This window comes from Pseudomonas bharatica CSV86 (assembly GCF_000319305.2).
Classification (GTDB): Bacteria; Pseudomonadota; Gammaproteobacteria; order Pseudomonadales; family Pseudomonadaceae; genus Aquipseudomonas; species Aquipseudomonas bharatica.
Genome location: NZ_AMWJ02000001.1, coordinates 1,205,283 through 1,261,180, shown reverse-complemented (window position 1 = coordinate 1,261,180; position 55,898 = coordinate 1,205,283). Strand labels below are relative to the sequence as shown.

Sequence of the window (55,898 nt, the reverse complement as noted above, 5' to 3'; positions counted from 1 at the left end):
GCCTCGCGCAATGCCCAGCGTCCCAGGTCGGCGACCAGTCCGCATTCCTCTGCCAGCGGAATGAAACGCGCCGGGGAGATCTCGCCCAGTTGCGGATGGGTCCAGCGCGCCAAGGCTTCCACGCCGTACAGACGGCCAGTGGCCATTTCCACTTGCGGCTGGTAATGCAGGCGCAACTGGTCTTTCTGCAAGGCCTCGCGCAGGGCGTTTTCCAGGGCCAGGCGCTCCTGGGCGAGCTTGTTCAGCTCGCTGCTGAAGAAGCTGAAGCAGCCGCGACCACTGCTCTTGGCCTGGTACATGGCCATGTCGGCGCGGTGCAGCAGGGTTTCGACATCGCAGCCATCGGCGGGATACATGGCCACGCCGACGCTGGCGGAAATTGCCAGGTGGGTCTGGGCGATGGTCAGCGGTTCGCTGAGCAGCAGCTGGATGCGCTCCACCGCATCGGCGGCATGGTCGCCGTCGCATTGCGGCAGGATCACCACGAATTCATCGCCCGATAGCCGCCCGGCGATATCGGAGGCACGCAGCTCGCTGCGCATCCGCTTCGCCACCTGGCGCAGCAGTTCGTCGCCGGCCGGATGGCCAAGGGAGTCGTTGACCTGCTTGAAGCGATCGAGGTCGATGAACAGCACCGCGACCTGCTCGTTATTGCGGTCCGCGCTGGCGATCGCCTGGTCGGCCTTGGCCTGCAGCAGGCTGCGGTTGGGCAATCCGGTGAGGGCGTCGTAATAGGCCAGCTGGCGGATCCGCTGGCGCGAGTTCTCACGCTCCAGGGCCAGGGAACACAGGTGCGCACAGGCGTCCACGAGGCGCTGGTGGAACAACGCCGAAGCGACGTTGCGCGGTTCACGGAAATAGAAGGCGAAGGTGCCGATGGCCGCGCCCTGGCTGTTGCGGATCGGCGTCGACCAGCAACTGCGAAAGCCCAGCTGGCTGGCCAGGTCCTGGTAGTCGGCCCACAGCGGATCGCTGTGGATGTCATCGACCAGTACCGCTTCGTTGCGCCACGCCGACGTCCCGCAGGACCCGACCGTCGGGCCGATGCGCACGCCATTGAGCTGGCGGCTGTATTCCCCCGGAAGGCTCGGCGCAGCCAGCGAATGCAACTGCCCCTCGTCGTCGACCCGCAGGATCGAGGCCGCCAGCTCCGGGGCGATGCGCTCCACTTCCAGGCAGATCAGCTCCAGCACTTCGGTCAACGGCTGTTCCCGGGCCATGGCTTCGAGCACCCGGTGTTGCAGGGCCTCGTGCATCTTGGCCTGGGTGATATCGGTGAACAGGGTCACGGTGTGCTGCAGATGGCCGCCTGCATCGAACACCGGGTTGCTCACGACCTTGGCCCAGTAGCGTTGCCCGTGCTTGCCGACGACGATCTCTTCGCGCTGCATGGACCCGGCGGCGTACAGCTCGGCGTAGTACTCGGCGATGCTTTGCTCGTCCTTTTCCGGCACCAGCAGGGCCATGGGGCTGCGCCCTTTGATCTCCTCGGCCTGCCAGCCGAACATGCGCCCGAAGCCGGCGTTGGTGTAGGCGATGCGGCGCTGGCTGTCGCTGATCATCACCGCCGTATCGCTGGCGTCGGCCACCAGCGACAACATGCGCAGGCGCTCTTGCTGCATGCGCTCCAGGGCCAGGCGCGGGGTGATATCGGTGGCGATCTTGAGGATCTGGGTCAGTTCGCCCTGGCCGTCGAACACCGGGGTGTAGGTCGCTTCGAGCCAGCAACTGCGGCCGTCGCTGCGGATCCGCTCGACAATCCCGGAACTGCCGCCGCCATCGCGCAGGCGTGGCCAGAAATCTGCATAGTCGGCGCTCTGCACCTGCTTGGCCGAGCAGAACGTGCGGTGGTGGCGACCGGTGACCTGTTCCAGCGTGTAGCCCATTAGCATCAGGAAGTTATCGTTGGCCCGCAGCAAGGTGCCGTCCGGGGTGAACTCGGCGATTGCCATCACCCGGTCCAGGGCGGCCAGTTGAGCCAGCGACAATTCGATGGAACGGTTGTCCTGAGGCGTCATCTTCTACTCAATGGATTCCGGCGCCGGGCGACCGGGGTGGTAGGGGAAGCCGGTGCCAGGTGATAGCCGGGGATCAACGGGTCTCGCCTCCATGGCACACGTATTGATAGCTCCATGATATTACTGCCGCCAGTCGCGGGTCCATCACCGTGACCGACAGCCCATCGCCTTACCCGCGTTGTGGCTATCGAGGGAAAGTCGCTTTACCCTTGGCGCACCCATTCCAGGTGATCAGAAGCAAGGGGGCTTCGGTGCCGTTCAAGACGTTCTTCCGCTGGGACCTGCGCAGCCTCATTCTGCTGCTGACGCTGCTCACGGCGCTGGTCACCCTGCTCAACAGCTTTCATGCCAGCTATCGCGTGCAATATCAGTTGCTGATCGATAACGCCCTGGAGGCCAACCTGGCCTACGCGTCGAAGCTGGCCTCCAGTACCGAAACCTACCTGCAAGCCTCGCAGCAGCAACTGGCCTACGCGGCCAATCTGCTGGCCCGGGATTTCGACGATATCGCCTTTCTCGATGCCGAAGCGGCGCGCCTGCGGCTGCAGACCAACACGTTCAACTCGGTGATCGTCACCAATGCCCAGGGCGTGGTGCTGTCCACCTCCCCCGACACCCTGCAGATCGTCGGGCGCAAGCTGCAGTCCGAAGGCGCGGCCGCCGCGCTGCGCGAGCGCAAGCCGCTGATCTCCAGCCCCTACATTTCCTCGACCAATAACCTGATCATCTTCGTTTCCCACCCGGTGTTCGATCGCGGCGGCAACTACCTGGGCCTGGTGGGCGGAAGCATCTACCTCAAGCACAAGAGCATCCTCAACGAACTGCTTGGCGAGCATTACTACAAGAACGGTTCCTACCTCTATGTGGTCGATGCCAACCGGCGCCTGCTGTACCACCCGGACGCCGACCGGGTCGGCACCATCGTCGGCGCCAACAGCCTGATCGACAGCTTCGCCTATCGCCAGAGCGGGACCCAGCGAGTGATCAACAGCAAAGGCCAGGACATGCTGGCCGGCTTCGCCACGGTGCCCTCGGCGCACTGGGGCATCGTCGCGCAGCGCTCCACCGAGGCGACGCTGGAGGGCCTCAACGACCTGCTGTTGAGTATGTTCGCCAAGACCGTGCCGCTGGCCATCGTCAGTTTCATCCTGATCTGGTGGTTCTCGCGGATCATCGCCCAGCCGCTCAAGCAACTGGCCGCCGGCGCGCATCGCCTCAGCGAGCCGGAAACCAGTGCGCATATCCAGGGGGTGCGCTCCTGGTATTTCGAATCCTCGGAGCTCAAGCGTGCCTTGCTGATCGGGCTGAACCTGCTGCATGAGCGCCTGGGCAAACTCAACCACGATATCCAGACCGACCCGCTGACCGGCCTGCGCAACCGCCGCGGCCTGGACCTGGCGGTAACCTTGTGGCAGGCGGAAAAACGCCCGTTCGCCGTGGTGGCGATCGATATCGATCACTTCAAGCAGGTCAACGACCGCTTCGGGCATGCCGTGGGCGATGAAGTGCTGCAGGCACTGGCCGAGCTGATGCGCGGCTGCTCGCGGGACAACGACGTGGTGTGCCGCTCGGGAGGCGAGGAATTCTTCATGCTGCTGCCGGGGGCCACGCCGGAAGCCGCGGCGCGGGTGGCCGAGCGGTTGCGCAGCGTGGTGGAGGAAACGACGTTCGAAACCATCAGGCACATGACCGTATCCATGGGCGTGGCGGCCTGGCCGTTGCACTCGGAGAACGCGGCCAGGGTGTTCGAGGTGGCGGATGAGCAGTTGTATCGGGCCAAGCAGGGGGGCCGGAACCGGATTTGCGTGGCGTTGGCAGATGGGGTCAAATCTTCGGCTTGATGGTGGTCTCAAGGGCCTCATCGCTGGCAAGCCAGCTCCCACAGGGTCACTGTGGGAGCTGGCTTGCCAGCGATGAGGCCATCAGCAGCACCAGAAAACCTCAGGCAGCCACATCCTTCCCAACCACCACCGCCTCCACCTTGGGTTTCCCGGGCTTCAACCGCGAAACCCCGAACAACACCAGGCCCATCCCCACAATCTGGTACAGCGAAATCTCCTCGCTCAACACCGCCCACGAGGCGAACACCGTCAGCACCGGCCCGAGATTGCCTATGGCCGCGGTCTGCGTCGCGCCCATGCGCTGGATCGCCAAGGATACCCAGTAGATCGGCAATACCGTGGAGAACACCGCCATCATCAAGGCGTTGAACCACACCGCTGCGGGCAGTTGCCCGAGCAGGGAGAAGTCTGCGGTCAGCGCATAATGCCCCAGGACCATCAATGAGGATGCCGTCCCTGCCAGCCCGGCCAGGCGCATCGAACTCATGCTTTTGAGCATCATCCCGGTGCCGGAGTAGTACAGCGCGTAGGTCACGGCACTGGCGAACACCCACAACGAACCGATGATCACCTGGTTGCCGCCCCCCGACATACTGACGTCATGCACAAAGGCGATGCCCAGCCCGAAGTAGCACAGCCCCATCGCCACCAGCACCCGCAACGTCGGTTTCTCGCGAAGGGCCACGGCCTGGAAGATCAGCACCAGGGTCGGGTAGAGGAAGAGAATCAGCCGTTCCAGCCCGGCGCTGATGTATTGCAGGCCGTAGAAATCGAACAGGCTGGCCAGGTAATAACCGAACAACCCCAGCAACATCACCCGCCCCACGCTACCCCAGGTCAGCGGCGCATTGACGTGGTGGCGGCTGGACCACACCAGCCAGAGGAACAGCGGCAGGGAAAGGGCCATGCGCAAGGCCAGCAGCGTGATCGCGTCCACCGTGCCGGCGGCGTAGGCGAGCTTGACGAAGATCGCCTTGAGGCTGAAGCCCAGTGCAGCCATCACTGCGAACAGGCTGCCATTGTCGAGGTAATGCTGAATACGCAAAAAAGAAGCCATTGGGAAAGCTCTGCGCCAAAAAAAGGTGACGGGCTATTCTGACGAAACCTCGCTATAGGAGGTTGTTTTTTGGGGTATACGGATTTAATGGTTGATGGGGCACCTTTACCCCACCAACCTGATACCATTATCAGATGGTTGATAGATCGACTCCGTAGTTGAGTTCCTCTGCGAAGTCCGGCAGTCCGTAACCGATGGTTTTCTTGTAGAAAGGAGAGACCTTCGCAGTCGGTGCCTTCTTCTTGTGCTTCGTGGTGTAGAGCATTCGTGCCCGCATCACCTCGAAGGAGTAACCGCGCCCTTCACGGTTCTTGTCCTTGGCCAGTCGGTTGATGGACTCCGTGTAAGCGTTGGTGACGGGCATGTCCGTCTCGAAGTAGGTCATGGTCTCTTCGCGCCAGTTTCCCACTGCCCTGACCAGATCGCTCCAGACTTCCTTTTGGCCCTTCGGGATGGTGGCTATCCACTCGTCCAGGGCGGCTTCTGCCTGGAGCCGTGTGGTGGCGTCCCAGATGCCGTAGAAGCGCTCCTTGTGCTCGTAGGCGGCCAGCAGTTGCGGGAACGCGCCTGTCCAGGTCTCCATGATGAGGCGCTCCCGGTCTGAGACTTCGTGAGCGCGTTTCAGCAGGATTTTCCGGTCTCCCTTGAGAGTCCGGCTCTGGGACGGTTTCAGCTCCTTTCTGAGGCCCTTGCGCACTCTCTCTAGGGCATCGTTGGCCATGCGCACCACATGGAACTTATCGACCACGATACGGGCCTGGGGCAGCACAGCCTTGACCGCTGCCCGGTAGGGGTTCCACATGTCCATGCTGACGATCTCGACCTTCTGCCGGTCTTTCAGCTTCATCAGGTAGTTGGTCACCACGTCCTGGCGGCGGGTGGCCAGCAGGTCGAGCAGGGTTCGCTCCTCAATGTTGGTCAGAATGCAGCGGTAGCGCTTGTTCAGGTATAGCTCGTCAATGCCCAGGATGCGGGGCGTCTCGAAGCGGTGCCAGCGCCCCAGGAACTCGGCGCGGGCGTTGAAGATGTCGCGCACCGTCTTCTCGTCCAGGCCGGTCTGTGCCGCCACAAAGGTGTAGGGGTGGTTGAAGGATTCCTTCTCCACGTACTCATGCAGCCGCAGTGTCATACGGAATCCGTCCACCATCTCCGGTAGCTGGGGCCTGAATGTTGTCTTGCAGGCCCGGCAGGTGTATCGGCGGCGGACCACCCAGAGAGTGACCCGCTTGCCGTGGATGGGCAGATCACGATAGGGAACGTCACGCTTGCCGAACCGCACGAACTCACCCTGCACGCCGCACCCCTCGCAGGCTACTGGTGTAGGTGCTTCAAGCCGAAAATGTATGTCTTCATTCTGCTCATCAGAATCCACCAACTGGTACCCAGGAAGGCTTAACGAATTAATCATCTCCCGCCTTGATCAGAAAAACAGGTAGGTGGCGTAACCGGCAATCATCGCCATAGCAAAAATGACTGCTAAAAACGCCGCTAAAAGCTTCAGCGTGAACAAAGAGCGCAACAGAATGAGCTCAGTCAGGCTGGCTCCGGCACTGCCGATGATCAACGCTAGCACCGTCCCGGCACCCACGCCTTTGGCCATCAGAGCCGCTGCCAGAGGTATGACGGCTTCAGCGCGAATATACAACGGCACGCCGATGACAGCGGCAACTGGAATGGCAAAGGGATTATCTGGGCCTGCATACTGCTCCAATAAGTCAGTGGGCATGAAACCATAGATCACGCTGCCAATCGCAATACCGATGAGCAGGTAAGGCAACACATCGATAAAGTCCGACCAAGCTTCCCGCCACACACCACTGTACTTCCCTTCTTTCTTAACCGTGACAGTGGGTTGACTGTCACAGCATTCGCTAGACGTAGAGACTGTTGTCTTCCTATCAGCCCCGCAAGAAGCCGTCTTCGGAGTGGTGTCGCAGCTGTTGGTGCCGCAACTCGATGCGGTCGATGTAGCACTGCACGGGCTTGCTGATGAACTACATCCACTGCTCTCTTGTGTCGCCGTCCGGCGCACATAACGCTCGAAGCCAAGCGTGTGAAGCAGCCATCCGGCACCTACCGCGACCACCAAAGCGGCGAGCACATAGATAGCAGTAAGTGTCCATCCAAACGTGGCAACCAGCAGGCCGACGACGATAGGATTCAGCAACGGAGATGAGAAAAGAAACACCATCATCGGCCCAAAACCGGCCCGTGCCCGAATCAACCCTTTCAACATGGGGATAGTCGAGCAACTACAGAAGGGCGTTATAGCTCCTAAACCAGCAGCAAGAAAATAGCCTCGCTTCCCACTGGAAGTCAGTAACGCTTCCACCTTGGATGGTGGGATGTGACGTTGAAGAACTCCGACCAGCAAGCTAATGCCAATGAATAAAACCGATAGCTCGATAGCGAGAAAGGCGAACATGCCTAGAGCGTCTTGGAGTTGAGATGACATTCAATATTACTCCTATATTTCTAGTATTGTCGAAATGATGTACGCAGCCTACTTGCGTTTATCCGACCTGTCAACTATAATTCTAGAAACATCGAATTATTGGGGCGTGCTATGGATCACGAAAAGGTTGCAGCCAGCTTAGCTGAGCTAGGGAATAGTCACCGACTGTCCGTGTTCCGCTTTCTGGTCAAAGCTGGCCATGATGGGGCTTCGGTCGGAGATATCCAGAAGGGGCTGGGTATTCCTGCTTCGACGCTATCACATCACCTTGCGCGCATGGCCAAGGTAGGGCTGATCCGGCAGGAGAAACATAGCCGCACGATTGTCTGTATACCCGAGTATGGGCACCTAGAGAATTTGATCGGTTTCTTACAAGAGGAATGTTGTGCAGGTGTCCGGATTGCGCATGAACCAGAACCGCTTTGACGCTTGCCCAGCTCTCGCTGTCCTCCCTAGTCAGCATCGCTATGAAGACTCAGGCGAAGGTGGAAACAGAAAATTGGCAGTAGAGTAGGCTGAAGAGGATCAATCAGATAATCCGCTGAGAAAGATTTTCTTCTTTACATCTTTGGCATTTTATCAACCAGAAATTCCGGATACCCTTTTTTTGTACAGGGTGTCGTCCTGCACTACACGGTTGCGGCCATTCTGCTTCGCTGCGTACAACCTCCGGTCCGCCCGAGCCACCAGTTCTTCCAGCGAATGGCAATCGTCCAGCAGCCACTCGGCGACGCCAATCGAAATGGTCAAGCGCACTTCCGGCGAAGGCGCTGTACTGAGCATGGTCTGCGGATTGGGCAGGCACACCGACTGCGCCACCGCCGCGCGCAAGGTCTCGGCCATGACACTGGCCTGTTCGATGGCGACGCCGGGCATCAGCACGCAGAATTCCTCGCCACCGTAGCGGGCCATCAGGTCCTGCGGGCGTACCAGCGCCGAACAGAGGGTCGCCAGGTGCTTGAGCACTTCGTCGCCGGTGGAATGGCCCCAGTTGTCGTTGATCAACTTGAATCTGTCGATGTCGAGCATCAGCAGGGCCATCGGCTGCTGGCGTTTGAGGCGTCGGGCCAGGCCGTCGAAGTCGGTTTGCAGGCGCCGGCGGTTGGCCAGGCGGGTCAGCGGATCGACCAGGCCGAGGTCGCGCAGGCGTTCGTTGACGGCGATCTGGCCGAGAAGCAGGCGATCGACGATCAGCAGGGTAATCACCAGCAGCGCGCCAAGCGATACCCAGAGGCAGACGAAAAGCGTGCTGAACTGGGAAATCACCGCCCAGCGCAAATCGGCCGATGGGATATGCGCCAACAACAGTGCCCGGGTGCCCTCCAGTTCGCGGTACAACACCGGCCCCCGGCCATAATCGACCATCCCCGCGCCGCGCAGGTCGGTGTCAGCATTGGCAGCCTCGCCAAACAAAGCGGTGAGGTCCTGCCGGGCATCGAAATTGCGCTCGCTGGAGGCGATCAGCGCACCGGAATCATCCAGCAAGACATGGTGTTCGCCCTTGGGTGTGGTGCGAGACAGGTAGTCCTGCACCCGCTGCTGAGGCGCATCGAGTATCACCGCGCCGCGCGGCAGGCCGTTTACCAGCAAAGGCGTACCGAGCAGCAGCCGCGGCCCCTTGTCGATGAAATGCCCGGGAGCCGTGCTGAAACGAACGTCGAACTCACCGGAGGGCGTCTGCGGCGTCCTGTACAACGGCGAGTCGGCGAACTGGCGCAGCAGCGGCTCCACCAGGCGATCATCGAGCGGCGGATAGGCCACCAGTACGCCGGAGCTGGCCACGTAGACCAATGATCCAGCTGGTTTCCGCCCTGGTACAGCACCGCCAGCATGCGGCTCATCTGCCTCGCCAGACGCAAATCCTCGGCTAATTGCCCTGGGCTGCGGGTCAACCCTGCGATGGCCTGCAGTCGCGCGTCGCCAAGGATTCGCACGGGCGCATCCCCAGGCAGCATATCGATGCCGACCACGGCGTTGGTCGTCAGGTCCGGCAGCGGTTGCGACGGCAAGTCCCGGGAAGCAAGCAAGGTACGCTCGGCCGTCGAACGCAGGAACTGCATCTGCTTGCGGTCGGTGGCCAGTGCGGTCTCCATCATGATTGCCTGCAGATGCAGGTTGTATCGGCGATGATCAAGCTCCCGGGCCTCGACCAACCAGTATTGCCGACAGGCGAGGACGAAGGTGATCAGGAACAGCGCCGCGAAGCACAGCAGCACCGTGCGCCGCGGATTGCCCCGGGCACGGGCCTGGAGAAGATGCAAGATGGCGATGAAACCGGATTTTCTCCGCTCCATGAGGGCTCCGGGTTGGGACTGGGGAGCGGTGAGTATAGGTCGGTCTCAAGGCACGCCTACTTGTGCGGTTACTTGTGCGGTTACTTGTGCGGTCGCCTGGAAACGCTAAGTCACGCTGGAGGCAGGCTTGCAGGCGAACCTGACCGCATCTGGTAAACTGCACGCCTTTCCTCGATCACAGCACCTTCGCCCACCAGCCGAAGTTACCCTGACGAGCCCCCATACCACGTAGTCGAAAAATGCTCCCAGAATCCACCGCCACACCGCACACCGAGCCCGCCGTCCTGTCCCGCCGCTTCAGCGTTGCGCCGATGATGGACTGGACCGATCGCCGCTGCCGGTTCTTCCTGCGCCTGCTCTCGCGCCATGCGCTGCTCTACACCGAGATGGTCACCACCGGTGCGCTGCTTCATGGCGATAGCGCGCGCTTCCTCGGGCATGACGCCGCGGAGTACCCGCTGGCCCTGCAACTGGGCGGCAGCGTGCCGGCGGACCTGGCGGCCTGTGCGAAGCTGGCCGAGGTAGCCGGCTACAACGAGGTGAACCTGAACGTCGGCTGCCCCAGCGACCGGGTGCAGAACAACATGATCGGCGCCTGCCTGATGGGCCATCCGGCGCTGGTGGCCGACTGCGTGAAGGCGATGATCGATGCCGTGCAGATCCCGGTGACGGTCAAGCACCGCATCGGCATCAATGGCCGTGACAGCTATGCCGAGCTGTGCGATTTCGTTGGCCAGGTGCGCGATGCCGGTTGCCGCAGCTTTACCGTGCATGCGCGGATCGCCATCCTCGAAGGCCTGTCGCCCAAGGAAAACCGTGAGATCCCGCCCCTGCGCTACGACATCGCGGCGCAGTTGAAGAAGGACTTCCCGGACCTGGAAATCATCCTCAACGGCGGCATCAAGACGCTCGAGGAATGCCACGAGCACCTGAAGACCTTCGACGGCGTGATGCTGGGCCGCGAGGCGTATCACAACCCCTACCTGCTGGCCCAGGTGGACCAGCAACTGTTCGGCAGCAGCGCCCCGGTCATCACTCGCGCAGAGGCGCTGGAGCAGCTCAAGCCGTACATCGCCGCGCATCTGGCGGCCGGCGGAGCGATGCACCACGTCACCCGCCATGTGCTCGGCCTGGCCCAGGGTTTCAAGGGCGCCCGGCGCTTCCGCCAACTGCTTTCGGTGGATGTGCACAAGACCGACGATCCACTTGGATTGCTTGATCAAGCCGCAGAGCTGCTAAAGGGCCACTAGGAACCCACGGGCGCGTCCGCACTCGAAGACTTACCTTCCCGAAACCCCGCCGGCCCGGCCCTTGAGCCGCTGGCGGCGCTCGGGTAATGTCGTCGCACCGCACAGGACAGAGCACGCTCATGACTTCCAAGCTGGAACAACTCAAGCAGTTCACCACGGTCGTCGCCGATACCGGCGATATCGACGCGATCAGCCGTCTCAAGCCGGTCGATGCCACCACCAACCCTTCCCTGCTGCTCAAGGCCGCCGCCATGCCCGGCTACGCCGACCTGCTCGACCAGGCGATCCGCGGCAGCAAGGGCAATGTCGACCTGGCCTGCGACGCCTTCGCGGTGGCGGTGGGCAGCGGCATCCTGAAAGCGATTCCAGGCCGCATTTCCACTGAAGTGGATGCGCGCCTGTCCTTCGACCAGCCCGCCCTGCTGGGCAAGGCTCGCAAGCTGATCGAACTGTACGACCAGGCTGGCGTCGGTCGCGACCGCGTGCTGATCAAGCTGGCCTCGACCTGGGAAGGTATCCGCGCTGCCGAAGTACTGGAGAAGGAAGGCATCCAGACCAACCTGACCCTGCTGTTCTCCTTCGCCCAGGCTGCCGCCTGCGCCGATGCCGGGGTGTTCCTGATCTCGCCGTTCGTAGGACGGATCTACGACTGGTACAAGAAGTCCACCGGCAAGGAGTATGTCGGTGCGGAAGATCCCGGCGTGCAGTCGGTGACCCGCATCTACAACTACTACAAGGCCAATGGCTACGACACCGTGGTCATGGGCGCCAGCTTCCGCAACATCGGCCAGATCGAGCAACTGGCCGGCTGCGACCGCCTGACCATCAGCCCCGAGCTGCTGCAACAGCTGAGCGACGACCAGGGCAACCTGGAGCGCAGATTGGCGCCGGGTGCCGCCGGCGAACCCCGCCAGGCGCTGAACGAAAGCCAGTTCCGCTGGGCGTTCAACGAAGATGCCATGGCCACCGAGAAACTCGCCGAAGGCATTCGCCAGTTCGCCCGTGACCAGGAAAAACTCGAAGCCCTGCTCTCTGCAAAAGCTTGATACAAATATCGGTTTGCCAGTAGCGGCGACAGCGGGGAAAGTCCCGCCTCCTTCGCAACTACTGGCAGACGATTGCCCGTCCTGATGTCCAATTCCCCGTCATTGCCGCTGGTACTCGCCGGGCCGCTGCTGCGCCGCCTGGAAGACCGTCGCGTGGTGCTGTGGCTGGTCGCCTCGCGACCGTTGCAGGCAGAACTGCACCTCGACACCCCCGAACCGCTGCGCTTGCCCCTGGACGAAACCCGCTGCCAGATTCTGCCGGTAGGCCGTCATGCCTTCGTTCACCTGATCGATGTCCAGCTGGATATCCCACTGCCGTGCGACAAGCGGATCGGCTACGACCTGCTGGTCGAGGGCAAGGGCATTGCCGACTGGGCGCCACACCTGCTGTATGCCGGCGCAACGCGTCCGGACCTGGTGGTGCGCTCGCGCCTGGATCAATTGCTCCATGGTTCATGCCGCAAGCCCCACCACCCCGCAGCCGACGGCCTGCTCTGCGCCGATCGCCTGCTGGCCGCCGCCCATGAGGGCAATGAACGCCCGGCCTTGCTGATGATGAGCGGCGACCAGATCTATGCCGATGACGTCGCCGGGCCCATGCTGCGCGCCATCCATGCCCTGATCCAGCGCCTTGGCCTGTTCGAGGAATGCCTGGACGGCGCGGTGATCCGCGACAGTACCGAGCTGTACAGCCATCCCGCCAGCTATTACCACCGAGGCGACCTGCTGCCTGCGCTGAAAAGCAACCAGTCCCTGCGCGAGCGTTTTTTCGGCGGTACGCGCAAACCGATCTTCACCAGCAGCAATGCCGACAATCATCTGGTGACCTTCGCCGAGACGCTGGCCATGTACCTGCTGGTCTGGTCGCCGGTGCCATGGACGCTGATCGAGACACGGATGCCGCCCCTCGAACCGCGCCTTGCAAGCCGTTACCGCTCCGAACAGCAGTGCCTGGATGGCTTCGTCGACGGACTGGGCGCTGCCGCCCGGGTGCTGGCGCACCTGCCGAGCCTGATGATCTTCGACGATAGTCCGAACGTAGGGGTGCGGGCAGCGTAATCCGAACGTACAGCAGTTATGGACACCATCTCATCCCTGCCTGCCTGGGAAAGACCTTCAACGTCCTGATTTCCATCCATGCGAACATGAGTGACGTAAGCGGCCAGAGAACACACCTTCAGAAATCCGGAATTAAGGGCGATGGTGTCCGCCTATTTTAAGCGGACGCGATCACCCTTATCGCTAGGATTTCCATGCGCCAACGAAGCTCCTATCCCAAACCCTTTAAGGCCCAGGTCGTGCAGGAATGCCTGAAACCCGGTGCCTCAGTTTCCAGCGTCGCCATCAGCCACGGCATCAATGCCAACGTGATTCGCAAGTGGCTGCCGATTTACCGTGATAAACCCGTCGCGCCACTTCCCGCGTTTGTACCGCTGCAACCGATTCCTAAACGGCAAGCTGATGAAGCCGTGGTCATCGCACTGTCGCTGGGCGACAAATCCATCACGGTAAAATGGCCCATCTCCGACCCGGACGGCTGCGCACGTTTTATCCGCAGCCTCTCGCAATGATGCGCATCGACGCCATCTGGCTAGCCACCGAGCCCATGGACATGCGCGCCGGCACCGAAACTGCGTTGGCCCGCGTGGTCGCTGTGTTCGGTGCGGCGAAGCCGCACTGCGCTTATCTGTTCGCCAACCGCCGGGCCAACCGGATGAAGGTGCTGGTGCACGATGGCGTGGGCATCTGGCTTGCCGCGAGGCGTTTGAACCAAGGCAAGTTTCACTGGCCTGGCACTCATCGCGGCTTGGAAGTTGGGCTCGACGCTGAACAACTTCAAGCGCTGGTGCTCGGTTTGCCATGGCAGCGAGTTGGCGCTAACGGCGCAATCACAGTGATTTAGCCTTGCTTTTCAGCTGTGGCAGGTGGATCGCTTTGGTAAAATCCACGGCATGACTTCCTCGCCCAATCTCGCCCAAATGACACCCGAACAACTGCGCGCACTCGCTGCGCAGTTGCTGTCGAAGGTCGATACCATGGCGCGAAAAATCCATCGTGACGAGACGATCATCGAGCAGCTCTCTCACGAGATTGCCATCCTCAAGCGCCACAAGTTCGCCAAGCGCAGCGAGCAGATCAGCCCAGCGCAAGGCAGCTTGCTGGATGACTTGCTCAACACCGACCTTGAGGCTATCGAGGCAGAACTGAACGCGCTTCGTCCCGCCCCAACGTCGGACGAACCCCGCCAAAAGCCCAAGCGCGCGCCGCTACCGCCGCAGTTCCCACGTACCGTCATTCGTCACGAGCCAGAGAACACCCAGTGTGTCTGTGGGTGCCAGCTTCAGCGCATCGGCGAAGACGTTAGCGAGAAGCTGGATTACACACCTGGCGTGTTTACCGTTGAGCAGCATGTACGTGGAAAGTGGGCCTGCCGCCAGTGCGAAACACTGATCCAAGCACCGGTGCCGGCCCAGGTGATCGACAAGGGCATCCCGACCGCAGGCCTACTGGCGCATGTGATGGTAGCCAAATTCGCTGACCATCTGCCGCTGTACCGGCAAGAAAAGATCTTTGGCCGTGCAGGCCTGGCGATCCCGCGTTCAACGCTGGCTCAATGGGTGGGCCAAACTGGCGTACAGCTACAACCGCTGGTGGATGCACTGCGCGAAGCGGTGCTGGCTCAGCGAGTCGTGCATGCCGATGAAACTCCGGTGCAGATGCTGGCTCCCGGAGAGAAGAAAACGCATCGAGCTTATGTCTGGGCTTATTGCACGACGCCTTACTCGGCCCTCAAGGCGGTGGTCTACGACTTCAGCCCCAGCCGCGCCGGCGAACATGCGCGCAACTTCCTGGGCACCTGGAACGGCAAGCTGGTCTGTGATGACTTCGCGGGTTACAAGGCCAGCTTCGACCTGGATATCACCGAAATCGGCTGCATGGCGCATGCCCGCCGTAAGTTCTTCGACCTGCATGCAGCGAACAAAAGCCAGTTGGCCGAACAAGCGCTGCACTCAATCGGCGGGCTGTACGAAGTCGAACGGCAGGCCAAAGACATGTGCGATGAAGAACGATGGCGATTACGCCAAGAAATAGCGGCGCCCATTGCACAGAAGTTACATGAATGGATGCTGGCTCAGCGCGACCTCGTGCCCGAGGGGTCGGCCACGGCCAAGGCTCTGGATTACAGCTTGAAACGCTGGGTAGCGCTGATGCGCTACCTGGATGATGGTGCCGTACCCATCGACAACAACCCGGTGGAGAACACGATCAGACCATGGGCGCTTGGGCGCTCCAATTGGTTGTTCGCCGGGTCTCTGCGCAGTGGCAAACGAGCGGCAGCGATCATGAGTTTGATCCAGTCGGCACGCATGAACGGGCATGATCCGTACGCATATCTCAAGGATGTACTGACGCGATTGCCGACGCAGAAAGCTAGTGAGATCGAACATCTACTGCCGCATCAGTGGATGCTGCGTAATTGCATGGACTTGACCACCCGTTTGCACTCGACTTGACCAGTTGTTTGCATCGAATTTGAACCGCGCACGGGTACGCCCTGACCGGCAGAAATCGACCGACTCTGTTGAAAAAGTCGGTTCGCCCAAACAGCCCGGTCATTGACTGGTTAAAACGCCTTTTTTGCACACTGCTACGTGAAATCTGAGTCCGGAAGCCTCTGCCGAAAGTAAAGATTTCAATCTCGGACGCATACTTTTCTGCTGCGGAAACCATGGTCGACTTTTTCAACAGAATCGGCCAAAAGCGGACGTAGCTAATAGACCACTGCTTTCGGTCAGTACGCGGTCATGAAAGCAAGTAGCTGGCCGCAGGCACTCCGGATAAGGCCATCAGCGCCCTTCGATTAACTCTCCGAACAACTCCCTGACCTTGACTTTGGCATCCGCCAACGCGACTCGGCCTTCATCGGTAATCTCGTACATGCGTCGCTCACGGCGCCCGGTACGCTCATGGTGAGAGCGCAGATAACCTTTCTTTTCCAGACCGTGCAGCATCGGATACAGCGTGCCCGCGCTAAGCTCGTAGCCGTGGTGTCGCAACTCTTCGATGATGGCCAGCCCGAAGATGGGAGCCTCGGCGGCGTGGTGCAGGATGTGCAGGCGGATCAACCCGCCGTAGAGGTCTTTGTCGGTCATTCGCCGCCTCTCACAGGGCAATGCTCAACAGCCCGCCTAGGATACCGCTGCCCAGCACGACCAGCCACGGCGGCAGCTTCCAGAACATCAACGCCACCAGTGCCACAAGGGCCAGGCCGAAGTCTTGCGGGCCATGAATCGCACTCGTCCACACGGGCTGGTAGAGAGCAGCCAGCAGCAGGCCGACCACGGCCGCATTGATGCCGAGCAGTGCAGCCTGCGTGCGCAGGTTACGGCGCAGGTGTTCCCAGAACGGCAGGGCACCCACCACCAGCAGGAAAGACGGCGCAAAGATCGCCAGAAGGCAGATCAGGCCGCCAAGCCAGCCAGTTGGTGCTTGGTTCATCGAGGCGCCGAGAAAGGCTGCAAAGGTGAACAGAGGCCCCGGCACGGCCTGCGCCGCACCATAGCCCGCGAGGAATGCATCATTGTCGACCCAGCCTGTTGGTACGACCTCAGCTTGCAACAGCGGCAGCACGACATGCCCGCCACCGAATACCAGCGAGCCGGCGCGGTAGAAGGCATCCACCATCGCCAATGTCTGATTCGGGAACACAGCTGCTAGCAACGGCAGCCCCAGCAGAAGAGCAAAGAACAGCGCCAGCCAGAACAGGCCAACACGACGCCGCACGCTGATCGGCAGTGGATCATGGGCCTCTCCCTGTTGCGGTTTGAACAGCAGCAGGCCGACGATGGCTGCAAGGATGATGACACTCACTTGCCCCCAGGCAGAGGGTATGAGCAGCACGAAGCAGGTCGCCGCCGCCATGATGGAAATACGCGGTGCATCGGGACACAGATTGCGCGCCATGCCCCAGACCGCCTGGGCGACCACTGCCACGGCCACCACCTTCAAACCGTGCAGCACGCCAGCAGGCATGGCATCACCATAACTGGCGATGCCGAGTGCGAAGAGGATCAGGGCAATTGCGGAGGGCAAGGTGAAGCCCAGCCACGCGGCCAGCGCGCCGCGATAGCCAGAGCGCGACAGACCGAGCGCGATACCGACCTGGCTGCTGGCCGGCCCTGGCAGAAACTGGCAAAGGGCGACAAGATCCGCATAGCTGCGCTCGCTCAACCATTGTCGACGCACCACGAACTCATCGCGGAAATAGCCCAGGTGTGCGATTGGGCCGCCGAAGGAGGTGAGCCCCAAGCAGAGGAAGATCAAAAAAACAGCCCAAGGGCTACGGTCAGTCTTGGTGATCTCAGTCATGGTCATTACTTGATCTGTGACAGGGTTGGATGAAATTATCGATGTACGATAGCGTAAATCGATAATTGAGGTCGACCATCATGGAACTCATTCTGATCGGCTTTGCGGCACTGCTGGCTTCAGGGCTGACGTTGCTCTCTGGCTTCGGTCAAGGGACAGCGCTGATGCCAGTATTTGCCCTTTTCTTCCCCTTGCAGCTCGCTATTGCGGCCACCGCCGTGGTGCACTTCGCCAACAATCTTTTTAAGCTCGGGCTGATGGCCCAGCAGACTGATTGGTCGGTTGTGGTGAAGTTCAGCTTGCCGGCTGCCTTCACGGCAACCCTGGGCGCAGGCTCACTGGCGTTCTTCGACCAACTGCCGCGCGTCGGCCCATCTGGACACCATGGTCTTTCAGCATCCGGAACGACGCGGAAAGAACTCCTTGGAAGCTACGCACCAGACCGATGTGCGAACTTCTGGCCGGCGATGTGGGGGTAGATGTTATGCACGCGATGCGGCCGCAGTTCGCACTGCAGATCGACATAGGGCAGATCGCCGCCGATTTGGTGAAAGAGTTCAACAAGACGCCAGCACTCAAAACCTGGGGCTGGATGTGCATCATTGATGGCACGCCGCAGATGATGCCGCCCACATCGTTTTTGTAGCTATTCAGTTACGCCGTGCTTTGAGTGGTCAGATCCAATGCAATTGGCTGGTCAAATCCGATGCCAACAGGTGGTCAAGTGCAATGCAAACGCTTGGTCAAGAGAGGTGCAATTTCCCAGGATGCCTGGCTGATCTACGCAAGGCGTATTCCCCGTACGCTTACTGAGTGACTACAACTACGTTAAGTCGGTGAACGTCTTGAAATGCTTCGGCTAGCCTACGCTCCGTCCTGGAGGCTGTATGCTGAAAGCGAAAGTCAGGGGCATTTGTAGGAGTCAGCGATGAAAATAACCGGAAGAGCTGAGGTCGAGACCGTTACAGACGTCGTGTGCGATGTATGCCGTTGCTCCACCCGCTTGGATACTGGCGGGCATCAGTTCGGCACCCTACAAGCACATTGGGGCTATGGCACTGCCCATGATGGGGAGCGCTATGAGCTGCACCTGTGTGAGGATTGCTTCTTCCAAACATTGGCTTACCTCAAGCAGGAACGGCGAACTCAACATCTGTTCAGCGAAGATGGCCAGGATCTCACCGATAATCTCGGCCTGGTCGCAAAGAATGATTATTTCGGCGATGCCGGGAGCCGGTAGATACTCTCTGCAATTCGCAAGCGGTGGGATATGAAATAGTGCTTGCCCAACACACCTCGCGTGGTTAAGGGTAATAGCGTCCACTTGAAAATACGCGGGCACCATCGCCTTTAATACTGGAATACGGAAGGTAACTTGGCAGGACGTTTACCATAATTCAGCTTCACATCATCATTATCGTACGCATCGATCTGGACCTTTTAACGCCTCGATTTAGTGACGAACGCGTGCTCACAAAAATACCTCCATATCAAACGAACAATGCACCCATCGTTATGGTTTCATCGAAGCTGCCAAAGCTGTTGTGGCGGCTCAGAGTTCTGACCTTCCATAAGTAGATTGACCGCACTCCCGGAGTTTCAAAAATAGCGCCTTCGCGATACGAAGTTCCTCGGGAAATCAGAGCTGAACCACAGTGACCACCAAACTGCGTAGGTCGTGCCACTCCCCATCCAGCGTTCCAATAACAGAGACTCGCAACCACTTGCTCACGATCCTTGATCACCAACCTGCCATGATGGGGTGAAAGTTCTGCCCCGTCTTTGCCTGGCAGTGTCGGCATCATCAAGCGCTCGGGGTACAAATCGTGTTGAAGGTATCCGATACGATCGAAGTCGAGCGGCGCTGAAAGCGGCCATGCTTTGCTTTCGCCGTCAAGGATACTGTTGAAGCCACCGGGAAGCGACAACAAGGTCGACACACCCAAGGGCTCAAGAGCGGAGCTACGAATTCCTGGTCGGTAATGCCAATAATCATCTAGATGTAAAGCCAAGTCCTCATCCGCAATACTGCTGCCAACAGCCTGTGACCATCGAACACAAGAGACCTCTACGCACCGCTCCCTCGATATCACTATAGGAGAGGCGAAAGCGATCAGCTCGCCACCTTCTTCTGCTTTGACCTGCATAAGCATTTCTTGTAAAGACGCTTGAATCAATGCACTGTCGCCCTCAAAGTCTGTCGCCTGAGGAAACCACTGTGGCCGTTGCGGGGTGAGAAAGGCTAATGTCGGATGGATTGGTAATGCCAGCAAAGCTCTATCCACTGCGGATGGCATGGGTATTCCCCAACACTCAGTCGCGACCGCAATAGTTCGGAGATAGGCGGAGATGGAGCGAAGTGCTGTACGCGAAGAAAGGTGCCCTACAAACCCCTCTCCTAGTGGGCGGATGAAGTGCCCGAGGTTTCCTTGGAATGGTGCCTCTGGGTACACAGAGTGGTTTAACGTCCACTCAAACGCCATTTGTTGAAGAAACGGCAGGCCAGTTTGGTATTCAAGATTAATCATTGTAGTTCTGAATATCCGCGGCAAATCAGAACCTTGTACATCCTCAAAATCTTGGGGGATATCGAAGTCGACCGGCACCTCAATTAGGTTCGAATCTCCAAGGGGTTTGCAAACACCTAGACTGTCCAGAAGTAAGTCCGCAAGAATGGATGATCGCTGGATACTTTCGCCAAGTTGCGCAGGCGCCTTGTAACCATTGCTTCTTGCTGCAATCCAGAATATGCAGAGGATCTCGATTACTTCTGCCTCCAGCCGACAGGATTTCAATAGCTGGATCAATGCTGCCTCAGCTTCCGCTGTTGATCTCCCCAAGCACGCGGCCAGCTCTTGCATAGCCCACCATCTGGCAGTTGTAGACGGCCAGCCTAGCCTGGCAATCAGAATTCGAAGCTCGTCCATTAATGCTCCACCGATGTAGAAGTTGTTAATGCCGACGCCCATCGCGGGGGTTCTAGCGGTAGGGTACGGGTGTCGTCAATAACGCAATTGACCATCATCTCGGCGAAAGCGACTGCCTCCGCAATCCGGTTCTGTCGCGCGTAGAAGTAAACCATCAATTCTTATGGTATATGTTCGGAAACGTTGCAGATCTGGAGCTACCGATGCCAGACGTCCCTTTCTGCGAAATCCGAATGATCCGCACTGCCTCCAGCGGCCTCAGGCCATACCTGCTGGTGCAGGGGGTTCCAGTGATCCTAGCAAACCTCTGGGCAGAGGATTTGCTCCACAGATCGCGTCTCAATACCGTCGAAAATTACCTACGTGACATCGCTATCGCGTACGAGTGGGCTCTTAGCCGAGGTTCTCCACTGGAAGCGAAGCTTGAGCGGCTAGCGGTGTTCAGCTCAGCCGAACTGACATCGCTGGCCGAACGCCTCTGCTCCACCAAACGCGGTACGGGTGCGAGCCAATCGACATGCACCCGACGACTCGAAGCTGTCAAATCATTCATAGATTTCTCCTTCGAGCACTACGTTGAGCTCAATCGACTAGGTCTACTTGAGCAAAGCCAAGCGGAAAAAAACGGGTATACGGATTTAATGGTTGATGGGGCACCTTTACCCCACCAACCTGATACCATTATCAGATGGTTGATAGATCGACTCCGTAGTTGAGTTCCTCTGCGAAGTCCGGCAGTCCGTAACCGATGGTTTTCTTGTAGAAAGGAGAGACCTTCGCAGTCGGTGCCTTCTTCTTGTGCTTCGTGGTGTAGAGCATTCGTGCCCGCATCACCTCGAAGGAGTAACCGCGCCCTTCACGGTTCTTGTCCTTGGCCAGTCGGTTGATGGACTCCGTGTAAGCGTTGGTGACGGGCATGTCCGTCTCGAAGTAGGTCATGGTCTCTTCGCGCCAGTTTCCCACTGCCCTGACCAGATCGCTCCAGACTTCCTTTTGGCCCTTCGGGATGGTGGCTATCCACTCGTCCAGGGCGGCTTCTGCCTGGAGCCGTGTGGTGGCGTCCCAGATGCCGTAGAAGCGCTCCTTGTGCTCGTAGGCGGCCAGCAGTTGCGGGAACGCGCCTGTCCAGGTCTCCATGATGAGGCGCTCCCGGTCTGAGACTTCGTGAGCGCGTTTCAGCAGGATTTTCCGGTCTCCCTTGAGAGTCCGGCTCTGGGACGGTTTCAGCTCCTTTCTGAGGCCCTTGCGCACTCTCTCTAGGGCATCGTTGGCCATGCGCACCACATGGAACTTATCGACCACGATACGGGCCTGGGGCAGCACAGCCTTGACCGCTGCCCGGTAGGGGTTCCACATGTCCATGCTGACGATCTCGACCTTCTGCCGGTCTTTCAGCTTCATCAGGTAGTTGGTCACCACGTCCTGGCGGCGGGTGGCCAGCAGGTCGAGCAGGGTTCGCTCCTCAATGTTGGTCAGAATGCAGCGGTAGCGCTTGTTCAGGTATAGCTCGTCAATGCCCAGGATGCGGGGCGTCTCGAAGCGGTGCCAGCGCCCCAGGAACTCGGCGCGGGCGTTGAAGATGTCGCGCACCGTCTTCTCGTCCAGGCCGGTCTGTGCCGCCACAAAGGTGTAGGGGTGGTTGAAGGATTCCTTCTCCACGTACTCATGCAGCCGCAGTGTCATACGGAATCCGTCCACCATCTCCGGTAGCTGGGGCCTGAATGTTGTCTTGCAGGCCCGGCAGGTGTATCGGCGGCGGACCACCCAGAGAGTGACCCGCTTGCCGTGGATGGGCAGATCACGATAGGGAACGTCACGCTTGCCGAACCGCACGAACTCACCCTGCACGCCGCACCCCTCGCAGGCTACTGGTGTAGGTGCTTCAAGCCGAAAATGTATGTCTTCATTCTGCTCATCAGAATCCACCAACTGGTACCCAGGAAGGCTTAACGAATTAATCATCTCCCGCCTTGATCAGAAAAACAGGTAGGTGGCGTAACCGGCAATCATCGCCATAGCAAAAATGACTGCTAAAAACGCCGCTAAAAGCTTCAGCGTGAACAAAGAGCGCAACAGAATGAGCTCAGTCAGGCTGGCTCCGGCACTGCCGATGATCAACGCTAGCACCGTCCCGGCACCCACGCCTTTGGCCATCAGAGCCGCTGCCAGAGGTATGACGGCTTCAGCGCGAATATACAACGGCACGCCGATGACAGCGGCAACTGGAATGGCAAAGGGATTATCTGGGCCTGCATACTGCTCCAATAAGTCAGTGGGCATGAAACCATAGATCACGCTGCCAATCGCAATACCGATGAGCAGGTAAGGCAACACATCGATAAAGTCCGACCAAGCTTCCCGCCACACACCACTGTACTTCCCTTCTTTCTTAACCGTGACAGTGGGTTGACTGTCACAGCATTCGCTAGACGTAGAGACTGTTGTCTTCCTATCAGCCCCGCAAGAAGCCGTCTTCGGAGTGGTGTCGCAGCTGTTGGTGCCGCAACTCGATGCGGTCGATGTAGCACTGCACGGGCTTGCTGATGAACTACATCCACTGCTCTCTTGTGTCGCCGTCCGGCGCACATAACGCTCGAAGCCAAGCGTGTGAAGCAGCCATCCGGCACCTACCGCGACCACCAAAGCGGCGAGCACATAGATAGCAGTAAGTGTCCATCCAAACGTGGCAACCAGCAGGCCGACGACGATAGGATTCAGCAACGGAGATGAGAAAAGAAACACCATCATCGGCCCAAAACCGGCCCGTGCCCGAATCAACCCTTTCAACATGGGGATAGTCGAGCAACTACAGAAGGGCGTTATAGCTCCTAAACCAGCAGCAAGAAAATAGCCTCGCTTCCCACTGGAAGTCAGTAACGCTTCCACCTTGGATGGTGGGATGTGACGTTGAAGAACTCCGACCAGCAAGCTAATGCCAATGAATAAAACCGATAGCTCGATAGCGAGAAAGGCGAACATGCCTAGAGCGTCTTGGAGTTGAGATGACATTCAATATTACTCCTATATTTCTAGTATTGTCGAAATGATGTACGCAGCCTACTTGCGTTTATCCGACCTGTCAACTATAATTCTAGAAACATCGAATTATTGGGGCGTGCTATGGATCACGAAAAGGTTGCAGCCAGCTTAGCTGAGCTAGGGAATAGTCACCGACTGTCCGTGTTCCGCTTTCTGGTCAAAGCTGGCCATGATGGGGCTTCGGTCGGAGATATCCAGAAGGGGCTGGGTATTCCTGCTTCGACGCTATCACATCACCTTGCGCGCATGGCCAAGGTAGGGCTGATCCGGCAGGAGAAACATAGCCGCACGATTGTCTGTATACCCGAGTATGGGCACCTAGAGAATTTGATCGGTTTCTTACAAGAGGAATGTTGTGCAGGTGTCCGGATTGCGCATGAACCAGAACCGCTTTGACGCTTGCCCAGCTCTCGCTGTCCTCCCTAGTCAGCATCGCTATGAAGACTCAGGCGAAGGTGGAAACAGAAAATTGGCAGTAGAGTAGGCTGAAGAGGATCAATCAGATAATCCGCTGAGAAAGATTTTCTTCTTTACATCTTTGGCATTTTATCAACCAGAAATTCCGGATACCAAAAAAACAAAGCCAAGAATCTGCGAAATCTTCAAAAGAAAATCACCAAGATTGCATATCAATCAGAACCGCCGCTACCTGCAACGCCACTTGACTCCGGGGGACAAGCCTTATTCAAAGGGGTGCTCTGTCCTGATGACTTTAGGAACCCATTCCACAGTAAGCAGATACAGGCACGCAATTACTGTCTGTTCTTGGTAATGCTTGAAACACTTGCCAGGCGTGGCGAAGTGGTTCTCATAGAACTCGACGACGTTGACCTTGGCCCCTCACCCACAATACGCATCAAGCGCCCCAGCGATATCAACAGGGAGCGGAGACAGGACGGGGCTAGTCTCAAGACGCGCGGTCGGATAGTCCCCATAACCGTATCGGTAGCCGCAGTTCTGAACGAATACATTTCCGATCATCGCCCTAAACTGATCAAACCAAAAAGACCGTGTACAGCCCTATTCGTGAGCTCCCGTGATGGAAGGCGGCTATCTGCGCGAACCGTAAACACCATTCTTCGTACGGTTGCCGCCAGCCTCGGCCTGCCAAAATTTTCAACACGGATCCATCCGCACGGATTGAGGGCAACAGGAGCGAATATAGCTCGCAAAAAATTTGAAAAAAGCGGCGTCCCCAGCATTAATGTAAAAGATGCCCTGGCGTATCTGGGCGGATGGAGTCCGAGCAGCGAAAGTGTTCAGCGCTACTCTCGGCAAGCCATATCTGACCGGCTCGGCGAAATCATCAGGAACTCCGACAGCTCAGTTTATCGAGGCAATGAAGATGATTAAATTTTCGCCTGCCGAACTTGTAACCGAGATTGAATTTCGCTTCGGCATAGAGACTGATGCATTTCCTTTCGCAGATAAATCTACCTTTGGCCAGACAATAACCATTCACAACGATGACGCATGGATTGAAAAGTTAACGGTGGAAATTGTCGGGTGTGCCCCGATGAGTATTGCGTGGAGCATGCCGCTACATTCCAATTTGTTTGTTGAGTGGCTACTCAGAGGGTGGTTCGTCGACAGAATCCAAACCCACATTGACCTTAGGCCTCTGATTGTCGTTCAGCGGCTTCTGGCCCCGCATAAATTCTCGGGAATGAGGCGGATACTATTGGCAAAAAATTATCGACATTTGCTGTTCGTGAATGCACCCGATTAAAAGCAGCAAACTGCTACGAGGATTTAGTTGCTCTTCGGGCATTTTATCGATGGTGCTTGGACGAAGAGGTCTCAGGCTTCAACGAACATGACGGACTTGAACTTTCTCACCTTAAAGTAAAGACGCTTGATAACAAGCATTTGGTCACGATGCGAGATGATGACTTTGGCCCTTTCACTCGGGTACAACTCGCGAACATTGAGATGAAGCTTGCCAACAATCCGCTCATCACTCATGCCCAACGCACGCTTTTTTTACTCTGTCGCGACTGGGCTCTTCGCCCTATACAGTTGGCCTTAATGCAGGTTACTGACTTCGGAATTGATGAGGGCGGCCCCTTTGTAAAAGTGCCGAGTGTTAAAGGAATTAGACGCTCAAGGCTCAGGAGGCATCCGAGCAACCTGGTAAAACGTTACATCGCCAACGATACTGCAGAGGCAGTAGAACTTCAGCGCACTTTAGCTGAGACCCAATGCCATGCCGCATTGAAGGACATTAACGCAATATGTGACAGGCATGGAATAAGCACTCCAGTGCTTCCTACACCGTTGTTTCCCTCGGCGTACAAAACCGAAAACCGCCTTTTACGCTTCCTAACCAACCCCAAGCTGACACCGTTCACGTTACATCTCGATAACCATAGAATAAGTTATGCGCTAACATCTCTGACCTGGATACTCCAGTTACCAGACCCTCATCGGACCATACAAAAAGCAGAGCCCTTCATGCGGATCACAGCGTACCGACTGCGCAGGACCAAGGCTACCTCAATGGTTCTTTCCGGTGCATCCCCTGAAGAAGTCGCTGAAGCTTTAGATCATTCGAACCTGAACTCTATAAAGCACTACTTCAACTACAACCTTGAGCTGCAAGAGTTTATAAATACGACTCACATGGCAAGCCCGGAGATCAATGCCGCTGTGCAAATGTGGTGCGGGAAATTTGCGGAAGAAATTTCTGACAGATCTTCGCTAAGACCAATAAGCGGACTAGGATCATGCAACTCTAAAGAACCGTGCCCTTACCACCCGACGGTCACTTGCTATGCATGTCCCAAATTCAGACCTAGCCGTCATGCTAATCATCAAGGGGCTTTAGCAGGCATTACTAAATTCCAACAGATGCTCGGGAGCAATTCCACTGGCGCTATGGCCCAACAGGTCGAGGCAGCAATTCACGGCGCCAAGTCAGTAATCATCGCCGTGAAGGAGTTGAAAGAATGAGCATATCAATGATGGTCTTAGAAGACCGATACAAACATGCAGAGCAACAATTTAATGACCTCAAATCCAACGGATTAGTAGCAGGAAATTTCGAGGGCAAGGTATGGCAGTATCGATCGAGTAATATTCCCTTCACATCACTCGATCCTCTCAACAGGCGAAATCAAGACCAACCCCCTCTCCCGTTGGTGATTGGCAAGCTCGCGCGCTGCTTTATAGTCAAAGAGATTCTGGCACATCCGTCAGCAGAGCTGATCATCGGCAGAATGGCCTCGATTAGGCATCTATCCGCAGTAATGGATAGCGAGAACATTGAGTGGAGCGACATAACGCGCAAAGTCTTCGACCGCACCGTAGACTCGATCAGGCATGGACGTTCAGACTCTACCATTTACCATAGAGCAAATGCCCTTAAGGCATTTGTTGACTTCCTCAACCAACTTAGCGCAATGGTCGATGGAGTACTGCTGCGATTCATCGATAGGTTTATCAAATGGCAAACTGGGATCCCCAACCCGACTCATAGTGCGCTTGAACTCACATCACCAGAGTTTCAGCAAAGAGAAGAAAATCTATACACTTCTGACTTGCACAAAGGGATTGCACAAGCCAGGTGGTTGATCAAGCAGAACCCACATCTGGAGCCAACTGCGGGCTTCGATAGAATTCGACTTGAGGCTACCTGCTTTGGAATGGCGCTCGGTTTGAGAGTTGGTGAGATCGCGAATCTTCCAAAGAATTGCCTTTTCGAGGATCCCAACACTCACACGACGTTCGTACGAGTGCCTGTAGAAAAAAACTGCATCCCCAACGCCGTCCCCGTCGCAGACCTATGGAGCGCACCACTCACCGAAGCGTACGAGTACTTACTGGCTGCCAGCCAGGATGCTAGAGAGCGCGCTCTTGATATTGAAGCCGATGGTTTCTCATTTATAGATAAATCACTCGCAGCCTATCGCGCAAACCACCCTTTAGATCCCGGCGCAGTAGATCAACTCTCATCTCTGGGTCTGTCCGTAGAGCATCACTATTTTGTCGAGGAGATATGTAAGTGTTTCCCAATATCCCCAAAGAACTCTACAGCGGCGGGCGATTTTACAGTTGCAGCGTTGAGCTTCCCAGAATAACGGCCGCTCGAATCGCGGTTTGGATAGATGAGCGAATGCAAAAATGGGATTGGTCAAACTTTCTAAATGAGTACAAAAAGCACTGCTATAGCGTATCTGTCATTGACATTGCAAAACACACAAACTCTTCTGAAGCATCAGTAAAAAAGAGCAAGTGGTTTGTTGATCTCCTGCGCACTTTTCTCAAAGGAATGGTTCACGACGGGCTTTTCAAGCCTGGCAACAAACCTTCAATTTTTCAACTCATCGACATCCGAAATGAGTGGGCAAGCATCAGAGAAATCATGCTATCTCAAAGAGGAACCGGGGCGGGAGTTCCATCTCTGGTCATAGATACCAGACTGTTCAAACATATCCTAGAAGACAAATACAGATTTCACCTGAGACGCCATTTTGACGAACAATTTGCGATGCCCGCCGATGGAGATGATGCACCTTATCATGCGAAGTACACTGCCAAAGGTTATCCTAGCAAACTGAGTGACAACTTAATTGTGATTTGGGAAAACCAGTTTGACTCCATATCTGAGCTAGGGATCATCCCTCGCCCCCTACTTAGAGCCGACCTCTACAACTATCTCTCTTTGAATTCCTCAAAGAAAACAATCTTTCAGCGCCTTGATCTGCGACGGCTAGACGGTGAACACTTTTCTATCACTCCTCATCAAATCCGTCGTTGGGTTACCACTGCGATTCTTCGTGCTGGTCCCTCTGAAACAGCTGTGGACCTATGGATGGGGCGAACCCCACGCCAAAGTCGTCAATATGACTATCGTACTGCTAAAGAGCGAGCAGAATATGTGAGGTCTTTATACTTGGCCGTAGACCCTCCCCAAGATTTTTTGGGCAGGCTAGTAATCCGATGGCGGGAGGAGTCAATCGCTGACGACCAAATCGAAGAGATGATCATCGAGAAGCTCAGCATTCTCAACCTAACGCCTTGGGGTGGGTGTACACGTGAACTCTATATCAGTCCGTGCGACAGGGGCCTCATGTGTATCAGAGGCTTCGGTACGGATTCTGGATGTAAATCCTTTCACCTGAACCCTGATGATCAGGAAGCAAAGGCCGCTATCGAGAGCTTACTCAGCGAGTACGAGAAAATTTTGGGTATCCGGAATTTCTGGTTGATAAAATGCCAAAGATGTAAAGAAGAAAATCTTTCTCAGCGGATTATCTGATTGATCCTCTTCAGCCTACTCTACTGCCAATTTTCTGTTTCCACCTTCGCCTGAGTCTTCATAGCGATGCTGACTAGGGAGGACAGCGAGAGCTGGGCAAGCGTCAAAGCGGTTCTGGTTCATGCGCAATCCGGACACCTGCACAACATTCCTCTTGTAAGAAACCGATCAAATTCTCTAGGTGCCCATACTCGGGTATACAGACAATCGTGCGGCTATGTTTCTCCTGCCGGATCAGCCCTACCTTGGCCATGCGCGCAAGGTGATGTGATAGCGTCGAAGCAGGAATACCCAGCCCCTTCTGGATATCTCCGACCGAAGCCCCATCATGGCCAGCTTTGACCAGAAAGCGGAACACGGACAGTCGGTGACTATTCCCTAGCTCAGCTAAGCTGGCTGCAACCTTTTCGTGATCCATAGCACGCCCCAATAATTCGATGTTTCTAGAATTATAGTTGACAGGTCGGATAAACGCAAGTAGGCTGCGTACATCATTTCGACAATACTAGAAATATAGGAGTAATATTGAATGTCATCTCAACTCCAAGACGCTCTAGGCATGTTCGCCTTTCTCGCTATCGAGCTATCGGTTTTATTCATTGGCATTAGCTTGCTGGTCGGAGTTCTTCAACGTCACATCCCACCATCCAAGGTGGAAGCGTTACTGACTTCCAGTGGGAAGCGAGGCTATTTTCTTGCTGCTGGTTTAGGAGCTATAACGCCCTTCTGTAGTTGCTCGACTATCCCCATGTTGAAAGGGTTGATTCGGGCACGGGCCGGTTTTGGGCCGATGATGGTGTTTCTTTTCTCATCTCCGTTGCTGAATCCTATCGTCGTCGGCCTGCTGGTTGCCACGTTTGGATGGACACTTACTGCTATCTATGTGCTCGCCGCTTTGGTGGTCGCGGTAGGTGCCGGATGGCTGCTTCACACGCTTGGCTTCGAGCGTTATGTGCGCCGGACGGCGACACAAGAGAGCAGTGGATGTAGTTCATCAGCAAGCCCGTGCAGTGCTACATCGACCGCATCGAGTTGCGGCACCAACAGCTGCGACACCACTCCGAAGACGGCTTCTTGCGGGGCTGATAGGAAGACAACAGTCTCTACGTCTAGCGAATGCTGTGACAGTCAACCCACTGTCACGGTTAAGAAAGAAGGGAAGTACAGTGGTGTGTGGCGGGAAGCTTGGTCGGACTTTATCGATGTGTTGCCTTACCTGCTCATCGGTATTGCGATTGGCAGCGTGATCTATGGTTTCATGCCCACTGACTTATTGGAGCAGTATGCAGGCCCAGATAATCCCTTTGCCATTCCAGTTGCCGCTGTCATCGGCGTGCCGTTGTATATTCGCGCTGAAGCCGTCATACCTCTGGCAGCGGCTCTGATGGCCAAAGGCGTGGGTGCCGGGACGGTGCTAGCGTTGATCATCGGCAGTGCCGGAGCCAGCCTGACTGAGCTCATTCTGTTGCGCTCTTTGTTCACGCTGAAGCTTTTAGCGGCGTTTTTAGCAGTCATTTTTGCTATGGCGATGATTGCCGGTTACGCCACCTACCTGTTTTTCTGATCAAGGCGGGAGATGATTAATTCGTTAAGCCTTCCTGGGTACCAGTTGGTGGATTCTGATGAGCAGAATGAAGACATACATTTTCGGCTTGAAGCACCTACACCAGTAGCCTGCGAGGGGTGCGGCGTGCAGGGTGAGTTCGTGCGGTTCGGCAAGCGTGACGTTCCCTATCGTGATCTGCCCATCCACGGCAAGCGGGTCACTCTCTGGGTGGTCCGCCGCCGATACACCTGCCGGGCCTGCAAGACAACATTCAGGCCCCAGCTACCGGAGATGGTGGACGGATTCCGTATGACACTGCGGCTGCATGAGTACGTGGAGAAGGAATCCTTCAACCACCCCTACACCTTTGTGGCGGCACAGACCGGCCTGGACGAGAAGACGGTGCGCGACATCTTCAACGCCCGCGCCGAGTTCCTGGGGCGCTGGCACCGCTTCGAGACGCCCCGCATCCTGGGCATTGACGAGCTATACCTGAACAAGCGCTACCGCTGCATTCTGACCAACATTGAGGAGCGAACCCTGCTCGACCTGCTGGCCACCCGCCGCCAGGACGTGGTGACCAACTACCTGATGAAGCTGAAAGACCGGCAGAAGGTCGAGATCGTCAGCATGGACATGTGGAACCCCTACCGGGCAGCGGTCAAGGCTGTGCTGCCCCAGGCCCGTATCGTGGTCGATAAGTTCCATGTGGTGCGCATGGCCAACGATGCCCTAGAGAGAGTGCGCAAGGGCCTCAGAAAGGAGCTGAAACCGTCCCAGAGCCGGACTCTCAAGGGAGACCGGAAAATCCTGCTGAAACGCGCTCACGAAGTCTCAGACCGGGAGCGCCTCATCATGGAGACCTGGACAGGCGCGTTCCCGCAACTGCTGGCCGCCTACGAGCACAAGGAGCGCTTCTACGGCATCTGGGACGCCACCACACGGCTCCAGGCAGAAGCCGCCCTGGACGAGTGGATAGCCACCATCCCGAAGGGCCAAAAGGAAGTCTGGAGCGATCTGGTCAGGGCAGTGGGAAACTGGCGCGAAGAGACCATGACCTACTTCGAGACGGACATGCCCGTCACCAACGCTTACACGGAGTCCATCAACCGACTGGCCAAGGACAAGAACCGTGAAGGGCGCGGTTACTCCTTCGAGGTGATGCGGGCACGAATGCTCTACACCACGAAGCACAAGAAGAAGGCACCGACTGCGAAGGTCTCTCCTTTCTACAAGAAAACCATCGGTTACGGACTGCCGGACTTCGCAGAGGAACTCAACTACGGAGTCGATCTATCAACCATCTGATAATGGTATCAGGTTGGTGGGGTAAAGGTGCCCCATCAACCATTAAATCCGTATACCCAAAATTTTGAAGGCGATTTTTGACAACCAAACTGCCATCACGTCTAGTATTGAGGCTGAACTTGATAATACTCATACTTTCGATCAGCACGTTCTGTTTGTGATGGAAATGGTTACAAGCTGCAAAACGGCCTTAGAAGCTTACTCAAAACCTAAGAAGGCTTCATCATGAAACAGCAAAAAAAATGGAAGGACAACGTGCGGTCCATTCTCGCCGAATATGAGGCCGGACGGGGTCAGGGACCGCTCACCCAAAATGGCCTTGCCCAGCAAGCGGGTGTAAGCCGTCAAACACTCTGGAGAGATGAGGAAATTCGATCTTTATATACGGCCACTCAGACCCATCTTAAAGATTTCAAAAAGGTCGGGCGTAAAAATAGTAATGCGAGAATTTATGCTCTCGAAGCACAGCTACAAAAAGCACAGATAGAGAACAATCGGTTAATTCAGACGATCGTCAAAGCCGCTCAGCTAATGACCGAGGATGCAATTGACCCGAGACGATACTTCGAAGATGCCACGGGCTGACTTACCCGCTATCCTCGACTGTAAAGCTCCTTGCAGAAGCCATACTGACGGCACTCGGAGCTATTAGGCTGGTAATACCGATGGCCGCCTTGAATGGTGTAACACCTGTACAAGCGATCATCGCTTTCATGAATGGCCTCCAATGCTCCATCGTCCACCCGCCGCTACCGTTCATCCACCCGGGAGTAACAATCTGAAGGGACAACTCAACGGCACCGTCCAGGGTTAACCGCGTGAACTGCTCCAGCCCCCGCATGTCCTCCAGAAAGAAGACCTCCACACACGTGTCCTCTCCCCGCTCCCTCGTCACCGTGATGTGAATCCATGGCGATGACAGCCGCTGTTCCACGAAATGCCAAGCCTGCTGATCCTCAGCCAGCCAGGCGTAGGAGCGATCTACCTCTGCCCATCGGTTGGTGATAAACATCATGACTCCCTCTCAAATGAACAGCATACATTGTAGTCATATACTGTTCATGGGCGCCTCATCTTTCCTTTTGCGGAAGATGCAAAGTGGAATTGAGACAGGCATTCGGTCGGGTTCTGAAGTGGATGAGAGTCAAGCAAAAGCTGACCCAAGAAGACTTCGCGACAGTGAGCAGTCGTACCTACATCAGCACGCTGGAAAGGGGACGATACGTCCCGACGATCGAAAAAATGGACACCATCGCACCAGTGCTGGGAATTCATCCAATCACGCTACTAGTGGGGAGCTATGCCCTTAAGGAGAACCGATCAGTGGCAGAGTTACTCGCTCAAATCACCCAAGAAGCTGAACGCATGGACCTTGCAACGGCGTTCCCGGACACACGCAAAACACCGCACTAGAGCTGATCACGAACGGCTAAAGGCGCGAAGCAATGGTCCTAGCGCCATTAGGGACACTGGATTTTGCATTGTAGGACTGGCCACGCCTCAAGATACTTAGCACGCTTTCTATCTTGATTGCTAAAATGGCAGACTACTTCTTGGAGAATCTCATGTCCCGTCTCGCTGAATTTCGCCTTCTCGAACAACAGCTCGCCGCGCAGCTCGCCGAGCTGGAAGCACTGAAAAATGATTCCGCCCTGAAGCAGGAAATGGAATTCGAAACGAAGCTCCGGAGCCTGCTCAACGAGTACGGCTACAGCCTGCGTCACGTAATCCAAATTCTTGATCCGCAGTCTGTAGATTCCGGATCTATTGCACAAAAACCTGCACGGAAAGCACGTGTAGTGAAAACCTACAAGAACCCGCATAGCGGAGAAATCGTTCAGGCGAAGGGAGGTAACCAGCGCATGCTGAAGGCCTGGAAGGCAGAGTACGGCGCTGAGGTAGTTGAATCCTGGTTGACCACCTGATAACGCTGTAGGCAGCTTGTGGCACGAAAGTAATCGTGGATCGCCCCGAATGCGAATTCCCATTCTGGGGTGGGACATTTTTTCTGTAGGTGGTGGTGACTCACCATTTATGCGCATTGAGTGGCGGTCCACTTCAAAAGCGGACGTTCCAAAATGCGCAATGCTCTCGTCACAATCTCAGTTAACATCATCGCAAGCCTCCTGACTGCACTCGTGCTTCACTGGATCACTCCTCCTGCTCCCGACGTAGCCATACGATCAACCGCGGGCTCAAGCTTCGTATCCGATAGCGCATCTTAGCTGCGTGAGCCGTCTTCAAAAGCATGTAGCCGAATTACCAAACAGGCCTATGTCAGGATCGGGTTGGCTGCCACCGGTGAAAACCCATAGATCTCTTCCCTCGCGCGAAGTCTTCATCCGCTACAACCTGCACGACTGACTCAGTGTTCGGGACACCGATGATGCTGAATGAATGGCTATCGGCCTATCCTTGATCGTGTCCCGGGAAGTGGTGTAACTCATCATGGCTCTGGCCACTGAGTTTGCCGTTTAGTTGATCACGGCCGACAGCTTGGCCTGTGGATTATCGCTGACTGCTTCAAAGGCCTCCAACTGCATGTAACGTCGTTGCAGGCACCACTCGTCGTTCTGCTCCAGCAGCATTGCGCCTACCAGACGCGTGATGGCCGGATCGTTGGGAAAAATCCCTACAACATCGGTGCGGCGTTTGATCTCGGCGTTGAGCCGTTCGAGTGGGTTGGTGCTGTGCAACTGCTGGCGGTGTGCCTTTGGAAATGCCATGTGCGCCAATACTTCATCCTCACAGCCATCCATGAGCGTCGCGATCTTGGGATATTTTTCGCGCAGCTGATCAGCGACCAAACGCCATTGCTGATGGCATTCGGCACGGCTGTCTTGGGCGAAAACCGTACGTAGCAGCGCCGCGACCATGGTGCGCTGACCTTTGCCGACGTGGGCCATGGCGTTTCGCATGAAGTGCACGCGACAGCGTTGCCAGGTTGCATTGAAGACCTTGGAAACGGCCGCCTTCAGACCTTCGTGGGCGTCGGAGATGACCAGTTTCACGCCCCGCAATCCACGTCGCATGAGGCTACGCAGGAAGTCTGTCCAGAACGGCTCGGCCTCCGATGGCCCAACCCGCATGCCCAGGACTTCGCGGCCACCGTCAGTGTTCACGGCCACGGCGATTATTACGGCGACCGAGACGATGCGCCCGGCCTCCCGCACCTTGACGTAGGTGGCATCAATCCAGAGATAGGGCCAGTCACCTTCAAGCGGGCGATCAAGGAACGCGTGAACGCGTTCATCGATCTCGCCTGCCAACCGTGACACCTGGCTTTTGGAAATGCCGATCATGCCCATGGCCTTCACCAGCTCGTCGACCGAGCGTGTAGAAACGCCTTGGATGTAGGCCTCCTGAATGACCGCCGCCATGGCCTTCTCGGCGGTGCGTCGAGGTTCGAGGAAGCCAGGAAAGTAGCTGCCTTGGCGCAGCTTGGGGATCTTCAGGTCGACGTCGCCGGCGCGGGTCTGCCACAGGCGGTCACGGTAGCCATTGCGGCTGTTTGTCCGGTCGGGGCTTTTGACATCGAAGCCGGCACCGCACAGGCCTTCGACATCGAACTCCATCATGCGCTGGGCAACGAACTGGATCATTTGCTTGAGCAGATCAGCATCTGCCCCTTTCTCAACCAACTCGGTCAATGCGATAGTGGGCTTGGTCATCGTGGTTTCTCTGGTGAAGGTTAAGTCCGCAAACTCAACGTTAGCCAAGAACCACGATGACCATCCTCTTTCGCCCGCAGGGCGCCTTCGGCTGGTTCAGTTACACCACTTCCCGGGACACGATCCTATCCTTCAGCAGCGGGGTTGGACCTTACCAGCGCGACGCTTCGCAATTTGCCATGGATCTTTGCTTACATGTCGGACGCCACCCGCCTGTTTGGCCAGAAGGTCAGTGGAAATGCTGAGCTGGTGAAAGCTATTGCCTCAGGGGTTCCGGGGGCGGAAATCAGCAGCGCTGGTCGGCTGGAATCGAAGAAGGTGCCCGGTCCGAAGGCGCCATATTTTGATCTCAAGATGAGCTTCATCAGCCATCGAATCGTCAAAGACAGTGAACTGTACGGGTTGGTTGAAAGCATGGAGTATGTGGTGTCACAGCCTCGTAGAGGTCAGCTTGAGCACATTCACAAGGAAGTCATCAAATTCGATTCGGCTTAGTTCGAATCCCTTATCCGGATGCCGGTTGATCATCCCTATCGTAGAATGGATAGAGTGAAGATTGCTCAGGAGGAACTGGGCGATCTGCTGGAGCTGCCTCAAGCCTGAGAGCGCCTGCATGTAAACCACTTTTTTTCACTGTAAACCACAGTGGTTTACAGTGAAAAAAAGTGGTTTACAACGTAGCTACAACACGCGTCCTGGCCACTCCCCAGGCCAGCGCGCTCGTCATTGATTCGTTCGGCCGGGTGTCGAACACCTCCTCATGCAGAGCGGTTCACGAAGGCGCGTACACACCGATAAACAGCTGCGTTGCGCCTGTCCGCGAAAGCCTTACCTGCACGTCGAGATAAGAACCGTTATTCAGGATCTCCTCGTGGGCCCGGTGATGAAGCGTAGGATCTGCCCAGTTCCAATAAACATCTCCGCGCAAACGCATGCAGCCCCCCTCAGCCACTGACGGATAGCCATGGATTCCAAGCTAGCCAACGCGAGGCAGCAATCAAGCCGATCAAAGCTGTTTGTGAGTCGCGCCTGACAAGTGGCCACCTTGGGAGATTTCGAATAGCGTCAATGAGCCCATAAGGTGCTGCTGCGGGGCTTCCGACGCCGCAGTGTCCTATAATTCATCGTCAGCTGAATGGAGCAAATTGTTGTGAAGCGCACATTCATTGGAATGGCCGCGGCTGGTGAGCCACTGATGAGGCAAGCACTTGAAGCTATCCGACGGGCCCACGAAGCGGAGGCTGCTGGATTACCAGATCTTGAAGTACAGCGTCTTCACCTATTGGCAGATTCGCTGTACCAGGCTGTCATTGATTATCAGCTTCTCAAAGCAGGTAAACCACCGTCGACTATCCAGTGAGGACCTGCCGCCACATGACGAAAAAAATGCCAGCTCTTCTCCCCGACCACCCCATGTATATCGACGCAGTGGATGCGATGAAGCAATACCACGAGGCGCGGGCTTCTGGCTCATCTGCCGAAGAGGTTGAGCGCCTGCGTCTAATCGCAGAATCACAGTTTCGGGCTGTCAGCGAGTACCAACTCAAAGCTCTAGGATCTCAGTTTCGTCGTCCGCACTGAAGATCACGAAGGTAGCTTCATAATCCATCAAGCCAAGCGGAAGACTCACAACGCGGTCCGATTGATCAGCGAAATGGTCGGGAGGATTTGCACACAGCTCAAACAAAAAAGCAGCTCCCAAGAGCTGCTTTTTTTCTTACTCCCCCTTTTTGTGCTTGTGGGGTTTCAGGTCCGGATGGTCCTTCTGCTTTTCAGGGGTGACTCGCTGCCTTTTGTCCGGAGTGCCATCTTCGTTGGTGCGCTTTGGGCCTGGCTTGATGCTCATGCAAAACTTCCTTTTCCGCTTGGGTTGTTGAATGCAGCTATGTAATTAGTCCAGCTTCTCTCAGCTGTCAAAGCAGGCTGGTGCAGAACCGCCTGGCCGATGATCCGGTCCACATCGAACATTCAGAGGCCAGAATAAGAGCCTCCGCCCAAGGGCTTGCAAGGGGCTGTGAAATCCAACGCTGAGCGATACGAGGACGTCTGGACGTTCATCATGCCGAGCACGGTGTGGAACAGGTTGTCGTGGCTCAGCGGTGCCGTGGTTTGAGCTTTCAAACAACCCACATTGACCTTTTCGCTCTTCGCGAGCGAGTCAGACATCCAAAGCACCAATGGCACCTTTGTTTGCTCGTCCGGAGCCATCGCGTAAGGCAGCCCATGCAGATAGAGTCCACCCTCCCCCAGCGATTCGCCGTGGTCCGAGACGTACATCAGCGCAGTGTCGAACTTGGTGTTGGCCGCCAGGATATCGATGAGATTTGCAGTCACATAATCGGTGTAGAGGATTGAGTTGTCGTAGGCATTGACCACCTCCTCCTGCTTACATTTGTCGAGCTCGTTGGTCTCGCACACCGGTACGAATTTCTTGAATTGCGAGGGGTAGCGCTTGTAGTAGGCCGGGCCGTGACTGCCTTTGTAGTGGAGCACCAGGACAGCATCGCCTTCCTGGCGCTTGATGAAGTCTTGCATCTCCGTGAGCAGCACCCCGTCCTTACACTCCTCGCTGGTGCACAGTTGGGAATCCGCGTGAGAGGCAGCCTTGTGGTTGGGAACCCTGTCGCAGACCCCTTTGCACCCCGAGTTGTTGTCAGTCCACATGACACTAATGCCAGCGCGTTGAAGCACGTCGAGCAGCCCTTCTCGGCTCTTGGCCAAGCCATCTTTGTACTGGGCCTTACCCACGTCCAGGAACATGCATGGCAGCGAGGCCGCGGTAGCGGTACCGCAGGAGCTCACGTTCGTGAAGCTGATGACATTTCGCTTTTCTAGTTCCGGATTCGTTTCACGGGAGTAGCCGTTGAGGGAGAAGTTGGCGGAGCGAGCGGTCTCTCCTACTGCCAGTACCAGCAGCCTGGGTTTACGAGCCGCACCCTGTCGATTAACTACCGCATCAGTACCAATGGCCGTCAGCGTTTTAGGTGTAGCCAGCTGTCGCTTCAGGTACCCATGGCCAGCCGCAAACAAGTTGGTAGGTACCAGGATCAGCCGGATCTCCCGATTGTTGCGCAGCAAGGAGGCATACGACTGGTACTGACTCAACGCGATGCCAGATAAGGTCAACAGAGCGAGCGACAGAGCAATGAACCTGCTGACCAAAGCTTTGGCCCAAGGCTTGCGCCGGAGGGGAACCCGGGCGATCAGGTAGACGGGCAACACCCCAACCATTGCGACCCAAAGACCGAGCTTCCAATTCAGCAGCTCGGTTGCCTCAGCGACGTCGGTCTCCACAACGTTGGTGAACATTGTGTAATCGACCACGATGCCGTAGGCATTCATGAAGTAACTCGCGAAAGACGCGCTGATCAGTACCAGACACAGCAAGGGTTTGGCCAGCCGCCCCCATGACAGCAAGCTCAGAACGGTAAACACCCATGCGAATACTATGACTGGGAGGCTGGCCGCTAGCAGCAAGTTCACTTCATCGGTTTTGAATACCAGCTTCCAGAGCACGTTCCAGAGCTCAGCGTTCGCGAATAGCAGTAACCAAAAAGTCACCAGGCCGATTAGCAAATTAGTACTGATGCCTTTCTGCCGCGCATTGTGAATAGCAAAGATCCATTTGCTTAACAGGGTGTGAACAATGGATTTGGAAGGTGTCATTATCAAACTCTGGAAGCTGCTTATCCATGGCGGTAGCTATGGAGTTAGCGGGAGCTACAAGGCAAGCCGTCGACAGATGCTGAGCGATTGCGCAATGTGCGAAGCGCCAGAGGCCTTAGGCCCCTAGGCGTTGGGGCGCTTAGTATGTGTGAGGCATAGGGATAAAAAGAGAAATTAATCTCGCTGAGCGCATTATTTCTGGCACCTGATAACGACACGATGACCTCGGGATTACAATGCTGACAGAAATTCAATAACTGCTGTTTGGATTGTGATTGATCACGCTATGATCAAAACTAGGGAAACACCACCCACCAAGAACAATACGCCGCTCAGCTATATAAATTTAATTTCATAAACAAAACGGTTTCGTTTTGTCGTAGGCTAATTCTGAACTTTCACTGTAACTTACAAGTCTTTCTCGCGAGCAGAACATTATTTTCAACTTCTGCTCGTTAATATGTCACCCATCAATGAGGGGCGAATACCATGAGCTTTTTCAAAAATATCCTGGGCGGGCACCATGGCCGTGGAAACCACGGTGGAGGCAAGCACCACAGCGGGGGACATGGGGCCGAGCAATATGATCGCCATGGCCGGCAGCAGGGCTGCGACGGCGGCAATCAGGTGTATGACGGCGGGCGCCCTGCCACTCCAGCCCCCATTAAAGATCTGCAGGGCTGCAGGCAGTGCCGGACGGCCAACGATCCGTCAGCACGCTTTTGTCTAAACTGCGGTACACCACTATCGAGTGGTTGCACCGCTTGCGGCTCGTTGCTGAGCGCAGGAGCAAAATTTTGCAGTCAGTGTGGCCAAGCGACGCTCTAACGATAGGCAGACAGGAAGCCCAACGAGACCACAACCCTGCGCAAGGAGAAATACGTGGGTTCAAATCATGACCATGGCAGCGCTGCAGTACGCGAGGGGCATCAGAAGAAGCTAATCATGGCGCTCGCCTTGACTGGCAGCTTCATGATTGCAGAAGTGATCGGTGCGTGGATTACCGGCAGCCTGGCGCTGCTGTCGGACGCATCTCACATGTTCACAGATACTGCCGCCTTGGCGATCTCACTGATTGCACTTCAGATAGCCAAGCGGCCGGCGGATCAGAAAAGAACCTTCGGCTATGCGCGTCTGGAAATTCTGGCTTCGACGTTCAACGCCGTGCTGCTCTTCCTGGTGGCGATGTACATCTTGTATGAGGCCTACCAGCGCCTCTTCATGCCGGCGGAGATCGCTACCGGAGCGATGATGTGGATCGCAATCGCCGGCCTGATCATCAACCTAATTTCGATGCGCCTTCTGGCATCTGCGAGCAACGAAAGCCTCAACGTCAAAGGAGCCTACCTCGAAGTTTGGAGCGACATGCTCGGCTCGCTTGGCGTAATCATCGCGGCACTTATCATCCGCTTCACCGGCTGGACCTGGGTCGACACGATTGTCGCTGTGGCGATCGGCCTTTGGGTTCTGCCGCGGACGTGGCAGTTGCTTCGCGAAAGCCTGGGGATCCTCATGGAGGGTGTCCCGAGGGGGCTCGACGTTACGGCAATCGAGGCCACCATCCTCGGAGTAGATGGCGTGACGGACGTTCATGACTTGCACGTGTGGGCTGTCAGCAGTGGCAGCAACGTGATGACGTCGCACGTAGTGGTTCGGGATTCTGCAGATGGGGACGCTGTGCTGGCGGCCGTTGTGGATGCTGTCAGCGATGCATTCGAAATCCATCACTGCACCATCCAGATCGAGCGGGCAGCTTTCCACGAGAGCGTTCCCTCACCCTCGCACTGACCGATCGGTAAACACCATTCAAACACATCACCCTCTTGGCTGAGGGTGATGTTGCAAAAAAAATGTGGTGAGGGATGGCGTAAACGGCAGGAGCGCTTCGAGAGGGGTTGGTGAATGGCTTCGCCTGCCCTCGTCCACAACCTCCAGAAGGCTCAGCGATGGCCTGGATCATCACGAAGTACCTACTCACTGCCGGTATAGTGATTCTCGTATCAGAGCTGGCGAAACGCAGCGACAAGCTGGGCGGCTTGGTCGCCGCCCTACCCTTGGTCACGGTCTTGACGTTGGTCTGGCTCTATTTGGAGAACCAGAGCATGGAGAAGATCTCCAACCATGCTTGGTACACGTTCTGGTACGTGCTTCCGACCCTGCCGATGTTTATTGCTTTTCCATTGCTGCTACCTAAGCTCGGCTTTTGGCCGACACTGATCAGCAGCATCCTCATCACAATGGCCAGCTTCGGAGGCTTCGCCATACTGCTGCGCCGGTTCGGCATTGAGCTTCTATGATCCGGTGGCCGCAGGGATCATCTTGATGAGTCTTAACGGCTATTAACACACTCGCCCTTCACTAGGTAGCGAACCATGTGCAGTTCGCCTTTCGAGTCTTCGTAGGTCATCATGCTTCTTACATTACCGCAGTACCGCACGCTGGGTGATACATACACCAACTTACCAACGTCCAGGTCCATGCCGTAGGCGTAGTCTTCTAGTTGAGGCATGGGCTTTTTTACGCGTTGAGCATAATCCGCAGTAGCCTCCCTAGCAGAACGCTCGATGCGTTGATTGATCTCCATACCGCTTTGGGCATTGGCTGTTAGTGATGTAAAGAGCATAAACACGGCGATCGCTGATACAGTAGTGTTCATAAGAAGTCCCTTAATAAAAAAGCGCCCGTAGGGGGGCGCTAAAATTCACCTACCAAAGGAGCGTATGGTTTACAGGTGAATGCACTGGCGCGAACAACTGCTCGATGCTCTTGCCAAGCTGCTTTGAAATGAGACAATTTCCAAAGCAGCGATGCCTCTTCCGCTGCCCTTAAACTAGCAAAGGAGGCTAACATCAAGATGATCGCGCAATTACAATTTGGACATGTAATAGATTGTAAGATAATTATTCGAGAGAATATCGAGCCGCCACATGAACTAATTTGCAGAAAGGCGCTGCGGTTTGCGGCCGTGCATGGGGTCTGCCTGCGTGGCGCCCTCGATCCAAGGCCAGTACCAGTCCTTGCAAGCTAACGACCGAAATGCTGCCTGCCCTGGCCGATTCCACCTGCCAGGCGAATCTGTCATACACCGCCGCAGGCCCCAGAATCCGCTATGCTTAGGGGTGGAGCCTGCATGACTGTCAGAAATCTTGCGGCTACATTACAAATTTGTAGGATTTCGCCGCGGCCAGCTTCTTCGCGTTAAGATTCAAGCGTCCTCAGGTGACCCGGCGTATGGACAGAGGTAGCGACTACCACATGCCATACCCTCAGCCAAACTTTCGAACAGCCTGCAACCATAATCTTGGCGGATTAGTCCAACTCCTTCCTCACACCTTGAGATAAGTTATGCGCGTTCTAGTTGTGGAAGACGAAATTAAAACTGCCGAATATCTTCAGCAGGGCCTATCCGAAAGCGGGTATGTCGTAGATATCGTGCACAACGGTGTAGATGCTCTGCATTTGTTCAACACTAATGTCTATTCGTTGGTCCTCCTGGACGTGAACCTCCCGGATATCGACGGCTGGGACCTGCTGGAAACCATCCGTAAGACCAGCCGGGTCCGCATCATCATGCTGACCGCCCGCGGACGCATCAATGACAAGCTCAAGGGCTTGGACGGCGGCGCGGATGACTACCTTGTGAAGCCATTCGAATTCCCTGAGCTGCTTGCTCGCATCCGTTCGCTGCAACGCCGTGGTGATGAGTTAGTCGAGAAGAGCTCGCTGAAAATTGCCGACCTGGAACTCGACTCCGTCCGCCATCGCGTCTTCCGCGGTGGCACACGCATCGATCTCACCACCAAGGAATTTGCGCTTCTGCACCTGCTCATGAGCCGAACGGGCGAAGCGCTGACTCGCTCTCAGATCATCTCGTTGGTCTGGGATATGAATTTCGATTGCGACACCAATGTCATCGATGTAGCCATCCGGCGCTTGCGCTCGAAGATCGATGACCCGTTTGAAACCAAGCTCATTCACACGCTTCGTGGCGTTGGGTACGTTTTTGAGGAACGCGCATGAGGCCATTCAGCCTGGCTGCAAAGCTGGGGTTAAAAGTTGGGTTGATGAGCGCAGCGTTGCTGCTTCTGTTCGCCACCTTTGGCTATCTGATGGTAGGCAAGGCTCTGGAAAGAAATGCCAGAGCAGACCTGGAAGTAAAGATGGCGGGGATGGCTCACAACCTGTCCACCATCCCGGACATCTCCGGCGTCAACGCGGATGCGCATCAGCTTGTCGATTTGGTCATGGGCCACAACAACCTGTATGTGAGCATATTCGATACCTCACAGAATCAGACTCCCCTGCTCTCGATTGGCTCGAAACAGGTCAATCTGGAGGTGCACAAGTTTCAGCCGGCGGCCCAGCCCAAAGAGCACGAATGGCGTGATACGCAGGACCGTCCTCTGCTGAGTGCTTCTCGAATCATGCGTTTAGGCGATGGAACAGAGGTCAGCGTTTATATGACCATGGACCAGTCATCCAGTGAGGCGCTGCTCGATGCGTTGCTGACCTGGGCCTTGATGATGTCCCCCGTCATCCTCGCACTGATCTTGGCCATTGGCTGGTGGACTGTGCGCAGAGGCCTGCTACCACTTACCAAGTTCCTCAAGATCGCCTCGAAGATCTCAACCGAGAGCCTCGACCATCGCCTTCCAACTGATGGGATGCCGGCAGAACTGAAAATGCTCGCCGACGGCATCAACATCATGCTGGCTCGCCTGGATGATGGGGTTCAGCAGCTCTCGCAGTTTTCTGACGACCTTGCTCACGAACTTCGAGCACCGCTTTCCAACCTGATGGGCAAGGCCCAGGTTGCCTTGACCAGAGAACGATCGCTTTCCGAGTACAGGGAGGTTCTGGAGTCGTGCACAGAAGAGCTGGACCGCATGAGCCGCATGGTTTCCGACATGCTGTTCTTGGCCCAGGTCAGTCATCCAGCATCCATGGTGGAGTTCGAACCCGTGTCCCTGGTCGACGAGGTTCAGCGCGTGTGCGACCTCTTCAGCATTTCGGCAGAGGAAGGTGAGATCCAGCTGCAGATCTCTGGCAGTGATGATGTGGTACGCGGGAACCGTCTGATGGTTCAGCGGGCTGTCTCGAACCTCGTGTCAAATGCGATTCGCTACTGCCCCGCGGCCGCACCGTCTACGTGAAGGTGCAGCATAGTGCGAGCGGTACGACGTTGAGTGTCGGTAACCCCGGCCGCGGTATTGCCAAGGAACACCACGCGCACTTGTTTGAGCGTTTTTACCGCGTGGACAAGAGCCGAGCACGGAGTGAAGGCGGTACCGGTCTTGGCTTGGCCATTGTGCAGTCGATCATGAGCCTGCACCAAGGGTCGGCGAGCGTGGAGGTGACCGAAGAAAACTTCACCTGGTTCCACCTTCACTTTCCCGCAGCCCAGCAAATGCAGCCGGCAATGACCGCCGCTTAAATTGCGCAGACACGATTAGGCCCGTCAATCGACGGGCCTTTTGTTTGCCTCAATGCATCAGTGCCGAAGGACCACAGGGTCCATGGGCGACCGCAGAATCACCGATTTGATGATCTTCTGTTCGTCAGGATTGGCGTTCTTCCACAGGTGGGAGAAGTACTGAGCATTCACTTTCTCTTGAGCACTTACGCTGCCGGCGGCATCGATCAGGCGCATGGTCGAGTAGACACAGATCAGCGCCAGAATGAAGAACGCCGTGGCGACCACCATCAGATAACGCTTGGCCAGCACCGGAGCCCGCTTGAGCTCCTGGATAGAGGCATCCGCAGCCTTTGACGCTGCTGTAAGCTCCAAGATCAGTGGCTGGATGGCGGTGTCGACTCCGCGGCATGCAGCTGAATACGCTGAAGCAGCGGCGCGCAAGGCAACCTCTTCCGCGTTCGACCAGGCCTTCTCCGCCTTTCGCACCTCCTCCTGAATCTGCCGGCCGACAGCGTCCACCTGCTCCACCAGTTCGTTCGACCTCTCCAGAACAGCGCTGGAGGTGCGCGTCTGCGAGGTCAGCTCATCGAGCTGGACAGTGAGTTTTTCAGTGCAGCGGCGAAAGTCACCGATAGCAACTGCCCAGGGCTCTATGTCATTCATGGCTATCTCCTAGGGCGGCCAACAACGCCGCGCTGAATTAACGCGCTAGATATCAAAATTGTAATTTAAGAGAAAATTCGAAGTCGCCCTCGACAGTGCCGAGATAGACATGATCCTTCCAGATTTGAAGATTTAACGCATCCTATCTGCAGCCAAAATTACGGAATTGTAATTATTGACTCACCTTGTCGTTAGCTTCGCGTTCCTAAACTACAAACCAACAAAGGCCGCTAATCAGGCAGGCCTAGTATGAACCGAGGTTCACAATGAAATTTGTCAAATCTATCGCTATTGGCAGCCTGCTGCTGGGTCTCATGGGTACCGCTTACGCTGAAGGCGGCTTCGAGCGAGCGAAACAGTTCAACGAGAACTTCCGAACCGAACAGGCTCGCCTATGGAGCGATGACTCTGCGGACCAGAACAAACAACAAGTCGCTCAAGAGCAAAAGAAAGAAAGCAAGGATGGTAAGGAACAAGCCGACAATTAATCGGCGGTTAAATAGGACTTCAAATGACGAAAGTAATCGACAAAAAAGCCAGGGTAAAACCTGGCTTTTTTGTGCATGGAATTTAGCCTTCGTTCTTGCGAGGCGTTCCCACATTGCTTTCTCCAGCCAGACCCTCGGCACCTTGTTCGATGCGTTTCCAATGGCACAGCAGGAGCTGGCTAGCGTTCGCTTCCGTGATCGCTGTGCAAGCCAGATCAGCAGGCATTCCATCCTTGCTATCTCTCAAGCGCCTGGACAGGTAGAACGAGCCATCCCGCGGCCACTTGGCAGGATCCTTGATGTTCTCGGACTTCCCGCTGCTGTAAAACTCCGACGAGTATGAGCGGCGGCCAGGATAGATCAAGGGAGCGGAATGAGCAGACTGCACATTGAGCCAGGCTTGAACCACATCCCGCTGATTCTGAGGGCGCTCCTCTAGTACCCGGCGTAGATGATGCCCGCACCGATGATTGGCAACACCAATGCGCTCGCAGCGGCAGCCCAGGTGGTCTTCGGGCCAACTTCGCTGACCCGTGCAGACAGCAGCAATGCCCACGCTGGCAGCGCGGGTAGCAGGTAGGTCCACAGAATGTTGCCTGCAAATGTGAAGAAGACCGGTGTCGCCAAGGCCCACAGCCAGAGGTAGGCTTCGAAGCGCTGCATCGATCCACGCTTGCGGATCAACAGTGGTAGAAACAAGGCCCATGGCAGTAGCGACAATCCGAGCTGGATCCAGATGCTGCCGTACGGCTTGGCATGAGCACTACCATAGAGGTCCCCTGCCCAGTTACTGACGACGTAGCGGCTCCAGTGCTCACCAACGAAGAAGTACTCCATGAAGCCGGGCGTTTTCATCTCGGCCGCGACATACCATGGCACGGATATACCGAACATGAGTACAAGGCCGCTAATCCAGGGAAGCCTCAGTACCCGTCCCCATTCCTTGTAGATAACGAACCAGGCGAATGCCGGCGCCCCCATAAGCACCAGGGTCAGCGGCCCTTTGGCAAGCAAGCCCAGCCCGAGACCTGCGAACATCAGGTAGGCATCCGCCTTGCTGGCGCACTTCATCCAACGCCAGAAACCGTAGCTGGCCAGCAGAATCGAGAACGACAAAACAGGGTCAGTCAGCACAACACCGCTGGAGACCAGGCCAAGTGTGGTGCTGGAAAAAATAATGGCAGCCCAGATGCCGGCGTTACGGGAAATCTGCTGCGTGCCGAGTTTGATGATGATGAAACAGCTTGCCAGGTGGAGTAGCCACGCTGGGAAGCGCGCAGCGAACTCGTTAACGCCGAAGACCGTCATGCTCGCGGCCTGGGTCCAGAAGGACAACGGAGGCTTGCCCCAGAACGGTACCCCGTAGTCGAACATGGGCGTGATCCAGTCATTCAACTCGACCATCTTGCGAGCCATTTCAGCGTAACGGGCCTCAGATGTGTCCATCAGCGGGTAGATGCCCAGCCCCACCAAACGCAATAGCAAAATCGAACCCAGGACCCACCACAGCGTCCTCTCGTTCTTCAGGTTCAGCATTTCTTACCCTCGATCGAAGCCATCGAAGGGTGGAGTGACACGGGATCTGCCTTGTTGCTGTGCTTCAGGAAATAGAGAGGCCGGCGCTTCACTTCCGCGAGTGTCACGCCCAGGTACTCCCCCACCATGGCGACACCGACGCACATGAATGAAGCCATTCCGACGATCAGGTGATGGATGTCGAAACTGCCTGCCACAAGCGACGCAAGCATGTAGCAGATGCTGGAGACGAAAAGACCGAAACTGATGAGGCTGAAAATGCGCAGTGGTTTGCGAGAGAAGCTGACGATGCTCTCGATGGCCAGATTGAACAGGCCAGCTGCATTCCATTTGGTGCTCCCGGCATGGCGAACAGTGCGATTGTAGGGCAGTTCGATGGTACGAAAGCCTACCCAGCCGATCATGCCTTTGAGAATCCTGGAGCGTTCATCCAGGGCCCGCAGGGCTGCCAGCGGCGCAGGCCCAATCAATCGGAAATCGCTGACATCGGCCGGCATGTCCACCTTCTCCACCAGGCGCTGCATGACCCAGTAGTAAGCCCGGGCACTCATGCGCTTGAACCACGAATCACCGATTCTCAGGTTGCGCTGCATGTTCACCACGTCGTAGCCGCGTTGCCAGTAGTCCACCATGGCCGCGATGAGCTCTGGTGGATCCTGCAGGTCGACATCAATGAAGATCAGCGCACTGCCACGGGCATGGTCTATCCCGGCGCTCAGTGCAGCCTCTTTGCCGAAGTTGCGACTCAGGGACAGGCAACGTACAGATGACCCATCCTGATAGTGGCGAAGAATGTCGGCCGTCCGGTCATTACTGCCGTCGTCGACATAGAGGATTTCGCAGGAGACGGGTAAGCGCTTCACCACGCGGGTGATTCGCTGGTGGAACTCGGGGATGGTTTCCTCTTCCTGGAAGCAAGGGACCACGATGGTTAACAAGGGATCAGGGCGCTCGGGAAAGCGATGTAATGTCTGCATGATTGAATGTCCAAAAACGATGTGCAATGAATCCAAGTGCAGTGAGGCTTAAGGTCACTACGACTTGGGAGATGAGCGGTGACAGATTCGACTTGATGAGGAACCACATACCCACGCCATTGCCGAAGTTTATGGTTAACGCGACCAGTGCAAACCTGACAGGCTGAAACTTACGAGAGCCATCTGCCACAAAACAGAGCGCCCTATTTCCAATGAAGCTCGCGATTGCGCCAACCATGCCGCCACAGATACTGGCCAGTAACGGAGTAACGAATTCTGTCGTAACCAGCAATAGGAACACCGCATAATGGATTCCCGTTGCTATGAAGCCGATCCCCAGATAACGAATCAGTAAGGTAGTAGGAGGTGGGGTTTGATTTTCCATGCCCAAAGCCTATGGAGGCAAAGGTGAAAAAATAGTGAACTAAATGTAAATGCATAATTAGCCGAATCTATATATGGTAAGTAACAAGCCGGCGCACTAGGCTAGCACGCTACAATATCAGAGGGATTGCCTGAAAATTACGCTTTCGAAATAAAAGCCTTCCGATAACGCATGCATGACCCGTGGATTACAATGTTGACAAGATAAGGAAATACTGGGTGGCATTGAGATAGATTCCCGAATTAAGGGGGGCCTAATGGTTACACAAAATGAAACATATACAAGCAGCGTTGTTCCTTACAGTCCTGACATATTGGATGATTTGCCAATTGATGATCAGCTGGCCGTAGAGTTTTTCGCAACAGCACGTTGTGCCAGTTTCAAACAGGCTGCCCGAGGGCTCAATGTGCCAGTGGTAGGCCTGCGGAAACGCTTGGAGAAACTGGAAGAGCACATTGGTGCTCCCGTGTTTGTCTACAAACACAACAAGCTTGCCCTGACCCGCACAGGCGAGAGGGTCAGCCATTACCTGTGCCAGCTCTTCGGCCCAGACGGCCTTGGCAAGTCCGGTGAAAAGGAAGTCCCCAGGCTTACCATCGCGATCACAGAGCCAGTGCTGAACGACATCGTAAACCGCGATCTAGTCGCCTACGTGCGTGATCATGCCGAAATGCAGCTGGAAATCCATTCAGAATGCACAACGCAGATGCTTTCTGAGTGTGAAGTCGATGTGGGTATCGCTTTGGTGAACCCAGATGATAAAGGCGCGCTTGATCGCCATCCTACGTATAGGTTTGAACGGCTTGGCCGGATTGGGCACGCCCTGTTCATTTCCAGCCGCTATTCAAGAAGCGTCACCCTTCCAGTGGAGAGCTTGGATTTGCACAACTTCATGCTCGTTGTCCCTTGGGATGAAGAGATCTTGGCGGGCTCACGAAAGTGGGCATCGATAATGGCTGAGCATCAGGGCGGTACCACTCGGGTCAAGAGCTACAACCTATCACGAGGCCTTGTCGTTGGCGGTGCGTGTATTGGAGTGCTGCCCGACTACAGCCGAAAACTGGAGAGAAATATCCTACCCGTGCCGGGTTTCCTGGACGACCTGGAGAAGAAAGATGTCTATCTTGTTATCAAAACGAAGCTTGTCCGCAATCCGCAGGTTTTGGAAATTCGAAGATTGATCAAGAAGAGCTTCTTTGATAAGAAGGACTGGCTTGTTCGGTAACAGTTTTGTTAGGTTTCAAACTCCTCCGTTAACACTACAGAAACACAACTGTCATATTCGCTTGCAACCTAGTCAGAGTGCTTAGAACAAAGGCATCTTGTTACAGCAGGTGACAACCGTGGCCTGCTCCCATCTGCAAGATAAATTTAGGCCGGCGCAGGGCGAAATATAACGTCGGCAGCTAAGCACTTAACATACGAGAGGCAAGCAATGATCCGTTCTTCGAACATGCGGGAAAAGCTGTTGGCTGCCGCAATAATAGGCACATTTTCCTCGCAAGCATTCTCCGGAACAGTAACCACTGACGGAGCTGACATCGTTCTGAAGACCAAGGGCGGTCTTGAAGTATCGACTTCTGATAAGGAATTCAGTTTCAAACTGGGCGGCCGAGTTCAGGCCGACTACGGCCGTTTCGATGGTGTCTTCACCAAGAATGGCGATACCGCTGACGCAGGCTACTTCCGTCGCGCCTACCTTGAGCTCGGTGGCGTGCTGTACCGCGACTGGAAGTATCAGCTCAACTACGACCTTTCCCGCAACACGGGCAACGACTCCGACGGCTACTTCGACGAAGCCAGCCTGACCTACACGGGTTTCAAGCCGGTGCAACTGCGCTTTGGCCGTTTCTACACCGACTTCGGTCTTGAGAAAGCCACCAGTTCGAAGTGGACCACCGCCATGGAGCGGAACCTCTCGTACGACCTGGCGGACTGGATCAACGACAACGCCGGCATGGGTGTTCAAGCCACCAGCACCATCGCTGACATGGCTTATGTTTCCGGTAGCGTTTTCAGCGAAACCAATAACAACTCGGATGGCGACAGCACCAAGCGCTACAACGTACGTGGCGTGTTCGCACCGCTGCACAGTGATGGCAACGTCCTGCACGTCGGTGCTCAGTACGCTTACCGCGACCTCAAAAACAGTGCGGTCGATACCCGGATTCGTTCGCGTCTGGGCGTCCGCGGTGTAGATACCAATGGCGGCGGCGATGCCGGCACCAACGGCAACCGCATGCTGTTTGGCGGTGCTGCTGCACAAGATGGCCTGTGGAAGGACGACTCGGTCTGGGGTCTCGAAGGTGCCTGGGCCACCGGCCCGTTCTCGGTTCAAGCGGAATACCTTCGCCGCAAGCTGAAAGCTGACCAGGCCAACAACGACATGAAGGCCTCCGGTTACTACGCCCAGATGGCTTACACCCTGACCGGCGAGCCGCGTATCTACAAGCTCGATGGTGCCAAGTTCGACACTATCAAACCAGAGAACAAGGAACTGGGGGCCTGGGAAGTCTTCTACCGCTTTGACGATATCAAGGTCGAAGACGGCAACCTGGTCACCGCGGCGGACCAATCGAACGAGCGCAAGGCCAAGAGCCACACGGTGGGTGTGAACTGGTACGTCAACGAGGCGGTGAAAGTCAGTGCCAACTACATCAACGTGCGCACCGACAACAACGAGAACACCGTGGGCGACGACAGCGGCAATGCCATCGTGACCCGCCTGCAATACGTCTTCTGATCCCTCTCATCAGTCTGACGTGAGAAAGCCGGAAGCGCTCAACGTGCTTCCGGCTTTCCTGTTTCTGGAGGTGATCAAGCATGGAGCGCCCTCCTCCTACCTGCTTTCGCTTACCGATGACCGCTCTTGCCAAAGCTCGGCGAATCTGGTGTGATTGCCGCGTCGGGCTTTGCATGGTGGCCGTGCAAGCAAATCAAACCTGACTCCTATTCATGATTGAACCTGATTCGACGTCCAGCTTCGCGTCTAACGGCCCTACAAGCGCAGCTACCCCAACGTCGCTCATTAGGGGATAGTCATGTCTGCAAAAAAGCTGCTTCAACCTCTCGCTGCTCAGCTGCACGCCTCGTTCTCGGCTTCTGGCCGCCCGTAATCTCATCTGCACCTCCACCAGCTGTTCCACGCGGCCATCGGCTCCGTTGCACCGCAAGTTGCCATCCAAGACAAGCTGCCAATTCAGGTCTGTCGTGACAACGAGACACGGCAGTACAACCTCTACGCGGCGGTCGAGCGGGCGAAAACGTGCTTAGGATTGACCGATCTTCAAGCAGTCGGTGTGGCTGAAGAAGTCATTGAGGTGCTACGAACTGCGGGAATCGGCGTGAACCAGGTTCGCCTGCTCCTTGACCCCTCCTTCAGCTCGAAGACTCGCAAAAAGGCCTTCAAGGCTCTCTGCAAGAACCTGGATCTGAACGAGCTAGGCGATCGCTTCGTCCCCAAGACTGCCACGTTGGCCATCGCTGCTGGTATTGCGCCGCCTCCCAAAATGTCGTGGAAGGATCGCTTCGCCCTGGCTGCAAATTCCCCCATGCGGGGGCCAAGCGAGCTCATCAGCATGGTCAACCGGGATGAGTGTTATCTGTGGGTATTCCCACCGACTGACCATCATGCGACGGCTCCAGTGACGCATGACCGTTTCTTTGGTGAAAAGACCCACCCGAGCGCAGAAATGGGCATGGGGTTCAGCATCATCGATTCCGGCTGGACCCGCCCCAAGTACCCGCTATCCAGGCAGACACAAGAGACCTTCATCCAGTATTCGCTTTCTGCGCCGATGTGGTCCTGGCGCGCACAAAGTGACACCTGGCGCCTGGGAAACATCCTGCGTTCCAGAATCCTTGACGGGGCTCCTTGGCATAACGAGCCTCTGAGTGACGTGCTTCCGAGCGGCCTTAAATCCCTGCCCCGGATCTATGGGTGCGAAACCTGCCGAACGCTGTTCATTGAGAATCACAGCGACTACCCGGATGTACCCACTCAGTGCCAATGCGGTGAGGCGAGCAGCACGGGTGACCAAAACGAGTCATCTGCTCTCAATAGCTGATTTTCCTTACGGTGGCGGGCTGAGCCCCCCGTTAGGGATTGGCTATGGGAGCGGGATTCGCTCACCCCAAACCTGAAAGCGCCGCCACCTAACCGAGCGATATGAGCTGAATGCTCGCGGAGTAGATATGCAAAAGAGTAAAAACAAACAGGACACCCTGGCGGCGATCAATGCGCTTGTCGAGATTGCGTATGATCAGGGATTTGCGGACGGACACGGAGTCGGCAATCAAGTCGGTTTCGTAGGCGGTGTGATGAGCCTAAAAGCTGCCTTGGCCTGCGGTTTACGGCACGGCTCACCTGAGTGTGGAAAGGCCCTTGAAAGCCTCAAGCGCATCGGCATCGACGCGTGAGAGAAAAGTACGGGTCGTGCGCTGATCGCGCACGACCCATACTTCTACTTCAGGTCATTTCCCTGCTTAGCTTCATGATTGAAGCTCAGGGATCAGGTGCTTCTGCGGTAGGCCAACAGGCGCAAGGCGTTGAAGACGACCAACAGTGTGGAGCCCTCATGGATCGCAACAGCGGCACCAATGCTCAAGCCCATGATGGTGGACGGAACCAGGATGGCCACAATCCCCAAGCTGACGAACAGATTCTGGCGGATGATCGATCGCGTGTGACGGCTCAGCCCCACCGCAAATGGGAGTTGCCTGATGTCGTCAGCCATAAGCGCGATATCAGCCGTTTCCAGGGCAACATCAGATCCAGCAGCCCCCATTGCGATACCAACGCTCGAACTGGCCATGGCAGGGGCATCATTGACGCCGTCACCCACCATGGCCACCTTGGCGCTAAGGCGCAGGTTTTTGATGGCCTTGACCTTGTCTTCCGGCATCAGGTCTCCCCACGCTTCATCTAAGCCAACTTGTTTGGCTACAGCCTCTGCAACGCGGTTGTGGTCTCCAGAAATCATGACCATGCGTTCGATGCCCATCTCTCTAAGCTTCTGGAGTGCCTCTTTGGCCCCCTCCCGGGATGTGTCCAATAGCCCGATAGCGCCCAGATCCTTGTCAGCACGCCGTACCACCATGGTGGTACGGCCTGACTGACGTAGACGCTCCGCAGCCTCCAGGGCTGCCTTGCTGAGTGCGGGAATACCATTGGTACCGAACATCTCGACCTTGCCAATCCAGACGAACTGCCCATCAAGCTCAGCACGCACGCCGCGGCCAATCATGTTGCTCATGTTCTTGGCTTGAAATCGGCGCCGTGTGCCAATCATCTCTTCACCGTCACGCACAATTGCCGCAGCCAGCGGATGGTCGCTCATCGACTCCACAGCGATGGCGACGTTTAGCAGATCCTCGATCTGCGTGCCGCCTATGGGTATTACATCGGTGATACGTGGGCGCCCTTCGGTCAGGGTACCGGTCTTGTCGAATGCTATGGCATTCAATGATCCAAGCTCTTCAAGTGGCGCACCGCCCTTGATCAGCACGCCACCTCGGGCTGCCCTGGCGATGCCAGAGAGAATGGCGCTTGGTGTAGCGATCGCGAGCGCGCAGGGGCTGGCTGCAACCAGTACGGCCATCGCCCGGTAGAACGAGTCACGGAACGGCTCGTCAAGGAAAATGCCGGCAAATAGCAGCCCGACTACCAGCAGTAAAACCAACGGGACGAATATGCGTTGGAAGCGGTCCGTGAATCGCTGCGTCGGTGACTTCCTGACTTCTGCTTCACTGACCATCTTGATGACCCGCGCCAGGGTACTTTCCGTAGAGCGCCGTGTTACCTCAACCTCGATGAGCGTTTCGCCATTGATGGTGCCGGCGAAGACTTTCGAGCCTGCATCCACTGCATCTGGCTTGCTGCGTGCGAGTTCGGCATCAGCGACAGGTTGCTTGTCCACGGGGACGCTCTCACCAGTCACTGGCGCCTGGTTGATACTTGAGGAGCCTACGACTACAAAACCATCGGCCGGCAGGCGGTCATTGGGGCGCACGATGACAACGTCACCGGGAACCAGCAGCTCCACGGGCATTTCCGCCGTGCCATTTGCTCTGCGTACGATCGCAGTGGCCGGTGCGAGCTTGGACAGTGCCTCAATCGCTTTCTTGGCCCGCCCCATCGCATAGCTTTCAAGGGAATGCCCCAGACTGAACAGGAACAGCAGCAGAGCCCCTTCCGCCCAGGCGCCAATGCTCGCGGCACCGACTGCGGCGAGAAGCATCAGCGAGTCGATCTCGAAGCGTTTCTGACGGATGTTGGTAACCGCTTCCTTAGTAGTGAACCATCCACCGAACACGTAGGCCGACACATACAGAATCAGAGGCAGACGATCAATCAGGCCAAGTTTTCCTGCGAGAGCTCCGGCACCCAGGAGAGCACCACAGATCAGCGCGAAAATCAGCTCTGTGTTCATGCCAAAAATGCCGCCATGCTCATGGCTATGACCTTCATGCCCGGCTTGGTCATCAGGGCGTTCAAGCAAACTCTTCATAACTCGTCCCTTCTGGGGTCAAGGCTTCCAATTGCCCTCTGCAGTTGGGAGCCGTCGCTGTTGGTTAGCTAAGACATATTGCCCGGTTTGCCCGGGCCTAGGCGTTAACATTTCGAAGCTATGGGGCGTCGGGCGTAATAAAAAATGCCAGGCACTGCCTGGCATTTATGAATTCTCTAATTGTTCTGTTCAACTCGTTTACTACTTGTTGTTGATGCATTGCGAATACATCGAGTAACGAACAGTCTTGAGCGTGCCCTGGGAGTCCTCGAAGGTCATCAACCGTGGGTAGACCTGGCAGGTACGGGGGTCCTGCGACTGACGTACGAACTTAGCAACGTCGATCTTCATGCCATATTTGTAATCCTGAATCTCTGGCATTGGCTTGCCATTCTTCTCCGCGTACTTGGCCACTGCGGTCTGGTGTTCCTTGGTGTATTGCAGCTGCTTGCTCTCGGAGAAAGTGTTGGCCTGCGAAGCCACTGAGAAAACAACAAGTGCAGCAGCGATAATTAGCTTTTTCATAAAACCCTCTCAATTTCAAAACTTCTCGGGCGTAACCTTAGCAATGCATAGGCATCACCGGCATGACGAGAAACTTACAATTTTGAAAGGTAAGTGCATCTACTTCACTTTAAACAAAAAAGCCCACAACACGTGTTGTGGGCTTCTCTTTAGCGGAGGCTGTTAGCTAACCACTTCTGCCTCGTCGCCGTCTTCATCCTTGCGGTGTGCCCAGTGATACAGGGCAGGCAGTACCAGCAAGGTCAGTGCCGTGGAGGACAGGATCCCGCCAATCACCACCGTCGCCAATGGCCGCTGAACTTCTGCACCGGTACCGGTGGCCAAAGCCATCGGGATGAAGCCCAGGGACGCTACCAAGGCTGTCATCAGAACAGGTCGCAGACGGGTCAATGCACCTTCATCGACTGCCTGCCTGAGCGTTCGTCCCTCCTCCCTTAGCCCGCGGATGAAGGCAATCATCACCAGGCCGTTCAGTACTGCAACGCCGGACAGTGCAATGAAGCCGACACCTGCCGAGATTGACAGTGGGATGTCCCGCAGCCACAACGCCACAACACCACCGGTGAGTGCGAATGGAATACCGGTGAAGACCAGCATGCCGTCCTTCAGGTTGTTGAACATCAGGAACAACAAGGTCATAACCAGCAGCAA

General features: G+C 56.2%; 56 protein-coding genes and 4 pseudogenes (2 of these 60 cut by a window edge). 35 read left to right on the top strand and 25 right to left on the bottom strand.

What is annotated here, in order from left to right; translation table 11 throughout:
* Positions 1-2,018: the 5' portion of a sensor domain-containing protein gene (locus tag CSV86_RS05595; RefSeq protein ID WP_009405698.1), read on the bottom strand. It extends 562 nt beyond the left edge of the window; only the first 2,018 of its 2,580 coding nucleotides appear in the window; it begins with the start codon at positions 2,016-2,018; its stop codon lies beyond the left edge, outside the window.
* 251 nt (positions 2,019-2,269) lie between these two features.
* Here CSV86_RS05595 and CSV86_RS05590 point away from each other — a divergent pair, with 251 nt between their 5' ends.
* Complete coding sequence (locus CSV86_RS05590) at positions 2,270-3,859, top strand: sensor domain-containing diguanylate cyclase (protein WP_037062030.1); 1,590 nt, start codon at positions 2,270-2,272, stop codon at positions 3,857-3,859.
* Between the two features lie 100 nt (positions 3,860-3,959).
* On the opposite strand, the gene CSV86_RS05585 is transcribed toward CSV86_RS05590, so the two are convergent.
* From CSV86_RS05585 to CSV86_RS05575, 3 genes are all read right to left on the bottom strand, one after another.
* On the bottom strand, positions 3,960-4,916 hold the full coding sequence (locus CSV86_RS05585) for a DMT family transporter (protein WP_009405702.1): 957 nt from the start codon (positions 4,914-4,916) through the stop codon (positions 3,960-3,962).
* 130 nt (positions 4,917-5,046) lie between these two features.
* The gene (locus CSV86_RS05580) at positions 5,047-6,324 is read right to left on the bottom strand and encodes an ISL3 family transposase (RefSeq protein ID WP_000610830.1); all 1,278 of its coding nucleotides are present in this window, start codon (positions 6,322-6,324) and stop codon (positions 5,047-5,049) included.
* 12 nt (positions 6,325-6,336) lie between these two features.
* Positions 6,337-7,341, bottom strand: coding sequence for a permease (locus CSV86_RS05575; protein WP_040363373.1), 1,005 nt, complete (start codon positions 7,339-7,341; stop codon positions 6,337-6,339).
* Between the two features lie 141 nt (positions 7,342-7,482).
* Here CSV86_RS05575 and CSV86_RS05570 point away from each other — a divergent pair, with 141 nt between their 5' ends.
* Positions 7,483-7,797: an ArsR/SmtB family transcription factor gene (locus CSV86_RS05570; protein WP_000349485.1), complete on the top strand. Its 315-nt coding sequence runs from the start codon at positions 7,483-7,485 to the stop codon at positions 7,795-7,797.
* 153 nt (positions 7,798-7,950) lie between these two features.
* Here the strand turns inward: CSV86_RS05570 and CSV86_RS05565 are convergent, their stop codons facing one another.
* Together CSV86_RS05565 and CSV86_RS31730 are read right to left on the bottom strand one after the other, a co-directional pair.
* The gene (locus CSV86_RS05565) at positions 7,951-8,736 is read right to left on the bottom strand and encodes a diguanylate cyclase (protein ID WP_240160452.1); all 786 of its coding nucleotides are present in this window, start codon (positions 8,734-8,736) and stop codon (positions 7,951-7,953) included.
* 215 nt (positions 8,737-8,951) lie between these two features.
* Positions 8,952-9,665 (bottom strand): hypothetical protein, encoded by a 714-nt coding sequence (locus tag CSV86_RS31730; protein WP_240160388.1) that lies wholly within the window; start codon positions 9,663-9,665, stop codon positions 8,952-8,954.
* Positions 9,666-9,904: 239 nt separating this feature from the next.
* On the opposite strand from CSV86_RS31730, the gene dusA reads away from it, so the two are divergent.
* The 6 genes and pseudogenes from dusA (at position 9,905) to tnpC (ending at position 15,476) form a co-directional block, all read left to right on the top strand.
* Positions 9,905-10,915, top strand: a complete 1,011-nt coding sequence (gene dusA / locus CSV86_RS05560; protein WP_009405705.1) for a tRNA dihydrouridine(20/20a) synthase DusA — start codon at positions 9,905-9,907, stop codon at positions 10,913-10,915.
* A 119-nt stretch (positions 10,916-11,034) separates the two neighbouring features.
* Positions 11,035-11,961, top strand: coding sequence for a transaldolase (gene tal, locus CSV86_RS05555; RefSeq protein WP_009405706.1), 927 nt, complete (start codon positions 11,035-11,037; stop codon positions 11,959-11,961).
* Between the two features lie 84 nt (positions 11,962-12,045).
* A pseudogene (locus tag CSV86_RS05550) lies at positions 12,046-12,990 on the top strand (alkaline phosphatase family protein); the annotation flags it as partial.
* Positions 12,991-13,214: 224 nt separating this feature from the next.
* Complete coding sequence (gene tnpA / locus CSV86_RS05545; RefSeq protein WP_009405708.1) at positions 13,215-13,532, top strand: IS66-like element accessory protein TnpA; 318 nt, start codon at positions 13,215-13,217, stop codon at positions 13,530-13,532.
* Positions 13,529-13,864 carry an IS66 family insertion sequence element accessory protein TnpB gene (gene tnpB, locus CSV86_RS31725; RefSeq protein WP_009405710.1) on the top strand — a complete coding sequence of 112 codons (336 nt, stop codon included), beginning with the start codon at positions 13,529-13,531 and terminating at the stop codon, positions 13,862-13,864. The genes tnpA and tnpB overlap by 4 nt, the downstream gene beginning before the upstream one ends.
* A gap of 49 nt (positions 13,865-13,913) precedes the next feature.
* Positions 13,914-15,476, top strand: a complete 1,563-nt coding sequence (tnpC, locus tag CSV86_RS05535; RefSeq protein ID WP_009405712.1) for an IS66 family transposase — start codon at positions 13,914-13,916, stop codon at positions 15,474-15,476.
* 333 nt (positions 15,477-15,809) lie between these two features.
* Here tnpC and CSV86_RS05530 read toward each other — a convergent pair whose 3' ends face one another.
* Together CSV86_RS05530 and chrA are read right to left on the bottom strand one after the other, a co-directional pair.
* Positions 15,810-16,115, bottom strand: coding sequence for a PadR family transcriptional regulator (locus CSV86_RS05530; RefSeq protein WP_009405714.1), 306 nt, complete (start codon positions 16,113-16,115; stop codon positions 15,810-15,812).
* A 10-nt stretch (positions 16,116-16,125) separates the two neighbouring features.
* On the bottom strand, positions 16,126-17,331 hold the full coding sequence (chrA, locus tag CSV86_RS05525) for a chromate efflux transporter (protein ID WP_029380191.1): 1,206 nt from the start codon (positions 17,329-17,331) through the stop codon (positions 16,126-16,128).
* A gap of 80 nt (positions 17,332-17,411) precedes the next feature.
* Between chrA and CSV86_RS31720 the strand changes: the two genes are divergently transcribed.
* The 3 genes from CSV86_RS31720 to CSV86_RS05515 all read left to right on the top strand — a co-directional run bounded on the left by CSV86_RS31720 (position 17,412) and on the right by CSV86_RS05515 (position 18,571).
* On the top strand, positions 17,412-17,810 hold the full coding sequence (locus CSV86_RS31720; RefSeq protein ID WP_009405722.1) for a hypothetical protein: 399 nt from the start codon (positions 17,412-17,414) through the stop codon (positions 17,808-17,810).
* Positions 17,811-17,815: 5 nt separating this feature from the next.
* The gene (locus CSV86_RS31715) at positions 17,816-17,977 is read left to right on the top strand and encodes a hypothetical protein (RefSeq protein WP_009405725.1); all 162 of its coding nucleotides are present in this window, start codon (positions 17,816-17,818) and stop codon (positions 17,975-17,977) included.
* A gap of 282 nt (positions 17,978-18,259) precedes the next feature.
* Positions 18,260-18,571 carry a hypothetical protein gene (locus CSV86_RS05515; protein ID WP_080604804.1) on the top strand — a complete coding sequence of 104 codons (312 nt, stop codon included), beginning with the start codon at positions 18,260-18,262 and terminating at the stop codon, positions 18,569-18,571.
* Positions 18,572-18,821: 250 nt separating this feature from the next.
* Here the strand turns inward: CSV86_RS05515 and CSV86_RS05510 are convergent, their stop codons facing one another.
* The 3 genes from CSV86_RS05510 to CSV86_RS05500 all read right to left on the bottom strand — a co-directional run bounded on the left by CSV86_RS05510 (position 18,822) and on the right by CSV86_RS05500 (position 23,237).
* Positions 18,822-20,300, bottom strand: a complete 1,479-nt coding sequence (locus tag CSV86_RS05510; protein WP_240160387.1) for a multidrug DMT transporter permease — start codon at positions 20,298-20,300, stop codon at positions 18,822-18,824.
* 642 nt (positions 20,301-20,942) lie between these two features.
* Positions 20,943-22,220, bottom strand: coding sequence for an ISL3 family transposase (locus tag CSV86_RS05505; protein WP_000610830.1), 1,278 nt, complete (start codon positions 22,218-22,220; stop codon positions 20,943-20,945).
* 12 nt (positions 22,221-22,232) lie between these two features.
* Complete coding sequence (locus CSV86_RS05500; RefSeq protein WP_040363373.1) at positions 22,233-23,237, bottom strand: permease; 1,005 nt, start codon at positions 23,235-23,237, stop codon at positions 22,233-22,235.
* Between the two features lie 141 nt (positions 23,238-23,378).
* Between CSV86_RS05500 and CSV86_RS05495 the strand changes: the two genes are divergently transcribed.
* The 6 genes from CSV86_RS05495 to CSV86_RS05475 all read left to right on the top strand — a co-directional run bounded on the left by CSV86_RS05495 (position 23,379) and on the right by CSV86_RS05475 (position 28,557).
* Positions 23,379-23,693, top strand: coding sequence for an ArsR/SmtB family transcription factor (locus tag CSV86_RS05495; RefSeq protein ID WP_000349485.1), 315 nt, complete (start codon positions 23,379-23,381; stop codon positions 23,691-23,693).
* Positions 23,694-24,068: 375 nt separating this feature from the next.
* Positions 24,069-24,650: a tyrosine-type recombinase/integrase gene (locus tag CSV86_RS05490; protein WP_240160386.1), complete on the top strand. Its 582-nt coding sequence runs from the start codon at positions 24,069-24,071 to the stop codon at positions 24,648-24,650.
* Positions 24,643-25,026: a hypothetical protein gene (locus CSV86_RS31710; RefSeq protein ID WP_240160385.1), complete on the top strand. Its 384-nt coding sequence runs from the start codon at positions 24,643-24,645 to the stop codon at positions 25,024-25,026. The genes CSV86_RS05490 and CSV86_RS31710 overlap by 8 nt, the downstream gene beginning before the upstream one ends.
* A 56-nt stretch (positions 25,027-25,082) precedes the next feature.
* Complete coding sequence (locus tag CSV86_RS05485) at positions 25,083-26,249, top strand: site-specific integrase (protein ID WP_240160384.1); 1,167 nt, start codon at positions 25,083-25,085, stop codon at positions 26,247-26,249.
* The gene (locus tag CSV86_RS05480) at positions 26,246-27,376 is read left to right on the top strand and encodes a site-specific integrase (protein ID WP_170394443.1); all 1,131 of its coding nucleotides are present in this window, start codon (positions 26,246-26,248) and stop codon (positions 27,374-27,376) included. The genes CSV86_RS05485 and CSV86_RS05480 overlap by 4 nt, the downstream gene beginning before the upstream one ends.
* Positions 27,301-28,557 carry a hypothetical protein gene (locus CSV86_RS05475; protein ID WP_170394440.1) on the top strand — a complete coding sequence of 419 codons (1,257 nt, stop codon included), beginning with the start codon at positions 27,301-27,303 and terminating at the stop codon, positions 28,555-28,557. Before CSV86_RS05480 ends, CSV86_RS05475 begins: the two co-directional genes overlap by 76 nt.
* A 103-nt stretch (positions 28,558-28,660) precedes the next feature.
* Here CSV86_RS05475 and CSV86_RS05470 read toward each other — a convergent pair whose 3' ends face one another.
* Positions 28,661-28,975 carry an ArsR/SmtB family transcription factor gene (locus tag CSV86_RS05470; protein WP_000349485.1) on the bottom strand — a complete coding sequence of 105 codons (315 nt, stop codon included), beginning with the start codon at positions 28,973-28,975 and terminating at the stop codon, positions 28,661-28,663.
* A 141-nt stretch (positions 28,976-29,116) separates the two neighbouring features.
* On the opposite strand from CSV86_RS05470, the gene CSV86_RS05465 reads away from it, so the two are divergent.
* From CSV86_RS05465 to CSV86_RS05455, 3 genes are all read left to right on the top strand, one after another.
* Positions 29,117-30,121, top strand: a complete 1,005-nt coding sequence (locus CSV86_RS05465; protein ID WP_040363373.1) for a permease — start codon at positions 29,117-29,119, stop codon at positions 30,119-30,121.
* A gap of 12 nt (positions 30,122-30,133) precedes the next feature.
* Positions 30,134-31,411, top strand: a complete 1,278-nt coding sequence (locus CSV86_RS05460) for an ISL3 family transposase (RefSeq protein ID WP_000610830.1) — start codon at positions 30,134-30,136, stop codon at positions 31,409-31,411.
* Between the two features lie 225 nt (positions 31,412-31,636).
* Complete coding sequence (locus tag CSV86_RS05455; protein ID WP_170394437.1) at positions 31,637-31,996, top strand: hypothetical protein; 360 nt, start codon at positions 31,637-31,639, stop codon at positions 31,994-31,996.
* Between the two features lies 1 nt (position 31,997).
* Here CSV86_RS05455 and CSV86_RS05450 read toward each other — a convergent pair whose 3' ends face one another.
* Positions 31,998-32,423, bottom strand: a complete 426-nt coding sequence (locus CSV86_RS05450; protein ID WP_170394434.1) for a hypothetical protein — start codon at positions 32,421-32,423, stop codon at positions 31,998-32,000.
* 86 nt (positions 32,424-32,509) lie between these two features.
* Here CSV86_RS05450 and CSV86_RS05445 point away from each other — a divergent pair, with 86 nt between their 5' ends.
* Positions 32,510-32,824 (top strand): helix-turn-helix domain-containing protein, encoded by a 315-nt coding sequence (locus tag CSV86_RS05445; protein ID WP_009395867.1) that lies wholly within the window; start codon positions 32,510-32,512, stop codon positions 32,822-32,824.
* A 152-nt stretch (positions 32,825-32,976) separates the two neighbouring features.
* Entirely contained in the window at positions 32,977-33,336 is a 360-nt protein-coding gene (locus CSV86_RS05440) for a histone-like nucleoid-structuring protein, MvaT/MvaU family (protein WP_037058984.1), read from the top strand.
* 549 nt (positions 33,337-33,885) lie between these two features.
* Here CSV86_RS05440 and CSV86_RS05435 read toward each other — a convergent pair.
* Positions 33,886-35,082: an IS256 family transposase gene (locus CSV86_RS05435; RefSeq protein ID WP_009395869.1), complete on the bottom strand. Its 1,197-nt coding sequence runs from the start codon at positions 35,080-35,082 to the stop codon at positions 33,886-33,888.
* Positions 35,083-35,277: 195 nt separating this feature from the next.
* Between CSV86_RS05435 and CSV86_RS05430 the strand changes: the two genes are divergently transcribed.
* Positions 35,278-35,577, top strand: a complete 300-nt coding sequence (locus CSV86_RS05430; protein WP_240160383.1) for a hypothetical protein — start codon at positions 35,278-35,280, stop codon at positions 35,575-35,577.
* A gap of 175 nt (positions 35,578-35,752) precedes the next feature.
* On the opposite strand, the pseudogene CSV86_RS31705 reads toward CSV86_RS05430, so the two are convergent.
* A pseudogene (locus tag CSV86_RS31705) lies at positions 35,753-36,016 on the bottom strand (hypothetical protein).
* Between the two features lie 216 nt (positions 36,017-36,232).
* On the opposite strand from CSV86_RS31705, the gene CSV86_RS05425 reads away from it, so the two are divergent.
* Both CSV86_RS05425 and CSV86_RS31700 read left to right on the top strand, forming a co-directional pair.
* Complete coding sequence (locus CSV86_RS05425; protein ID WP_080604715.1) at positions 36,233-36,442, top strand: hypothetical protein; 210 nt, start codon at positions 36,233-36,235, stop codon at positions 36,440-36,442.
* A gap of 14 nt (positions 36,443-36,456) precedes the next feature.
* The gene (locus CSV86_RS31700) at positions 36,457-36,663 is read left to right on the top strand and encodes a hypothetical protein (RefSeq protein WP_009395894.1); all 207 of its coding nucleotides are present in this window, start codon (positions 36,457-36,459) and stop codon (positions 36,661-36,663) included.
* A 136-nt stretch (positions 36,664-36,799) separates the two neighbouring features.
* Here the strand turns inward: CSV86_RS31700 and CSV86_RS32675 are convergent, their stop codons facing one another.
* Both CSV86_RS32675 and CSV86_RS05420 read right to left on the bottom strand, forming a co-directional pair.
* Complete coding sequence (locus CSV86_RS32675; protein WP_003253468.1) at positions 36,800-36,928, bottom strand: hypothetical protein; 129 nt, start codon at positions 36,926-36,928, stop codon at positions 36,800-36,802.
* A gap of 122 nt (positions 36,929-37,050) precedes the next feature.
* Complete coding sequence (locus tag CSV86_RS05420) at positions 37,051-38,748, bottom strand: phosphoethanolamine transferase (protein ID WP_009395893.1); 1,698 nt, start codon at positions 38,746-38,748, stop codon at positions 37,051-37,053.
* Between the two features lie 489 nt (positions 38,749-39,237).
* On the opposite strand from CSV86_RS05420, the gene CSV86_RS05415 reads away from it, so the two are divergent.
* From CSV86_RS05415 to CSV86_RS05405, 3 genes are all read left to right on the top strand, one after another.
* Positions 39,238-39,576, top strand: coding sequence for a zinc ribbon domain-containing protein (locus CSV86_RS05415; RefSeq protein ID WP_080604714.1), 339 nt, complete (start codon positions 39,238-39,240; stop codon positions 39,574-39,576).
* A 54-nt stretch (positions 39,577-39,630) separates the two neighbouring features.
* The gene (locus CSV86_RS05410; protein WP_037059009.1) at positions 39,631-40,536 is read left to right on the top strand and encodes a cation diffusion facilitator family transporter; all 906 of its coding nucleotides are present in this window, start codon (positions 39,631-39,633) and stop codon (positions 40,534-40,536) included.
* Positions 40,537-40,694: 158 nt separating this feature from the next.
* Positions 40,695-41,045 (top strand): DUF3147 family protein, encoded by a 351-nt coding sequence (locus tag CSV86_RS05405; protein WP_009395891.1) that lies wholly within the window; start codon positions 40,695-40,697, stop codon positions 41,043-41,045.
* Between the two features lie 32 nt (positions 41,046-41,077).
* Here the strand turns inward: CSV86_RS05405 and CSV86_RS05400 are convergent, their stop codons facing one another.
* The gene (locus tag CSV86_RS05400; protein ID WP_009395890.1) at positions 41,078-41,404 is read right to left on the bottom strand and encodes a DUF2790 domain-containing protein; all 327 of its coding nucleotides are present in this window, start codon (positions 41,402-41,404) and stop codon (positions 41,078-41,080) included.
* A 689-nt stretch (positions 41,405-42,093) separates the two neighbouring features.
* Here CSV86_RS05400 and CSV86_RS05395 point away from each other — a divergent pair.
* Together CSV86_RS05395 and CSV86_RS05390 are read left to right on the top strand one after the other, a co-directional pair.
* On the top strand, positions 42,094-42,768 hold the full coding sequence (locus CSV86_RS05395; protein ID WP_009395889.1) for a heavy metal response regulator transcription factor: 675 nt from the start codon (positions 42,094-42,096) through the stop codon (positions 42,766-42,768).
* Positions 42,765-44,182 (top strand): annotated as a pseudogene (locus CSV86_RS05390) (heavy metal sensor histidine kinase). Before CSV86_RS05395 ends, CSV86_RS05390 begins: the two are co-directional and overlap by 4 nt.
* Positions 44,183-44,239: 57 nt before the next feature.
* Here CSV86_RS05390 and CSV86_RS05385 read toward each other — a convergent pair.
* Positions 44,240-44,827 (bottom strand): hypothetical protein, encoded by a 588-nt coding sequence (locus CSV86_RS05385; protein WP_009395887.1) that lies wholly within the window; start codon positions 44,825-44,827, stop codon positions 44,240-44,242.
* A gap of 266 nt (positions 44,828-45,093) precedes the next feature.
* Between CSV86_RS05385 and CSV86_RS05380 the strand changes: the two genes are divergently transcribed.
* Complete coding sequence (locus CSV86_RS05380; RefSeq protein WP_009395886.1) at positions 45,094-45,315, top strand: hypothetical protein; 222 nt, start codon at positions 45,094-45,096, stop codon at positions 45,313-45,315.
* An 82-nt stretch (positions 45,316-45,397) separates the two neighbouring features.
* Here CSV86_RS05380 and CSV86_RS05375 read toward each other — a convergent pair.
* The 3 genes and pseudogenes from CSV86_RS05375 to CSV86_RS05365 form a co-directional block, all read right to left on the bottom strand.
* A pseudogene (locus CSV86_RS05375) lies at positions 45,398-46,851 on the bottom strand (ArnT family glycosyltransferase).
* Positions 46,845-47,828: a glycosyltransferase family 2 protein gene (locus tag CSV86_RS05370; protein WP_010951445.1), complete on the bottom strand. Its 984-nt coding sequence runs from the start codon at positions 47,826-47,828 to the stop codon at positions 46,845-46,847. The pseudogene CSV86_RS05375 and the gene CSV86_RS05370 overlap by 7 nt, the downstream one beginning before the upstream one ends.
* Entirely contained in the window at positions 47,794-48,213 is a 420-nt protein-coding gene (locus CSV86_RS05365) for a GtrA family protein (protein WP_009395902.1), read from the bottom strand. Before CSV86_RS05365 ends, CSV86_RS05370 begins: the two co-directional genes overlap by 35 nt.
* 256 nt (positions 48,214-48,469) lie before the next feature.
* Between CSV86_RS05365 and CSV86_RS05360 the strand changes: the two genes are divergently transcribed.
* The 4 genes from CSV86_RS05360 to CSV86_RS05345 all read left to right on the top strand — a co-directional run bounded on the left by CSV86_RS05360 (position 48,470) and on the right by CSV86_RS05345 (position 52,632).
* Positions 48,470-49,438 carry a LysR substrate-binding domain-containing protein gene (locus CSV86_RS05360; protein ID WP_009395903.1) on the top strand — a complete coding sequence of 323 codons (969 nt, stop codon included), beginning with the start codon at positions 48,470-48,472 and terminating at the stop codon, positions 49,436-49,438.
* Between the two features lie 210 nt (positions 49,439-49,648).
* Positions 49,649-50,956, top strand: a complete 1,308-nt coding sequence (locus CSV86_RS05355; protein WP_009395904.1) for an OprO/OprP family phosphate-selective porin — start codon at positions 49,649-49,651, stop codon at positions 50,954-50,956.
* Between the two features lie 532 nt (positions 50,957-51,488).
* Positions 51,489-52,280 (top strand): hypothetical protein, encoded by a 792-nt coding sequence (locus tag CSV86_RS05350; RefSeq protein ID WP_240160382.1) that lies wholly within the window; start codon positions 51,489-51,491, stop codon positions 52,278-52,280.
* 127 nt (positions 52,281-52,407) lie between these two features.
* On the top strand, positions 52,408-52,632 hold the full coding sequence (locus CSV86_RS05345; RefSeq protein ID WP_009395909.1) for a hypothetical protein: 225 nt from the start codon (positions 52,408-52,410) through the stop codon (positions 52,630-52,632).
* A 92-nt stretch (positions 52,633-52,724) separates the two neighbouring features.
* Here CSV86_RS05345 and CSV86_RS05340 read toward each other — a convergent pair whose 3' ends face one another.
* The 3 genes from CSV86_RS05340 to CSV86_RS05330 form a co-directional block, all read right to left on the bottom strand.
* Complete coding sequence (locus CSV86_RS05340; protein WP_009395911.1) at positions 52,725-54,722, bottom strand: heavy metal translocating P-type ATPase; 1,998 nt, start codon at positions 54,720-54,722, stop codon at positions 52,725-52,727.
* Positions 54,723-54,923: 201 nt separating this feature from the next.
* Positions 54,924-55,247 carry a DUF2790 domain-containing protein gene (locus CSV86_RS05335; RefSeq protein ID WP_003253432.1) on the bottom strand — a complete coding sequence of 108 codons (324 nt, stop codon included), beginning with the start codon at positions 55,245-55,247 and terminating at the stop codon, positions 54,924-54,926.
* A gap of 162 nt (positions 55,248-55,409) precedes the next feature.
* Positions 55,410-55,898, bottom strand: partial view of a CusA/CzcA family heavy metal efflux RND transporter gene (locus CSV86_RS05330; protein ID WP_009395913.1) — the end only. 2,673 nt of this gene lie beyond the right edge of the window; the window shows 489 of its 3,162 coding nt (coding positions 2,674-3,162); the start codon falls outside the window, past its right edge — the gene reads right to left on this strand; its stop codon occupies positions 55,410-55,412.

Excerpts from the sequence above, each read along its gene's own strand:
- CSV86_RS05585 (WP_009405702.1), bottom strand. The coding sequence starts at position 4,916 with ATGGCTTCTTTTTTGCGTATTCAGCATTACCTCGACAATGGCAGCCTG.
- CSV86_RS05580 (WP_000610830.1), bottom strand. The coding sequence starts at position 6,324 with ATGATTAATTCGTTAAGCCTTCCTGGGTACCAGTTGGTGGATTCTGAT.
- CSV86_RS05575 (WP_040363373.1), bottom strand. The coding sequence starts at position 7,341 with ATGTTCGCCTTTCTCGCTATCGAGCTATCGGTTTTATTCATTGGCATT.
- CSV86_RS05570 (WP_000349485.1), top strand. The coding sequence starts at position 7,483 with ATGGATCACGAAAAGGTTGCAGCCAGCTTAGCTGAGCTAGGGAATAGT.
- CSV86_RS05565 (WP_240160452.1), bottom strand. The coding sequence starts at position 8,736 with ATGGTCGATTATGGCCGGGGGCCGGTGTTGTACCGCGAACTGGAGGGC.
- CSV86_RS31730 (WP_240160388.1), bottom strand. The coding sequence starts at position 9,665 with ATGGAGCGGAGAAAATCCGGTTTCATCGCCATCTTGCATCTTCTCCAG.
- dusA (WP_009405705.1), top strand. The coding sequence starts at position 9,905 with ATGCTCCCAGAATCCACCGCCACACCGCACACCGAGCCCGCCGTCCTG.
- tal (WP_009405706.1), top strand. The coding sequence starts at position 11,035 with ATGACTTCCAAGCTGGAACAACTCAAGCAGTTCACCACGGTCGTCGCC.
- tnpA (WP_009405708.1), top strand. The coding sequence starts at position 13,215 with ATGCGCCAACGAAGCTCCTATCCCAAACCCTTTAAGGCCCAGGTCGTG.
- tnpB (WP_009405710.1), top strand. The coding sequence starts at position 13,529 with ATGATGCGCATCGACGCCATCTGGCTAGCCACCGAGCCCATGGACATG.
- tnpC (WP_009405712.1), top strand. The coding sequence starts at position 13,914 with ATGACTTCCTCGCCCAATCTCGCCCAAATGACACCCGAACAACTGCGC.
- CSV86_RS05530 (WP_009405714.1), bottom strand. The coding sequence starts at position 16,115 with ATGACCGACAAAGACCTCTACGGCGGGTTGATCCGCCTGCACATCCTG.
- chrA (WP_029380191.1), bottom strand. The coding sequence starts at position 17,331 with ATGACTGAGATCACCAAGACTGACCGTAGCCCTTGGGCTGTTTTTTTG.
- CSV86_RS31720 (WP_009405722.1), top strand. The coding sequence starts at position 17,412 with ATGGAACTCATTCTGATCGGCTTTGCGGCACTGCTGGCTTCAGGGCTG.
- CSV86_RS31715 (WP_009405725.1), top strand. The coding sequence starts at position 17,816 with ATGCACGCGATGCGGCCGCAGTTCGCACTGCAGATCGACATAGGGCAG.
- CSV86_RS05515 (WP_080604804.1), top strand. The coding sequence starts at position 18,260 with ATGAAAATAACCGGAAGAGCTGAGGTCGAGACCGTTACAGACGTCGTG.
- CSV86_RS05510 (WP_240160387.1), bottom strand. The coding sequence starts at position 20,300 with ATGGGCGTCGGCATTAACAACTTCTACATCGGTGGAGCATTAATGGAC.
- CSV86_RS05505 (WP_000610830.1), bottom strand. The coding sequence starts at position 22,220 with ATGATTAATTCGTTAAGCCTTCCTGGGTACCAGTTGGTGGATTCTGAT.
- CSV86_RS05500 (WP_040363373.1), bottom strand. The coding sequence starts at position 23,237 with ATGTTCGCCTTTCTCGCTATCGAGCTATCGGTTTTATTCATTGGCATT.
- CSV86_RS05495 (WP_000349485.1), top strand. The coding sequence starts at position 23,379 with ATGGATCACGAAAAGGTTGCAGCCAGCTTAGCTGAGCTAGGGAATAGT.
- CSV86_RS05490 (WP_240160386.1), top strand. The coding sequence starts at position 24,069 with ATGCTTGAAACACTTGCCAGGCGTGGCGAAGTGGTTCTCATAGAACTC.
- CSV86_RS31710 (WP_240160385.1), top strand. The coding sequence starts at position 24,643 with ATGATTAAATTTTCGCCTGCCGAACTTGTAACCGAGATTGAATTTCGC.
- CSV86_RS05480 (WP_170394443.1), top strand. The coding sequence starts at position 26,246 with ATGAGCATATCAATGATGGTCTTAGAAGACCGATACAAACATGCAGAG.
- CSV86_RS05470 (WP_000349485.1), bottom strand. The coding sequence starts at position 28,975 with ATGGATCACGAAAAGGTTGCAGCCAGCTTAGCTGAGCTAGGGAATAGT.
- CSV86_RS05465 (WP_040363373.1), top strand. The coding sequence starts at position 29,117 with ATGTTCGCCTTTCTCGCTATCGAGCTATCGGTTTTATTCATTGGCATT.
- CSV86_RS05460 (WP_000610830.1), top strand. The coding sequence starts at position 30,134 with ATGATTAATTCGTTAAGCCTTCCTGGGTACCAGTTGGTGGATTCTGAT.
- CSV86_RS05455 (WP_170394437.1), top strand. The coding sequence starts at position 31,637 with ATGAAACAGCAAAAAAAATGGAAGGACAACGTGCGGTCCATTCTCGCC.
- CSV86_RS05450 (WP_170394434.1), bottom strand. The coding sequence starts at position 32,423 with ATGTTTATCACCAACCGATGGGCAGAGGTAGATCGCTCCTACGCCTGG.
- CSV86_RS05440 (WP_037058984.1), top strand. The coding sequence starts at position 32,977 with ATGTCCCGTCTCGCTGAATTTCGCCTTCTCGAACAACAGCTCGCCGCG.
- CSV86_RS05435 (WP_009395869.1), bottom strand. The coding sequence starts at position 35,082 with ATGACCAAGCCCACTATCGCATTGACCGAGTTGGTTGAGAAAGGGGCA.
- CSV86_RS05430 (WP_240160383.1), top strand. The coding sequence starts at position 35,278 with ATGTCGGACGCCACCCGCCTGTTTGGCCAGAAGGTCAGTGGAAATGCT.
- CSV86_RS31700 (WP_009395894.1), top strand. The coding sequence starts at position 36,457 with ATGACGAAAAAAATGCCAGCTCTTCTCCCCGACCACCCCATGTATATC.
- CSV86_RS32675 (WP_003253468.1), bottom strand. The coding sequence starts at position 36,928 with ATGAGCATCAAGCCAGGCCCAAAGCGCACCAACGAAGATGGCACTCCG.
- CSV86_RS05420 (WP_009395893.1), bottom strand. The coding sequence starts at position 38,748 with ATGACACCTTCCAAATCCATTGTTCACACCCTGTTAAGCAAATGGATC.
- CSV86_RS05415 (WP_080604714.1), top strand. The coding sequence starts at position 39,238 with ATGAGCTTTTTCAAAAATATCCTGGGCGGGCACCATGGCCGTGGAAAC.
- CSV86_RS05405 (WP_009395891.1), top strand. The coding sequence starts at position 40,695 with ATGGCCTGGATCATCACGAAGTACCTACTCACTGCCGGTATAGTGATT.
- CSV86_RS05400 (WP_009395890.1), bottom strand. The coding sequence starts at position 41,404 with ATGAACACTACTGTATCAGCGATCGCCGTGTTTATGCTCTTTACATCA.
- CSV86_RS05395 (WP_009395889.1), top strand. The coding sequence starts at position 42,094 with ATGCGCGTTCTAGTTGTGGAAGACGAAATTAAAACTGCCGAATATCTT.
- CSV86_RS05385 (WP_009395887.1), bottom strand. The coding sequence starts at position 44,827 with ATGAATGACATAGAGCCCTGGGCAGTTGCTATCGGTGACTTTCGCCGC.
- CSV86_RS05380 (WP_009395886.1), top strand. The coding sequence starts at position 45,094 with ATGAAATTTGTCAAATCTATCGCTATTGGCAGCCTGCTGCTGGGTCTC.
- CSV86_RS05370 (WP_010951445.1), bottom strand. The coding sequence starts at position 47,828 with ATGCAGACATTACATCGCTTTCCCGAGCGCCCTGATCCCTTGTTAACC.
- CSV86_RS05365 (WP_009395902.1), bottom strand. The coding sequence starts at position 48,213 with ATGGAAAATCAAACCCCACCTCCTACTACCTTACTGATTCGTTATCTG.
- CSV86_RS05360 (WP_009395903.1), top strand. The coding sequence starts at position 48,470 with ATGGTTACACAAAATGAAACATATACAAGCAGCGTTGTTCCTTACAGT.
- CSV86_RS05355 (WP_009395904.1), top strand. The coding sequence starts at position 49,649 with ATGATCCGTTCTTCGAACATGCGGGAAAAGCTGTTGGCTGCCGCAATA.
- CSV86_RS05345 (WP_009395909.1), top strand. The coding sequence starts at position 52,408 with ATGCAAAAGAGTAAAAACAAACAGGACACCCTGGCGGCGATCAATGCG.
- CSV86_RS05340 (WP_009395911.1), bottom strand. The coding sequence starts at position 54,722 with ATGAAGAGTTTGCTTGAACGCCCTGATGACCAAGCCGGGCATGAAGGT.
- CSV86_RS05335 (WP_003253432.1), bottom strand. The coding sequence starts at position 55,247 with ATGAAAAAGCTAATTATCGCTGCTGCACTTGTTGTTTTCTCAGTGGCT.